We start from the raw sequence: 56788 nt of genomic DNA, 5'->3' as shown, positions 1-56788 counted from the left end.
CCTTGGCTAGGAAACAGGGAATAGAGGCTGTGAACGGCCTTGGCATGTTGCTTCATCAAGCAGCAGGTGCCTTTAAATTGTGGACAGGCAAGGACATGCCAACAGACGCCATCTGGCAGGAATTAGAAAATATTTACAATAGCTAGGAGGGGACGACTATGAAACTAGAGGTAAATTTAACACATAACCCTTATGACATTATTATTGAAAAAGGAGCCCTTAAGACTGTCGGTCAATGGGTGAAGTCACTTTGGGAACCACAAAAGATTGCCCTTATTACAGACAACCATGTGGGTGGCTTATACGCTGAAAGAGTTAAGCTTAGCTTGGAGCACGAAGGTTTTGAGGTTGTCGTTTTTGATTTTCTAGAAGGTGAAGCGAGTAAAAATCTAAAAACTGTTAACAAGGCTTATGAGTTTTTGATTAAGAATGGCATGACTCGTAGTGATGGTATTCTTGCTCTTGGTGGCGGTGTTGTTGGTGACTTGGCAGGCTTTGTTGCTTCAACTTATATGCGTGGCATTCACTTCGTTCAGGTTCCAACTAGTCTCACTGCCCAAGTGGATTCATCTATTGGTGGTAAGACGGGTGTGAACACACCATTTGCTAAAAATATCGTGGGAACTTTTGCTCAGCCTGATGGGGTTTTGATTGACCCTAATGTCCTTGAGTCACTTGGTAAACGTGAATTGATCGAAGGTATGGGTGAGGTTGTCAAATACGGTTTGATTGACGATCCTGAACTTTGGCACCTCCTTGAAAGCATTGATGGTTCGGTTCACAGTATCCTAGAAAACTCAGAAACCATTATTTACCGTTCATGTAATGTGAAGCGTAAAATTGTGGTTGAAGATGAGTTTGAAGGTGGTGTCCGTATGTACCTAAACTTTGGTCATACGATTGGGCATGCCGTTGAACAAACAGCTGGTTACGGTAAAGTCATGCACGGTGAAGCGGTGGCTATCGGAATGGTTCAGATTTCACGTGTTGCTGAGGAAAAAGGTCTGATGCCTAAGGGAATCACACGTCAAATTGCTGAGATGTGTGTTAAGTTTGGCTTGCCAGTAGACTATGAGCCATGGCGTGTTGAGGAGCTTTATACAGCTCTCACACATGACAAAAAAGCCCGTGGTAATAGCATTAAGACAGTTATCGTTCCAGAGATTGGTAAGGCAGCTATCAATCAAATTCCTTTAGTTGAAATGAAAGAGTACTTGGAGAAATAAATGAGATATTTAACAGCAGGTGAGTCTCACGGCCCACGTTTAACAGCAATTATCGAAGGTGTTCCAGCAGGTCTTCCCTTGACGGCTGAAGATATCAATGGCGATTTGAAACGTCGTCAAGGTGGCTATGGTCGTGGTGGCCGTATGAAAATTGAGTCTGATAAGGTTGAAATCACTTCTGGTGTTCGTCATGGGAAAACAACAGGAGCTCCAATCACCCTTCATGTTATCAATAAGGACCATCAAAAATGGTTGGACATCATGGCTGTGGAAGATATTGAGGACCGTTTGAAAACCAAACGTAAAATCACTCACCCACGTCCAGGCCATGCTGACTTAGTTGGTGGAATGAAATACCGTTTCGATGATTTGCGTAACTCTTTGGAACGTTCTAGTGCGCGTGAGACAACTATGCGTGTGGCAGTAGGTGCTGTCGCTAAACGTATCTTGGCTGAGCTTGATATTGAAATTGCTAACCATGTTGTTGTCTTTGGTGGTAAGGAAATTGATGTGCCTGAGAATTTGACAGTAGCTCAAATCAAGGAATTGGCTCAACAATCAGAGATTTCAGTTGTTAACCAAGAACGTGAACAAGAAATTAAAGATTACATTGACCAAATTAAAAAAGAGGGAGACACAATCGGTGGTGTCGTTGAAACTGTTGTTGGCGGCGTCCCTGTTGGCCTTGGTTCTTATGTCCAATGGGATACCAAACTTGATGCTAAAATTGCTCAAGCAGTTGTATCCATCAATGCCTTCAAGGGTGTAGAATTTGGACTTGGTTTCAAGGATGGCTACCTCAAGGGCTCTCAAGTAATGGACGAGATTCTCTGGAATGAAGAGGATGGCTATACGCGTCGCACTAACAACCTTGGTGGTTTTGAAGGTGGTATGACCAACGGGCAACCGATTGTGGTCCGTGGGGTTATGAAACCTATTCCAACCCTATACAAGCCATTGATGTCAGTAGATATCGAAACACATGAACCATACAAGGCGACAGTCGAGCGTTCAGATCCAACGGCCTTGCCTGCAGCGGGTGTCGTTATGGAATCCGTAGTCGCTACAGTCGTAGCCAATGAAATCTTGGACAAATTCTCTTCTGACAACATGGAAGAATTGAAAGAAGCGGTAGCACGTCACCGTGCCTATGTGAAAAACTTTTAAGCAGCATCAGACAATAGATGGGAGTAGTAATGAGTAAGAAAACTATTTATATCGCAGGATTGGGCTTGATTGGTGGCTCCTTGGCCTTAGGGATTAAAAGGGACCACCCTGATTATGAGATTCTTGGATATAATCGCTCTGACTATTCTCGAAATATTGCACTTGAGCGTGGCATCGTTGACCGTGCAACAAGTGATTTCAAAGAATTTGCTCCCCTCGCGGATGTTATTATCCTTGCAGTGCCGATTAAGCAAACTGTGGCCTACTTGAAGGAGTTGGCTGACTTGGAGCTCAAAGATAATGTCATCATCACAGACGCAGGGTCTACTAAGTTGGATATCGTTGAGGCAGCTGAACGTTACCTAACAGGTAAAAATGTTCAGTTTGTAGGTTCTCACCCTATGGCTGGTTCCCATAAATCAGGGGCTATTGCGGCTGACGTGACACTTTTTGAAAATGCCTATTATATTTTCACACCGACGAGTCTAACAAGAGAGACAACTATCCCTGAACTTAAGGACATCTTGTCAGGGCTTAAGTCACGATTTGTGGAGATTGATGCGGCTGAACATGACCGTGTAACCAGTCAAATCAGTCATTTTCCACATCTTTTGGCTTCTGGTCTTATGGAGCAGGCTGCTGATTATGCTCAGACTCACGAGATGACTAATCACTTTGCGGCTGGGGGCTTCCGAGATATGACCCGTATTGCAGAAAGTGAACCTGGCATGTGGGCCTCCATTCTCATGACCAATGGGCCAGCTGTTTTGGATCGTATTGAAGATTTCAAAAAACGTTTAGACCATGTGGCCGATTTGATTAAGGCTGAAGATGAGAATGCCATTTGGGAGTTCTTTGACAACGGTCGTAAGAAACGTAAAGAGATGGAAATTCACAAAAAGGGTGGCGTGGAAAGTGCCTTCGATATTTTCGTGGATGTGCCTGACCGAGAAGACGTTATCCTTAGCATTATGGAATTGCTGCGAGGAACGTCTTTGGTTAACCTTCGTATTAATGAGGAAAATCGTGAGGATATTCACGGTATCCTCCAAATTACTTTTAAAAATGAAAAAGATCGCACACATGCTAAGACTGTTATTGAAGCCAATACGGATTATCATGTGGTGATCGCCTAGGAGAATAAAATGACAAATATTTATGATTTAGCAAATGAGTTGGAACGTGGTATCCGTGCCCTTCCTGAGTACAAAACTTTGGTAGAGAAAAAAGAAGCGATTGCAGCTGATGCTGAGGCTAGCGCTCTTTTCAAAGAGTTTACTGATTTCCAAGAGGATTTCTATGCTAAAATGCAAGCTGGTACAATGCCAACTGCAGAAGAACAAGCAGCTGTTCAAGAATTGGGTCAAAAGGTAGAAGCTAATGCCCTTTTGAAAGAATACTTGGCTGCACAACAAGGTTTGTCTGTTTATTTGAACGATATTGAACGTATCATCTTCAAACCTTTGCAAGAATTGAATAGTTAATCAAAGAGGGTGTGTCAATTGACAGGCCCTTTTCTGCATTCAAAAGAGATTGTCTAAGGAAGAAGCTAGAAATATTAAGGAGGAAAACGATGAGTCGTAAGATTGGAATTATTGGTATGGGAAATGTTGGAGCTGCGGTTGCTCATGGAGCAATTGCCCAAGGCTTGGCCGATAGCTATGTCTTTATAGATATCAATGAGAAGAAGGCCGAGGCAGATGCCCAGGATTTTAAGGATGCTATGGCAAATCTACCTAGCTATGCAAACATTGTTGCCAATGATTATGCAGCACTTGAAGATGCTGATGTGATTATTTCATCTCTTGGCAATATTCAGTTACAGCACAATGCTGGTGAGGACCGCTTTGCTGAATTTCCATTTACTCGAGAAGCTGTTTATCAGGTTTCTCAGGAACTTAAAAAGTTGAATTTTAAAGGTATACTCTTGGTTATCTCGAATCCTGTAGATGCCGTATCAGCTCTCTATCAGGAATTCACAGGCTGGCCAAGAGAACGTGTGATTGGGACAGGGACTTTACTCGATACGGCGAGAATGAAGGCAGCGGTAGGAGATGATTTATCAGTCAATCCCAAATCAGTATCTGGCTACAATCTTGGCGAACATGGGAATTCCCAATTTACAGCCTGGAGTCAAGTCAAGGTTAAAGGGCAAGACATTACAGAATTGACAAGCGAAGAAGAGCGACAAAATTTGTTCATGGCATCCATGAAGGGTGGCCACAAAGTCTTTTATGGTAAGGGGTATACGTCTTACGGCATTGCCAGTGCGGCTCTTCGTTTGGTGTCTATTATCCTTTCGGATGCTCAAGAAGAAGTGGCAGTATCAAGCTATCAAGAAGCATATCAAACCTATCTTGGCTATCCAGTCATCCTAGGGCGTCATGGGGTGGCTGCTCCAGTTCGCTTGTCTTTGTCGGCTGAGGAAAAAAATCTTTTGCAGGAGTCTGCTAACTTGATTCGGAACCGTGTTCAAGAGGCGGTTGCCTTCTTGAAAGAAAAGTATGGCAATACAAACGAGTGAATATTTTGACAATTCAGTCTATGGTTGGGCTTTCGATTATGGTATAATGAGAGTAACTATAAAATTTTCAGGAGTAACCTATGAAACTAGAAACCAAGGCCCAAGGTCTTCATGGCAGCTTGCGTATCCCTGGTGACAAGTCAATCAGTCACCGTTCGATTATGTTCGGAAGTCTTGCCAAAGGTGTGACAACTGTTCGTGATATTTTACGAGGTGAGGATGTCCTCTCAACTATGCAGGTCTTCCGTGATTTGGGTGTGACTATCGAGGATGATGGTGATGTGGTACGCATTCACGGTGTTGGTTTTGATGGTCTCAAGGCTCCTCAAAACAAGTTGGATATGGGTAACTCTGGGACATCTATTCGCTTGATTTCAGGTGTGCTTGCAGGTCAAGATTTCGATGTAGAGATGTTTGGAGATGATTCCCTTTCAAAACGTCCGATGGACCGTGTGACCATTCCATTGCGTCAGATGGGTGTAGAGGTTTCTGGTCAAACAGACCGTGATTTGCCACCATTGAAAATGCACGGTAGCAAGTCCCTTAAACCTATTCATTACCAATTGCCTGTGGCCTCTGCTCAGGTAAAATCTGCTCTTATTTTTGCAGCGCTTCAAGCTGATGGCGAATCTGTCATCCTTGAAAAGGAAAAAACACGTAATCATACGGAAGATATGATTCAGCAGTTTGGCGGTCAGCTTCAAGTAGATGGTAAGGAAATTCGTATTTCTGGTGGCCAAAGCTTTACTGCTCAAGAAGTCGTGGTTCCAGGTGACATTTCTTCAGCTGCCTTTTGGTTGGTAGCGGGACTCGTGGTGCCTAACTCTAAGATTGTCTTGGAAAATGTCGGCATCAACGAGACGCGTACGGGTATCATTAATGTGATCAAAGATATGGGTGGTAAGATTACCCTTTCAGATATTGACCAGGTTGCCAAATCTGCGACTATTACGGTTGAAACTTCAGAACTTAAAGGAACTGAAATTGGTGGAGATATCATTCCACGTTTGATTGATGAACTTCCGATTATTACACTCTTGGCGACACAAGCCCAAGGTAAGACAGTGATTCGTGATGCTGAAGAACTCAAGGTCAAAGAGACCGACCGTATTCAGGTGGTGGCAGATGCCTTGAATGCTATGGGGGCTGATATTGTACCAACTGAGGATGGTATGATTATCACTGGTAAGACGGCTCTTCATGGGGCAGAGGTCAATACCTTTGGAGACCACCGTATTGGTATGATGACAGCTATTGCTGCCCTCATGGTTCAAGACGGTGAGGTTGACTTGCAACGTGCGGAAGCTATCAATACAAGTTACCCAAGCTTCTTTAGTGACTTGGAAGGATTGCTCAATGGCTAAAGTTTTATTGGGCTTTATGGGAGTTGGTAAGAGTTCCGTCGCTCCATACCTGGATGGTCGTTTCGTGGATATGGATCAGGTCATCGAGGAGAAAATCGGCATGTCCATTGCTGATTTTTTTGCAAAAGAAGGTGAGGCAGCCTTTCGTCAGATTGAGTCTGAGACTTTGGAAGAACTTCTCCAAGAGGGAGATGATGTCATCATCTCTACTGGAGGTGGTGTCGTTGTAACGGAGCATAATCGTCAGCTCTTGGCCAAAAATCGTAAGCATAATGTTTGGCTCCACGCTTCTTTTGATGTGGTCTATGATCGCATTCAAAAGGATACCAAAAATCAACGCCCCCTCTTTCTCAATCATTCAAAAGAGGATTTTAAGGCTATTTACGACGGTCGAATGGCACTCTATCAAGATTTAGCAGATTTGGTTGTCACAGTTGATAACCGAACGCCAGAAGAAGTAGCAAGGTTTATCAAATGTATGTAGGTTATTTGGGCCCAAGTGGGTCGTTTACACATAATGCAGCCTTAAAGGCTTTTCCTGAAGCAGAATTGGTTTCATTAGGCACCATTACTGAGGTTATCAAGTCTTATGAAGAGGGACGTGTGGATTATGCGGTCATTCCGGTGGAAAATTCCATTGAGGGCTCTGTTCATGAGAGTTTAGACTATCTCTTCCATCAGGCTGATATTCGTGCTGTGGCAGAGATTGTTCAGCCCATCAAGCAGCAGTTGATGGCGACTAAGCATCATGAGAAAATTCAGAAAATCTTCTCACACCCACAGGCCATTGCTCAAGGGAAAAAGTATATTAAACAGCATTTTCCACATGCCAAGATTGAGACAACAGCAAGTACAGCCTTTGCGGCTCGCTTTGTCGCTGATAATCCAGATCAGCCTTATGCAGCAATCGCTCCGCATGCAGCTGCTAAGGAATACGGTCTTCAAATATTGGCTAAGGATATCCAGGAGATTGAAAAGAATTATACCCGTTTTTGGGTGCTGGGGAACACTGTTCCTGAGATTCCGCTCAATCAGATTGATTGTAAATTAACGCTGGCCTTGACCCTGCCTGACAATATGCCAGGGGCACTTTACAAGGCCCTATCGACCTTTGCCTGGCGAGGCATTGACTTGACCAAGATTGAAAGCCGTCCGTTGAAGACGGTACTTGGCGAGTATTTCTTCATTATTGATTGTGATTATACAAAGGAAAAGTTGGCTCAGTTCGCTCTTGAAGAGCTAACTGCAGTTGGAATTGGATATAAAATCTTGGGTGCTTACCAAGTCTATGAAATTTAAAGGGAAATCTTATGACCAAATCTAACAATGGGCCGTTTACGCATCATGAACGGTTACGTTACAGCTATCTTTTAAAAAATCTTGCTCACCTGAATGGACAGCAGGCTTCAGAATTCAATTATCTACAAGGAAAGTTAGATGCTTATGAAGCTGAGCGGAGGTATCAAGCGCAAAGAGAGGACTATCAAGCAGCATGGCGCCAGCCTTATGACAATCGTTATGACTACTATCAAGAGCGTGATTATGAGGCTGCCAATCAGCTGACAGAGGAAGGGCTTCCCATCTATCGAGAGGAAGTTGCTCAAAGTAAACCTAAACGTAAAAAGGTTCAAAGACAAGCAGCACCTTCATCAACGTCGGCTCCAAAGTCCAAGTCGCAAGTAGCCCAGAAGAAGCGGCCAAAGAAAAAGAGAAGGCTCAAGAAGGTTGTCAAGCTAGTACTTAGTTGCTTGAGTCTAGGAGTTGTGTTCCTGGTGCTAGCCATGGCTTATCAATTTTACAAGGGAACAGACCTTTCTGCTGCGGGTAATAATGGTAAATCCTACCAGCCTGCTATAGTTGAGACCTTTAATGGCAAGGATACTAAGGATGGGGTTAATATCCTTATTCTAGGTTCTGACCAACGCGTTAGCCAAGAATCTACCGATGCCAGAACAGACTCCATTATGGTGGTCAATGTGGGCAATAAAGAAGGTAAGGTTAAGATGGTTAGCTTTATGCGAGACACCTTGGTCAATATCAAGGGGGCTTCAGAAACCGACTATTCTCAGGACTTGAAACTCAATACGGCCTTCAATATTGGTGAGCAAAATAATCATCAAGGGGCAGAGCTCATGCGTGAGACGCTCAAACGAAACTTTGATATTGATATCAAGTACTATGCCATGGTTGACTTTGAAACCTTTGCGACAGGGGTTGATACCCTCTTCCCAAATGGTGTAGAAATCAATGCGAAGTTTGCGACCATCGATGGTAAAAAAGTATCTTCGGTTCAAGTTCCAGATGATTTGAAGATGGACAAGAACGGTCACGTGCCAAATCAAACCATTAAAGTTGGTAAGCAAGATATGGATGGCCGTACCCTTCTGAATTATGCCCGTTTCCGTAAGGATGACGAGGGAGATTATGGCCGTACCAAGCGCCAGCAACAAGTGATGCAGGCTGTCATGAAACAGCTTAAGAATCCACTTAGCCTCTTCAAAGGGCCTGAGGCTTTGGGGAAGGTTTACTCTCTAACCTCAACCAATATGAGTATGACAGACATGTTGGACTTGGGGCTTTCAAATGCTGGTAGTTTCAAAAAAGGTATTAATTCGCAAACCATTCCTTCGGATGGTGATTGGATTGACAGCTATGATTTGTATGGCGGTCAAGGGATTGAAATTGATTTTGACACTTATCAGGCAAAATTAAAAGAACTAGGATTTAGATAAGAAAAGAAGCAGGTTCACACTGAACCTGCTTCTTTTTTGGTATGAAGAGCTTGTATAAGCGCCTTGTATAAGAGTTTTAGAAAATGATAGAGCAAATAGGTCATGATAAGAAGAATAATGACGAACTCTACCTTATAAATCAATTGGGTAGCTGGATTAATTAAACCAAGACTGGTGGTAGCTGCCTTAAAAGCATTGACACTATTGACCAAGGGAAAGCTAAAAGCTGCAAAAAGTGGCATAAAGCCTTTTCTAACTAGCTTTGCGAAGAGACCAAGAGCGTAGAAAAAGAATGCTTGTGAGAATAAAAGTAGGGCAAGTAAAATGATAGTTGCAGGTCTTTGATTACTCTTGATTGAGCTGGTAATGAGAAGGGCCAGAGGTGCTGCTAAAATGGCAAGAATAGGCTGATATAGGTGAGGGATGGCTATCTGTTTCATTCTCCATAAAACAAGTGGAAAGAGGGCTAAAGTCGCAAATCCCGTTACTCCCAGAATAAGTCCCTTGATGCTAGTTGGAAGACTAGCGGGTACTGTCATAAGACTGATAGCTGGGCCAACATAGACCACGAACCAGCTTGGATAAACTTGATTCAAAGAGAGTGGGCGTAAAAAACGCAGACTGAAAAAAATAATATAGGCAATATAAAGTCCAAGGAGTCCAATCCAAGTCACACTTAAGCCTGTCTGAGCTAGTGGGAGGCGGCTGGCAAATAGAAAGGCAGCCATAAAGAAACTAGCAAAGGCTGATGCAACGACTGGGTTTCGCAAATCTTCTCTTATTTGTTCAAATCCAAGAATCAAGCGTCCCAGTATAAGTATAAAACCTATACTGGCTAAACACCAAATACCCTGAGCAATCAGGGTATAGTGGCTTATTTGATTGGATAAACTAAAGAGGGCAAGAACTAGACTAGATAGGGCCAAGGGAATTTTCTTAAAAAATACCTTCATTGGTCCACCGGCCTTTCTAGCTAGCCGCAAGAATGTGACGAAGCTGAACCGCACTCGGAGATACAATTGGAAGGAAGACGCCTTCATTCCAACGACGGATAAAGCTTGACTCTGATTCTTTCAAATAGCCACGACCACCACTAGCTTGAAGTTCGAGGAGCAAGCTGTTGGCTACGACATCGACAATATCGATACGCAATTGGAAAAGTTCACGTGGTTTTTCAATGAAATAATCGGCATCATTAAGCCCTGCAAAGAGTTGCTCTTGGATAGCAAGAAGATTTTCACGTGTAGCTTCAAATTCTTCACGAAGAACGCTACGGTTACTGTTTAGACTAGCTTCAACCTCATCAAGAGAACGTTTAGCCAAACCAAAGGCAAGACCAAATTGGAAACCAAGGAAGTTTGGACGTGTTTTGGCAATATAGTCCGTACCTTCTTTTGAAAGGATCCAATTAGGATCTAACTTAACGTGATCGAAAGTAAGAGAGGCGGTGTTAGCACCCTGAAGGGAAACAAATTCCAAATCTTCAGAACGGCTGAGGCCCTCAGCTTCAGATGGAATAGTGATAATCCAAGGTTGGCTACCGTCTTTAAAGTCAGCAGCAAAAAGAGCAGCGAATTTATCAGAACGTAGGTTAGTTACCCAAGGCAAACGGCCATCGAGATAGTAGTCATCACCTTCTTGACTGATGGTAACATTCAATTCTTCAATATCAGACAAGAATTTGACCGCATTTGACAAGCCAGTTCCACCAGCACGCTCACCGGTATACAATTCTTTCAACCATGTTTCACGAGGGTAAGCATTGTCACTCGCAAGGATATACTCGATGAAAGTACGGTGCCCCCAAGAAATAAAGGAAGCTGTCAAAGAGTGTTGTGCCAATTCATCAAGTACATCAACGACTTGAGTAGGACCACCACCTAGGCCATCAAACTCAGCAGGTACGCCGATTTTAAAGACGTCGTTTTCAGCAATTTTTTCAAGAAGTTGGTCCGCAATGGGTCCAGACTCTTGGTCAATATGGTCAGCGTTGGTGTCCAACCAAGTAAGGAATTCTTTTGAAAAATGTGACATAGGCTTAGGTCCTCCTCTAGTTTATCCTTTGGTTTTGAATTAAGCGAATTCTTGAAGTTCAGGGTTAATCGGTGTTTGTGCGAGATTGTTAGCGTAGTTACACAAGCTAGCAAGGCTGACACCCAAGATAACGTCAAGGGCATTTTGAGCAGTGTAACCAGCTTCCAAGAAGTCATTGTAGGCTTCGTCACCAACAGCACCTTTGGTATTGATCACGGCAATAGTGAATTTAGCAAGGGTATCAAGTTTTGGATCGTCTTCGATTGGTGTACGGTTACGAAGGGCTTCCAAGAGTTGTGGTGTCATTTGGATTTGCTTGATTGAAAAGGCTGTGTGACCTGCCACACAGAAAGCACATCCGTTAGTAACAGCAGCTGTAATTTGAACAACCTCACGTTCAGTTGGTGTCAATGAATTGCGACGGTTGATTTCACCGACAGTACGGTAAGTTTCAAGCGCAGTTGGCGCATTAGCAAGGAGACCAATCAAATTTGGAATGAATCCCCCATTGGCATCTTTGACTGTTTGAAGGACGTCTTTGACTTCTTCTGGTGCAGTTTCGATTGTATGAATGGTAATATCTGGCATGATTATTCTCCTTTAGATAGAAACGACATCTAGCCAAGTTGCTGAGTCGTTTAATTTTTTGTCATGGACCTATGATAGCACTGTATGACTTTTCTGAAAAATCTATATTATTTATGGCCAGCCATAAATTTAATTTATATGTGCTATAATGGAGGGTAGTAAAAGGCTTTAGAAGATATGTTTAAGCCCTATAAAGAGTAAAGAAAGTTGAATTATGTTAAATAAAAACGATATTGTAGAAGTTGAAATTGTCGATTTGACACATGAAGGAGCAGGCGTTGCCAAGGTGGATGGCTTTGTCTTTTTCGTGGATAATGCCCTCCCAGGTGAAGTCATCAAGATGCGCGTGCTTAAGCTCAAGAAAAATATCGGCTTTGGAAAGGTTGAGGAGTATGTGACCCTTTCACCAAACCGCAATCAGGACATTGATGCAACCTATCTCCGTTCAGGGATTGCTGATTTTGGACATATGACCTACGAGGAGCAGCTCAAGTTCAAGCGTAAACAAGTTGTGGACAACCTCTATAAGACAGCAGGCATCTCAGACGTAGAGGTCACTGAAACATTGGGGATGGAGACGCCTTACGCCTACCGTAACAAGGCTCAGGTACCTGTTCGCCGTGTTAAAGGTCAGCTTGAAACAGGTTTCTACCGCAAGAATTCGCACGACTTGATTCCAATTGAAGATTTCCTTATCCAAGACAAGGAAATTGATAAACTCATTGTCTTTGTCCGTGACCTTCTCCGTCGCTATGACCTCAAACCATACGACGAGAAGGAGCAGACAGGTTTGATTCGTCACTTGGTGGTTCGTCGTGGCCATTATTCAGGTCAGTTGATGTTGGTCTTTGTAACGACTAGACCAAAAATTTTCCGTATTGATCAAATCATTGCTAAAATTACAGAAGCCTTCCCAAATGTCGTTTCTATCATCCAAAACATCAACGATAAGAACACTAACGCCATCTTTGGTAAGGAGTTCCGTACCCTTTTTGGTCAAGATACCATTACAGATAGTATGTTGGGCAATGACTATGAGATTTCTGCCCAGTCTTTCTATCAGGTTAACACCGAGATGGCTGAAAAACTCTATCAAACAGCCATTGACTTCTCAGACCTAAACAGCGACAGTATTGTTATTGATGCCTATTCAGGTATCGGGACAATCGGTTTGTCATTCGCCAAACAGGTCAAGGAAGTCTATGGCGTTGAAGTCATTGAAACAGCCGTCGAAGATGCTAAGAAAAATGCAGAACGCAACGGCATTACTAACGCCAACTATGTGGCTGACTCAGCTGAAAATGCCATGGCCAAGTGGAGCAAGGATGGCATCAGACCAGATGTTATCATTGTGGATCCACCACGCAAGGGCTTGACAGAAAGCTTCATCAAAGCCAGTGTTGCCATGCAACCTGAAAAGATTACCTATGTCTCATGTAACCCAGCAACAATGGCGCGTGATATCAAACTCTACCAAGAATTGGGATATGAATTGAAGAAAGTACAACCGGTTGATTTATTTCCGCAAACGCACCACGTGGAGTGTGTAGCTTTGCTCGTAAAAGCCTAGAACCTTTGAACGAAAGGGATAATGAAAAGCCTTGATTGCAAGGCTTTTTGCTTTATGGTGGGGAAGTATTAGAGTAAGTAATTTTTGGAGTGAGTGGAAGTGATAGTTAGGAATTCTCAAATTCTATTTCCATTTACACTGTGGGTACGTTTTTATTTCCATTGACAAGGAGTTTGAGGGAATAGAAACGTACCCACCTATATGAAAAAATCACGAAAGGTTTGATCTATGGAAATCAGTAGAAATTAGGTGATACAATAACACGTTATAAAAACCTTGAAATCAGTATGTTTCAAGGTTTTAAGTACTCTTACGGATAGCATTGGGAACATCTAACTTTCTTGAGGAGTAAAGTTTGTTTCTCAATATAGTAATCGTTAAATTGTGTCGAAGCGTTATATGATATGATAATTCCAAATAGTCCTTTGGGCTTTTTATGGCATTGTGATATTCTCTAAGAACACGAGATTGCTTCAATAATTTACAAAGTTATGGGGATTTCTCATAGCTTTTTTACTTTCTTCCTTGACAATTGAGCGAGTGTTCAACTATAATGATAATAGTTGAGTGGTTGTTCAACTGAATCATCGATTATTGAGGTATGAGATGTAATTTTTCTTCTCTATCACCAGTAATGCAAGCTTTATTAGCTGGCTTATTCAACTGGTTTTGTACCCTTATCGGTGCTAGTTTGGTCTTTTTTGTCAAAACCATTCATCAAAAATTCATGGATATGATGATGGGCTTGGCAGCGGGCATTATGACGGCAGTGGCAGTCTGGCCTTTGCTTGTCCCTTCTTTGGACTATAGCCAGTCAATAGCTACGAACAGATTTTACTGGTTGACGACGGCTGTTGGTTCTATTGTCGGGGGCTTATTTATCCGCTTTATTAATTATTTGGTTCCCGACCTACATTTGAATCATCAGATGAGTGATAAGGAAGGGATTTTGAATCCCAAAAGACCCTTATCAAAGACCATGCTGCTTTATCTGGCGGTAGTGTTTCATAATATACCAGAGGGCTTAGCAGTTGGTGTGGCATTTGCTAGTGTGGCAAATCTCGCAACTAGACTTTCCTTTACGTGAATGAGTGCCCTTGGATTGGCCTTGGGAATTGGCATCCAAAATATTCGAGAAGGCTCTGCCTTGTCCTTGCCACTACGGGTAGAAGGGCGAAGTAGGAAATCAGCTTTCTACTATGGCGCCATGTCAGCGATTGTTGAGTCGATTGCAGCTGTTTTAGGGGCCTATGCTGTTATGTCTATGACCCAGCTACTACCTTATGCTCTCTTATTTGCGGCGGGAGCCATGATTTATGTTGCAGTGGAAGAACTTGTGCCAGGTGCTCAAGAGCACAAGAATACCGATATTGCGACAGGTGGGGTTATGGCCGGATTTCTAATCATGATGTTACTTGATACAACTTTAGTATAGGAGGAATAGAAAATATGTCACAGTGTTTAACAGCTTGTAATCCAGATTTAATTCAAGGGGTCCATGAGACGGAGTTTGATACCGTTACATTGCTAAATATGTCCAATTTTTTTAAGGCGATTTCTGACCCAACTCGTTTGCGGATTTTACAAGCAGTACGGCAAAATCCAATTTGTGTCGGAGACTTAGCGATTGCGTTACAGATGACCAAGTCTGCTATTTCTCACCAACTACGCTATCTGCGGGACTGCCAATTGGTCAAGGGGGAGAAAAAAGGAAGGATGACCTATTATGAACTTGCGGACGATCATGTCGCAGCAGTCTTGTCTTTGACACTGAAACATTTGAAAGAGGAAAAACATGAAGAAAGAGTATGAACTTCGAGGAATTGACTGTGGCAATTGTGCTGCTAAGATTGAACGTGCTGTCAATCAATTGGAGCAGGTAGAATCTGCCACTGTCAATCTGATAGCTCAAAAGCTGATTTTGGAAACAAAAAGCGAAGATGGGATAGATAAGGAAATTATTGACTTGGTGGATGCTATTGAACCTGGAATCGAAGTTATCAGTGAGAAAAAGGAAGAGGCACTTCCAGAAAAACGAGATTGGGCGAAAGAGCTGCTACTTGCTGTTATGATTCTATTTGCCTTCGGCTTTTTCCTGCCAGAGGAGTATTTCTGGATTCGTCTGGTCTATTATCTGACCCTATATATCATTATCGGCCATAAGGTTCTTATCAAGATGGTTCAAAATATTCAACGTGGTAATCTTTTTGATGAAAACTTTTTGATGAGTATCGCGACCTTAGGAGCCTTTCTCTTGGGAGAATTTCCAGAGGCAGTAGCCGTCATGCTTTTTTATCAGATTGGGGAGTATTTCCAAGATAAGGCCACCTCTCAATCTCGTCAGTCCATTGCACGATTGATGGATATTCGGTCGGATAAGGCTTGGAGACTAGAGGGGGGAGAAACCGTTCAAGTAGACCCTGAAACAGTAAGGGTTGCGGACCATATTTTAGTTAAGCCTGGGGAGAAGGTGCCCCTAGATGGTCTGGTCAGAGAAGGTCGTTCTATTCTGGATACGTCAGCCTTGACAGGAGAATCACTGCCTAGGGAAATTGGCGTTGGTGAGGACATTACAAGTGGTGTGATCAATTTGACTAGTCCATTGGTAATTGAAGTGAGTAAGACTTTTTCGCAATCAACGGTCAACAAAATTTTGGAATTAGTTGAAAATGCAAGCAATAAAAAAGCGGAGACGGAACGGATGATCACACGTTTTTCGCGTGTGTATACACCAGTGGTTGTCGGAATCGCTTTTCTGCTTGCAAGCCTGCCTCCCTTGCTTGGTTTAGGGGAGTGGTCGACTTGGCTTTATCGGGCACTTACCTTTTTAGTCATTTCTTGCCCTTGTGCTCTTGCGGTTTCGGTACCAATGAGTTTCTTTGGCGGGCTAGGGGGAGCATCTAAATTAGGTGTCTTAGTGAAAGGTGGGAATTATTTAGAGGCTCTTGCCAAGTTGGATACGGTCGTATTTGATAAGACGGGGACAATTACAAAAGGTATCTTTGCGGTGGATACCGTTGTCAACGCAGAAGGTGTCGAGGATGATATTCTGTACCTCGCTGCCCATCTGGAAAGCTATTCCAATCATCCAATCGCAAACTCTATTCGAACAGCCTATGGACAGGAAGTGGACGAGAATAGGGTGAGTCAGATTACCGAGCTACCAGGGCAGGGCATGTCCGGTAGGGTAGATGGCAGACAGCTCTATCTTGGGAATGCTAGATTAATGGAAGTTCAAGGGATTGCTTATCCAGCTATTGACAGCACAGGAACAGTTCTCTATTTGGCAGAGGACAGTCATTTTCTAGGCTATTTCCTTATCACAGACCAAGTGAAGGAGACGAGCATCGAGGCCTTGAAGGATTTACAGGCAGTCGGAATTAAAAAGACGGTTCTCCTTTCAGGCGATCGTCAGGCAGTGGTTGATGAATTTGCACAGCAATTTGCCTTTAATGATGCATTTGGAGATTGCTTGCCTCAGGATAAGGTGAGTACATTTGAGGAAATTCTGACTCAGTCTCAGCAGGCTGTTGCCTTTGTTGGAGATGGGGTGAATGATGCACCGGTTCTTGCTAGGGCAGATGTTGGTATTGCTATGGGAGGGCTAGGTTCGGACGCAGCCATTGAATCAGCAGATGTTGTACTGATGGATGATGACCTTGGAAAACTTCCTCAAGTCATTCGACTGGCAAAAAAGACAGTCAGAATAGCCCAACAAAACATGACCTTGGCTATTGTAGTTAAACTAATTTTCTTGGTTCTAAGTGGATTGGGAATTTCTAATATGTGGGAGGCCATCTTTGCAGATGTTGGTGTAACGCTACTAGCAGTATGGAATGCATTGAGGGTCTTGAGGATAGATACCTCCACTTTGTCAAAGTAAGTGAACTGATGTTAGTATGATTTTATGGACACGTTTTGGTAGAATAGTATCTAACCAAAGGAGATGTCCAAATGAGCCAAAAATATACCAAAGAGTTCAAGGAAACTAGTGTTCAATTACATGAAGCAGGACACGTGGAGTGTGTAGCTTTGCTTCTACGAGCTGATTAAACAAGGATTTAGCAAGTGAAAGTCCTAAAGTAAGGAGTTTAAACATGAAATTCCATGAATTTGGTGATAAGAATTCGCCTCCTATCTTGCTGATACATGGCGGTGGCAGTTCTTGGTGGAATTATCTTCGTCAAGCACGTATTTTGTCAGAAGACTACCGTGTTATTCTACCCACTTTGAATGGCCACGGCGAGGAATATCAACTTGATTATGTTTCTACGGAAGATTCTGCTTTGGAGATTCTAGACTATATCAAAGCAAACTGTGGTGGAAAATTGTTTGCAATCGGTGGCGTTTCACTTGGTGGTCAAATTGCCATGGAGCTTTTGTCCTTAGACAGCGAGATAGCTGAGAAGGCCATCATAGATGGAAGCCTCTGTATTCCTCAACCAAGGTTAACAAAAATCAGCATCTTTCTAGTATCACTATTTGGTAAAATGATGTTCAGTAAATTCTCTTGCAAACTTCAATTAAGCATGATGGACAAACTCTATCCTAAACTGGCTTATCCAGAGGAAATAAAAGCTTATTATTTGGAGGATCTGCCAAGAACGCCTGTCAAAACAATGGTGACCATTTACAAAACCTATATGGGGCGTTACAAGCTGAAAGGTATGATTTCTGCTAGCAAAGCTCAGGTTTTGTATATCTATGGTGAAAAAGAATTAAACTGTGTGAAAGCATCGGCGAAATTATTTCAGCAGCTACATCCAAATACGATTTTGTATGAAGCAAAGGGCTATAATCACGGCTATTTATCAGCTTACCTGCCTCAAGAGTGGATTGATTTGGTTGAGCCTTTTTTAAAGAAGAAATAAGGAAAAATAAAGATGAATAGAATAGTAGACGATCAGATAACGCTTATTCCTTATTATAGGAATGATGACATCTCCCTTCTTTGGTATCAAGATAGTGAGGTTTGCAAACAAGTAGATAATACTGATCAGATTTACAATCTAACAAAACTTCATAAAATGTATGATTACCTAACTTCACATGGTTCTTGCTATTATATCCAATATGAAGGAGTGTTAGTTGGAGATGTGACACTTCAAGATAACTCGGAACTTTCTATAGTTATCAGCAAACAGTATCAGAATTTACAGATCGGAAGACGATGTGTTTCTGAAATGATACAGCTGGCGAAAGAACAAAAAATGGTAAAGGTCTCTGCACAAATATATCCTTTTAATACTCAAAGTCAAAGAATGTTTTTGGCTTTGGGATTTCAGAAAGTAGATGTAGAGTGGTATGAATATAAGTTGATATAGAACAGTTGTATATTTCCATATATATTGGCTCTTTGTCAACTGTAGTGGGTTGAATAAAAGCTAACACCTGGAGAGGGCTATCGTTGTCCTCTCCATTTTTATATTCAGAGCGATAAAAATTCGTTTTTTAAAGTTGTCAAAGTTCCGAAAACCAAAGGCATTACGCTTGATAAGTTTAATGAGATTATTCGTTGTTTCCAATTTGGCGTTGGAATAAGGTAATTGAAGTGCATTGACAATTTTTTCTTTGTCCTTAAGAAAGGTTTTAAAGATCATTTATTCATTGCCACACACAAATAACACCCCACAAGTTATAACTTGTGGGGCACTTTCTTATATTAGTTCTTAACTTACAAAATAACGTCTGTTTTTTCAACTTTATAGAGGGCAATTCCCATGATTATGGTCAAGACAAGAAGAATTAATACCGCAGGGGTCCAAGAATTAAAGAGTTGTTTACTTGAACCAAACAAGACTGGTCCAAGGGCCGCAAAGATATAGCCTCCGGTTTGGGCTAAACCTGATAGTTGGGCTGTTTTTTCAGGGGTGCTAGACTTCATTGAAAAGGCAACCATCATGTAAGGGAATAGGACACTAGCAGAACTTCCGATTAAGAGGTTAAGGATTAACCAATACACAAAACCGTCTGTATTCACAAGGAGCATGGCAACTCCGATGAATCCCGCTAGGACGGTAATCAATAGCATCAAATGGCGGTTACGATCAGAAAGTTTAGTGATTAGGCTAGGAACAATCATAGAGAATGGAATACTTGTCAGTGTGAAAACGGAAGCTAGAATTCCGGCATTGGCTTCACCGACACCGGCTTGAGTGGCCATGGTTGGAAGCCACGTGATAGTGGTATAGAAGAAGAGTGACTGTAATCCACCGAAAATCATGATGGCCCAGACTTTGCCGCTCTTATACCAACTGCCTGAATTTTCGTTAGTAGAAGTATCTTGTTCTAAATAATGATTGTGACGGACATTAGGAAGCCAAACCACAAGAGCCAGGGCACAGACTGCTGTCAATACCCAGACCAAGCCTTGCCATGAGGTTGCCTTAGTGATTGGAACGGCTACCGATGAAGCCACAGCTGTGGACAAGCCCATGGCTGTGATGTAGAGTGTGGTTAAGAATCCTAACTGATTTGGCTCATTAGCCTGAATTAGGCTTGGGAGAAGAACGTTGATAAAGGCAATTCCAGCTCCGACTAAAAGCGTTCCCGCATAAAGAAGAGGAAGATTGACGGTACGCAGAGCAGAACCAAGTGTCATCACAATTAAAACACCGAGGAAGAGTCTTTCGATACCAAAGCGTTTGGCCCAGCTTGCTGCAAAAGGCGAGAATATGGCAAAGGTCAAAAGAGGCAGACTTGTCAAGAGACCGAGTGAACTGACCTCAACTCCTAGACCAGAAGCAATGTCTGATAAGACAGTGGACAAAGTTGTGAACGGAGCCCGCAAAACGATCCCTAGAAGAAGGATTCCAGGGATTAGAAAATGTGAATGTTTCTGTTTCATAAAGCATCTCCATGTTTAATAAGAGTATTCAAATTTATAAGCATATGACACTAATGCGTCACTTCCATCTTACCATAAAAGATGGAGGTAATGAAAGCGATTACGCTAGATTGTCGCAAAGAAAAAGAGAGAATCTTTAGTTATAAAATTTTATTCTACTGATTATCTAATAACATCATTTAATTTTAAAAGACCGAACATCTAGTCCAGCCTCTTTTCGATATTTTCTTAAATTTCGTACCCCATAAGGAGTCCGCCTTCTTCGGCATAAAAACTACAAAGTCCAGAAGTAGGAAGGACTTCGATGCTTGCTTGGACGAATTTTTCACGAATCAATGCAGAGAATTGCTCGATAAATTTGTCATTGTTGCGGTGGGCAATCGTAATATGTCCACCTGTATAACCTGCCTTGATCAGTTCATCAAAGGCAGCTTTGATAGCTTTCTTTTGGCCACGAGCTTTTTGAAGCAACTCAAGGGTACCAGTCTTACTAGCTTCACCGACCATACGGATATTGAGGAGTCCAACAACGGTGCCAACTAGTTTGCTTAGACGACCATTCTTCACCAAATTATCAACTTTAGCTAAAACAAAGAGCAACTTAGTCTTGGCTCGGTAAGCTGTGATGGCATCAAGTACCTGGTCAAAATCAAGGCCTTCAGCGACTAAGTGATTGAGCTTACGAACGAGCAGGTCGACCTCGCCACCAGCTGACAGGCTATCAATGACGTGAATGTTGGCATTAGGATGCTCTTCCAGATAGATCTTCTTAGCAATTTCAGCACTATTATAGCTACCAGAAAGGGTTCCGGTAATCGTCACGACGACGATATTGTCCGCCCCTTCAAAGGACTTCATATAGTCATCAGGACTTGGACAAGCAGATTTGGAAGCAGTTGTAGTTGCATACATCTCCTCCATCATTTGATCAATATTGAGTTCGGCATCATCCCTGTAAATGGTTTCGCCCACTTGGATAGTCAAAGGAACACTGACAAACTCCGTATCTGGTGCCAGATTGTCCAAAGAACGGTAGTCACAGCCTGAATCCGCAATAATTTTCCATTTCATAGGTTACACCTCATATCTGCATAATGTACATTGACAAGTTATTTGTCTTCTTTTACAATTTTATCATGAAGTGCATTGCTATCAAAGCAGATCTCATCAGGTGTGACAGATAGAAAGTGAATGTTATGGCAGAAAGAAAAATCTCAGAGAAATCCTTGGAAAATCTCAAACGATTTAACCAAGAAAATAAAGCAATTACACGAGAATCCATCGAAATTTCTCTCCTGCAATTGTTGGAGAAAAAAGACTTTAAAAAGATTACCATATCGGAACTGGTTGAGCGTGCGGGTGTATCTCGTGCTGCCTTTTATCGCAATTATGGTTCTAAGGAAGAGATTTTGAAGTCTATTTTTGAGTCTAGCATTGCAAAGATAACCAAATCTTTAGATGGCTATAATCTCAAGACAGATCTTTACCAAGTCTGGGTTTATCTCCTTAAGGAAGTCAAAAAAGAAGCCAAAATCATCAGTCTTGCCATTGATTACAATTTTGAGCAAGTATTGACCAAGGCTGTTTATGATTTTTTGGAAAAACGAAATGGTAGCTCATCAAATGGTGCTGGTAGCTACCTTAATTCCTTCTGGAGCTCGGCTATTGTTTCAGTAATTTCCAAATGGGTCAAGGATGGTATGAAGACCCCGGCGGAAAAAATCGCCAAGCTCGGCCTTCCCCTTTTTCCACATAAAAAGAAGTAGTAATCGCCTACTACTACAACTAATTGGAGGTTCAGTATGCCAATTTATGAATTTTGTGCAGAAAATGTCACTCTCTTAGAAAAAGCCTTTAAAGCTGGTTCTCAACGCGTGGAGTTGTGTGATAATCTGGCTGTTGGAGGCACGACGCCTTCTTATGGTGTCATAAAGGCAGCCGTTGAGATGGCCAAGGATTATCAGGCTAAAGTGATTGTAATGATACGTCCACGAGGGGGCGACTTTGTCTATAGCCAGCAGGAATTAGCTATCATGCTGGAAGATATCAAATGTGCGCGTGACTTGGGTGTTGACGGCTTTGCACTAGGGGCTTTGACTTCGGAAAATCAACTCAATACAGAAGCTCTAAAGACCTTGCTGGATGCCAGTCGAGGCTTAGAAGTTACCATGCATATGGCCTTTGATCAGATCCCTAAAGCAGATCAACCTAGTGCTATCCAATGGCTTAAGGACCACGGTGTGACGCGTCTTCTCACCCGTGCTGGGACTCCCGAGACTGATTTAGAATCACGCTTGAAACGTTATGCAGAATTGGTTAGGCTAGCAGAAGGTCAGTTGGAGATTTTATCCGGTGGTGGTATCTCCCTGGCTAATCGTGACCAATTTCTTGCCATACCTGGTCTTGAGCAAGTTCATGGAACACGTGTCGTCTTTTAGATTTCAATGGAACCAGCTTCTTGGCTTGGTTCCTTTTAATTTTTGTACCATGAAAAGTCACTTTGCCTTTCTAGCCATTCTTTGATAAGCTATTACTATAACATTTAAAAAATTGGGGGATGTATGTTAGATAATTTGTTAAAAAAGAACCCTGTCTTGGGTGTCATTATTTATCCGTTATTAGGGTTAGGAGCTATTTGGCTTGGTCACTATTACTCACAGAGCCTTTCGCTATTGGAAAAAACGGGTGGTCAGATTAAGGTTAATACTTTTGTTTACATTGCTTATCAATTAGGTGGGACCAAACTCGTCATGGGGTTCTTTATTCTTTTAGCGCTTTTCTTTTTCTATCTGGGCTATACTTATCTAAAAAAACTTGTCAATACTCAGAAATAAGGATCAAGTTTATACACTAACTGCGGCTACTTGCTTGCAGTTTTTTCTTTTCTACAAGTCAACTAGAATCCCCAATTTATGCTACAATGAAACTATTACGCTTCAAAAAGGAGATGAGATGAAAGCAGAAGAATGGTTAACCTATTTTATAAAGATTTATGGACGTCGCCCAAAGATGACAGAGGTCGACGAGGCGATACAAAATGGTAGTCTCTTGGCTAATCGAGCAGAAGTAGAGAGCTTATTGTTAGCATCTAAGAAGAGCTTTTGGCAAACCTTAAGTCAGTATGTTGTGACTCATAAGGTCGCAGCGTCAGTTCTTGCAGTTTCTTGTATGACGCTTCTTGGTGGTGGTGCCATTTTTGCTTGGCATTCCCTTCATTCACAAGCTCAACAAACGTCATCCCTTGCGGTATCTTCGTCAAGCAGTCAGACAGGTCAAAAGTCTGGCTCAGACAAGTCCAAGCAATCGAGTTCCAGAGCTTCTGAGCCGTCTTCAAACTCTAGTTCTCAAAGTCAGAATGCCTCATCAGAAGCTAAAATGCCTGCCATGGATGTGGATGCTATTCGAAATGGTGATTTTTCAAGCATCGAAGGTGACTGGGTTTCTGACGGTGGTCATGTTGTGACCATTACCAAGTCAGGGCTCACAAAGTCTGAAGAGACAGGAAGTACTGATGGCAAGACTGTCGTTAAAGATTTCAACGGTCAGCCTATGTTTTATTTTGCGGACAATGGTCCAGGGCATGGGGTCAATCCTTTTGTGCCTGTGCCAGCCAATCAAGCAGCACCGTCTCCGGACAATTCTGTCAAAGACACAGATCGTTTGGTTCAAATTCCAGAGTCTGCTGGGCCAGGGGTGGTTTACACGTCTTATTACAGAGTGAAAAGCAAGAGCCAGTCCAGCCAGACTAGCCCAACCAATACGGCAGACCTTTGGGATAGTGACAAGGCTGCCAAGCTCGCAAGTTACATGGTGGAGTTTGGGCACAAGATGAATCAAGAAAGTTATAGAAGGCTAACACCTAACGGAAATGATGATTTCTTTGGTGCCATGTCTTTTGCTAAAAATAACCGCATTATTGTAGGTGAAAAGACTGAACAAAATGCCCCAATGACCAACCAACAAAAGGTAGACGTTGCCTTTTCTGACGATGGTACAGGGACAGCCGACTATATCATTGTAGACAGCTACGGGTATTCAGGTTCCGCCATGATTCTCTATCATTTCACCATCCATAAAGGTCAACCAGTGGTCCTAGTTTCCATGCAAAATCAGGGGAATCCTGAAAACATGTATTATATGTACCCTACCAATAATAAGGACATCCAAGAAGCCTTTGCCAATATTGTGAATGACAAGTGATGGTTTGAGAGGTTTGAAAGAAAAATTTTACATCTTAAAAATACAATATAAGTGAACAAAAGATTTTCTATGTTCCAAATCTGTTTACTTACTATTTAAATTATATAAAAGAGCCAGCCTAAAGTTTAGACTGGCTTTTCCTATTATAAAATAACTTAGTTATTCATCTTTTCGCTTTTCTGTCATCAGAGCTAATGGAGTACATATCAATACAATGATTGCTCCTACAATAAATACATTATCAAATGCCCTGCTTAACTGCTCATTTTTTTCTTTGACAATTACTTTAAGAGCAGATGATAATTCATCCTTTTGAGCTAATAATTTAATCGCTGTACCAACTTTAGCTTGGTCTCCAGATATAGTTTTTAAACTAGTTGATAACAGTGGGACACTTGAACTAACAGTTTCAACTCCATTGATTAATAACTGATTTGCATCATAAATCTTTCTATAATTACTCCCCTTTTTAGGTTCTGGAAGATTATCTGTTTTTTGAGCAGCTATTTTGATTGCCTCAACCATATTACTTTGTTTGGTTGAAATACTATTATTTTTCTTAGTCGTATCGAAAGTTTTTGAAATTTCCTTCTTAGCAACTTTTTTTACGTCTGTTGATAAAACCCGTTTTTCAATTTGGTTATACGCTGTTTCCTTAATTTGTGTTTTAGCAATATTGACATTACTATTTAAAATGGTAACGAGGAGAGCCATACCAATGGCTTGCCCAATATATCTAGAAGCATTAACGATACCTGACCCAATTCCAGCCTTATTAATTGGTAAATATTTTACTGATGATGTTAAGGACATTGCCATAAATCCTAGTCCTAAACCAATAATTACATTACAACAAACAATGAGGCTTTGTGAGGTATTATACTGAATAAGACTAAGCATAAATAATCCACCTGCTGTAATAACCAAACCGATACTAATGAGCAATCTTGCACTAATTTTTTGGTACATCTTAGTTGCTAACGGCATACCTACTATGATAGCTAAAGAGGTGGGAATAATAAGATATGCTGAATGCAAAGCAGAATAGTTACGAACATTTTGTAAGAAATAGTTTAAGATCAATGAAGGTACGATAATCGCAAATCCAAAAATCATATAAATAAGACTTGAAGATGTAAATGTACTTTCCTTGAATAAATTTAAGTCAATGATAGGTGATTTTACTCTTCCTTCGGTTAAACAAAGAAAAAATAGGCCTACAACACTAATAATAAAACTAGCTATGATGGTTTGTGATGCCCAACCATACTCGTGACCTTCTAATAAACCAAATATAAGTCCACCTAAAGTACAAGTAAGAAAAATAATACCTAGCCAGTCAATATTCTTTGAAATTTTTAAATCATATGATTCTTTTGTCCCTACTAGGATCATCAAGAATGCAAAGATAGCGATTGGAACATTAATACCAAAAATCCAATGATATGTTGTCCAATGGACAATTAAACCACCAATTACTGGTCCTCCCGCTGCAGCTAAGGCACTGAAGGTCCCCATAATAGCAGTAATACGGCTGGTATTCTCTTTCCCAAGTAGTTCAATTCCCATGGGGAGAACAATTGGAGTTAATATGGCACCTCCAATTCCTTGGAAGAACCGAAAAATAATTAAGAGTAATAAAGAATCAGCCACCATACATGCGAATGAGAAGATGCCAAATATGACTACACCAATTAGCATAACCAATTTTCTACCGTAGATATCAGCGAGTTTTGAAACAGTAATAATAAATACAGACATTGCTAAAACATAGATTGTTGCTACCCAACTTGTATCAGTCAATCCTGTATGTAAGTCTTCCATAATATTTGGTAGGGCGATATTAACAATCGTGGCATCTAAAGCTCCCATAAAGAGTGCTAAAACTAGACCTATAAATCCTAGAATTTTTCTTGATTTTGTCATTAAATTCTATTCCCTTCATTATTTATTTTGTTAAATGATTAATGATGCATCAATTATCTTAGTGAACATAAAACAGTCTTTTTTAACTTTTATAATTCACATAAAAAGAATATAATAATACCCATATATTGACCATGACAACATCAAACAATATGTTTAATTAAGGAAAAAATGACAAAGAAAAGAAAGACTAATAGCGTTACTAACCTCAAGTCTGCTTTGATAGACCTCCTACTTGAAATGGAGTACTCAAAAATAACCATTGGAAATATAACTCAGAGAGCAAATGTTAGTAGGGGAACATTTTATCAACATTTTCTTGATAAGGATGATTTAGCATACTCTATCGGAACAGAGACGATGCAAAGATTTTGGGAGATTTTAGCTCAAGGAAATTTAGATAAAGAGGACATGCTTTTAAAGGCTCTACTATTAATAAAAAATGACTATAAACATTTTAAAGCAATTTCAAAAGCACCTCACGTTCAATTTAAAGATAAGGTTCAACAACTTATTTGTGATCTTATAAATAACAACCCAGCTATTAGAGAAAAGATCAAGAAAAAGACGAAGATTTCAGATGAAATTGTGATAAAAGCCTTCTCTACATCTTTTGAAACCATTATCTCATCCTGGATTGATAATGATTTATCGGAAAGTCCCGAAAAAGTTGTAGATAATATCATTAAAATTGAACAGCTATTTTGGAAATAATAAAAAATATAGAAAAAATGATAAAAATCCATAGTCTTCAAACGGTGTGAGCCTATACTGAGACTTTACGCTGTGATAAAAACGCCTGAAGAATTGGTATTTCAGGCGTTCGGAATTTTTGAGACTCTAGGCTCAAAAATTAGCCATGGAACTTCGAAGAAGTTCGCTGGCGTCCGCTATCACCTAAGTAAAGTCTCAAGTAAAAGCTTTTGTCCTCAATCTAAAGCCTTGGCAACAAGGCTTTTTCTTGTGGAAAAGTATCCTGAGAATAAGTAGCTGTCAAAATCTGGTATAATGAAGCCAAGGAGGCGCCTATGAAACATCTAAAAAAACAGACGCTAATTCTTTTATCTATCTCTAGCTTGCTACTTGTCGGTTTAGCAGTTTTTGCACATCTCCACAAAAAAGAGGAGCAAGCAAATTACTCCAATCTTAATAGTAAGGCTAGTATTAGTGAGGTGCGAGCCATACTCTCAAAACATTTGAACGAGGAGAGTGTGGATAACTTTATCAATCTCGTCACGGATTACAATGACACCGTGGGTTCTGTAGGTCTTTCTGGGAGTTTTGCGCCATTTACCAAAACAGACTATGATGTGGAAAAAATCAGTAGCCTGTGGACAGCCAAGCATGGTGACTTTATCGGTACCAACTGCCGTATCAACACCTACACGCTACTGAAAGGCAAAATCAAGATTCCTCAAGTCAAAAGTGATACTGAGCTCCTTTTCCAAGACAAGGACGCCATTGACAAGGGCAAGCTCTTTAATGCCAAGGACCAGGCAAACTTTGACATTCTTTTTTCAAGGGTCAAGACTGAAGCTACCCAAGATGTCAAGGTTCACGCCAAGCATATGGAGGATTACTACAAACAGTTCACCTTTGATGACAAGGCACGCATGCTGTCGGTTGTTGTCCACGATAATTTGGATGGTGATTCCCTTTTTGTCGGTCACGTCGGAGTCTTGGTGCCTACGACGGATGGCTACTTATTTGTTGAAAAGTTGACCTTTGAAGAGCCCTACCAAGCTATTAAATTTGCCAGCAAAAAAGATTGCTACAAGTATCTGACAACCAAGTACAAGGACTATACCGGACCAGGTCTAGCTAAACCCTTTATCATGGACAATGACAAATGGGTGGATATGGACTAGCTTAGCGTGAGAAGAAGGTTTTAAATAGGGAAGAAAAAGGAAGCAAGATATGAAAAGAAAACAAGCCTTGTCGTTTTATCTGGCGGGGACCTTTGGACAGATCTTACTGGTCAGTCTCCTTGTTTGGCTGCTAAGAGTAGGAGGGGTTAGGGTTGATTATGGAACTCCAATTGGCCTCCTTACCCTTATCTTAGGTGGGTTGTCATCAGCCATTTGGGGAGGCTATGTTAGCATCCGCTATCATCACTCTAGTTTTAAACAACTTGTCAGAGATTTTTTCCAAGTCAAACAGCCTCTTAGTAACTATTTCTTAGTCCTCATTTTTCTAGGATTGGATTTTTTACCACTAGTCTTGAGTGGAGGGATGATTATTCAGGCTTGGTATCTCCCCATTATCTTATTTTGCAAAGCCCTTGTCTTTGGTGGTATCGAAGAAATCGGTTGGCGCTATTTTTTCCAGCCTGCTTTGCAAGAAAAGTTGACCTATCTAGTGTCCACGCTCTTTACATTTTTGGCTTGGTCACTATGGCATATCCTTTATTTTTACATTGATGGGTCTCTGGCCACGATTCATTTATTGCCTTTCTTGCTAGGCTTATTAAGCAATTGTTTCATCTTATCCGCCATTTATACAAACACCAGAAGTCTTTGGCTTTGTGTGATGACACATGCGCTTATCAATGCTTTATCGCAACTGTCATCAGCGGAGAGCCTTTGGTTGTCCCTTGTGATTAAGGTGTTGATAATTCTTCTTGCCATGAAAATTGCTAGCAGCAGTATGGAGAAAGTGAAATCCTAAGCTGGCTTGATTTTCATTGCTTTAGTTAGTTATAAAGTTATAACTTTTAAGAGTAGTTCAATGACTGCTCTTTTTTCTATGTAATACTCAAATGACCTTGCCCATATTTTTGAGGCATGTTATACTAGAAAGGTATTGTCAAAATTTTCTGACATTACAGGTGGAAAGGAGGTGCTAATGCCTTTTAAAAAAACAAAACACCTTGTTTTTTCCCGCTACCTAAGCCTGCTCTGTTTGCTTCTAGCTTTACTAGTAGCGTCAGTTTTTATAGCAGTGTCTTTAGGGGCGGTCACTATAGATATAGGTGATACTTATGGTGTCATCTTCAGTAAATTGGGGCTTCCGATGGCCAGTCATAACATTGCCAAGCCACTTGAAGCTATTATCTGGAATATGCGAGTTCCTAGGGTTCTCCTAGGGTTAATAGTTGGTGCAGGCCTTTCCATGTCTGGGAGTGTCATGCAGTCAACCGTTAATAATCCGATTGCTGAGCCCTACATTTTGGGAATCTCGGCAGGGGCAACTTTTGGAGCAACCTTGGCCATCATTTTAGGTCTTAAGGCTGTGGTAGGCTTGGGTGCCTTTGTGGGGGCTATTCTAGCGACGGTTCTTGTCCTAATCATTGCCTCTATGCAGGGGAGAGTGACCACATCTGGCCTGATTTTATCTGGAACGGTTGTCAATGCCCTCTTTATTGCCTTTGCCAATTTTATAATCTCTCTTGGAGCGACAGCAGATAGTGTCATGACCATTAAGTTTTGGACCATGGGTTCATTGACAGGAACATCTTGGTCAGATTTGATGCTTCCAGCAGTAGTGGTTGGTTTGGCCTTTCTCTTTTTCTCAACTCAGTATCGTGTCTTCAATGCCATGATGATGGGAGATGAGGCAGCTTTGACTTTAGGGATTCCACTTAAACTCTACTGGTATCTTTATATTGCCATTGTTGCGGTCATAACGGCCGTCTTGGTTGCTAGCTGTGGGATTATCGGCTTTGTAGGCTTGATTACCCCTCATATTGCTAGAAGTTTAGTCGGAACTAACTATCGTAAGCTTTTTCCAGTGGCAACTCTCTTAGGTTCCTTGTTTGTGGTTTGGTCAGATGTCTTGGCGAGAATCCTCGTCAAAAATGCAGAGCTACCTATCGGTATCTTTACAGCCTTAGTTGGCGCACCTTTCTTTATTTATATTGTGACTAGAAATCGTAGGAAGGTGGTTTAGACTTATGGATGTAAAGTGTAAGGATATTCATTATTCGATAGGAGAGAAAAAAATCCTAAATGGAGTCACCCTAGGGGTTGAAGGTGGGCAATTCCAGACCATACTAGGACCAAATGGGAGTGGGAAATCAACCTTGCTCAAAACTATTTACCGCCAGTTGAAACCAGATAGCGGTCAGATTTTTCTTGATGGAAACTCCCTAGATCAGGTAAGCCTCAAGGAAACTGCAAAAGAATTGGCCGTTGTGACACAGTTTAACACCCTTCAATTTGATTGCACGGTGGAAGAAATTGTCATGCTTGCCCGAACGCCCCATCTTTCCTTTCTACAAAAAGAATCGGAGCGGGACCACTTGCTCGTCCAGGATGCCCTAGACAAGGTTGGCATGTCTGAAAAGAAGACACGCTATTATTCGTCCTTATCAGGTGGCGAAAAACAAAGAGTTATCCTAGCGCGTGCTTTGGCTCAGGAACCCAAACTTCTTTTATTGGATGAGCCTACCAACCATTTGGATATTAAGTATCAGTTGGAGATGTTGGCCTTGGTCAAGGAACTCGGCATTAATGTTCTCGCAGTTCTCCACGATATTCAATTGGCCTGTCGTTTTTCAGATTATATTTACTTAATGAAAGGGGGTGAGATTGTTGCCCAAGGTGTCCCAAGGGATGCCGTAACCCCACAATCCTTGCAGGCAGTTTATGATGTTCAGAGTCGTATTACCTGGACGGATGACCAGCAGGCAATGATTCAGTATTTATAAGCCTAGGAAAGGAAGGCCTTATGAACAAGAAAACTTTTGGTATCGCATTAATCGCTGCAGCAGTCCTCACATTGACAGCATGCAGTTCTACATATAAAAACAGCACATCATCGTCATCAGCAGCAAAAGAAACGGTGAAAAAGACTAACTCAGAAACCCAGTATCCTTTGACCGTCAAAACTTATGACGATCAAGGAACTGAGCTAGATCAAGTCTTCAAAAAGGCACCAGAAAAGGTTATCACAAACAACCTTTCATCAACGGAAATTTTGATTGAGCTTGGTTTAAAAGACAAGATTGTCGGTATGCTTAACCCTGACAATGAAGTAACCGATAAATATAAGGAAGACATTGCCTCAATCCCACATATCGGTGATAAGAAGACTATCTCTCAAGAAGCCATCTTGGCTTACGGACCTGATGCCCTTATTGGTCGTAACATGATGTTCTCAGACAAATCAATGGGAACCATCAGCACGTGGAACAGCAACGACATTCCCGTCTATACGCAAAAAGCTTCTGTTTCAACAACCAAACAAGATTTGAATAATATCATCGAAGATGTTAAAAATATTGGTGACATTTTCAACGTTCAAGACAAGGCAGACAAGTATGCAGGACAACTCCAAAAGCGTATTGACGCCGTTAAAAAGAAAAACAAGTCTTCTGACAAAGACTTGAAGAAGGCTCTGATCATGTGTGCCTACAACGATGAGACCTTTGGAACTTACAAATCTGCCCTTCAAGAAAGTATGCTTAATCAGCTTGGCTATACCAATGTTGCGACAGGAACATCAGATTTGACTCTGGAAAATCTCGTGTCTATGGAACCAGAATTGATTATCTATGTAACTAGTGACCGTAATAAGGCCATGGACAAGGATGCTACAGACAAGATGGAAAAGAACGCTGTTCTTGAAAATGTACCAGCCGTTAAAAACAAGAAAATCATGACTATTTCTTATGATGAGCTTATGGATTACGGTCCATCTGTGATTGATTCTCTTGAGAAGGTTAATGACTTTGTTAATAAATAAAGACTTTGTCTGCCATGGCATTCGAGTGACGATTGCCCTTCCTGAGTCTTATGATGCTACTAAGACTTATCCAGCTGTTTTTCTGAATGATGGACAACTGGATTATCTGGGAAAACTAGCGGATTCTGTTATCCTGGTAGGCCTTGAGCCCAAGAATCGCTTGGATGATTTTACACCTTGGTATGCTCAGGCTTTGAGACCTGGAAGCCCTGATTTTGGTGGCAAGCAAGCTAGCTATCATGACCATCTATTTGGCCATATTTTAAATAGCATCCAAGAGGATTTTCGATTGGATGACAGTCGTATGGCTTATGGAGGCTACTCGCTGGGTGGTTTGGCTGCTATCCACAGTCTTTATAGCAGTGATAAGATGCCTTTTATCTTTTCCATTTGTGGATCCTTCTGGTATCCAGATTTTGTAGCCTACTGCCAATCCCACCAGCTTCTCAATAAGTCTTGCTCGGTCTATTTATGTAACGGTTTGACCGAAGGGGCTAATCATAAGAATAGACTGGCCAAGGCTCCTAGCTTTGCCAAAGAAGTACATGAATGCATCAAAAAACAGTGCTTGTCCACTTATTCAGCACTTGACCCTTACGGTCATCATGACCATCTCCAAGAAAGATATGATGCTTTTTCGGACTGGTTGATTGAAGAGTGGAAACTCTGAAATGCTGCTATTGGTGATTGAGTAGGAAAGAGAGAAGAAAAGTAGTGAAGAAGATTCCGACGATGGAATCTCTTCACTACTTTTTGTTATGCTCGAAAACTACCATCACAGTTGATGTTTCCGAAAAGGTTTTAGACATGAATCAAAAAACGCCTTAACTCCGTATATTAAAAGTAATTTAGTTACCTTTGACTTATATCCTAACTTCAAAAAGGACAGGACTATTATTGTTGCTGATGCAGTAACTTATATCATTTAAAACTTTTTTGTTGGAGAAGTAGAAGGGAAAAAACTATACTTTGGTGCCTGAGAATACTTCGATATGGTTCCCTAGTATTTTTATATCTACTGGAAGATTATCCGATTTGTCTCCATCAACATCTGACTCTAACTCAACCTCTGAAGAAATCCTAATATTACGCGCTTTGATATATTCGATATTATCGTTACCTACTAGATCCCCTTTTAACAAATCTGGGATAGTCGATAATTTAGAAATGATGGATGCATCTTTTAAAATCAAGATATTTCCATATCCATCTGTATTTTCATCAAATAGTTTTTTGTCTGCATAGTAATTAGATAGAAGAACTAAGACCTGACTAGCTTCACCTTCATAATTGCCATTTTCGCTTTCAATACGAATATTAAATACATCGTCTTCCACAACGGACTTCATCGTATTGATTGCATATGCAAAGATACCGTACTTTGTTTTATCTTCAATATCAACGTTATGAATAGCTTCTGGTAAAGATCCAACACTAAAAATATAGCCAAAATAATGTTGATTAGCTTTTCCAACATCAATGGTTTTAGTAAAATTGAAGTCAAGTTCTTCAATCGCTTGATCAATACTTTGGTTGATTTCTAATAGCTTAGTGATTAAATTACCAGTTCCACCAGGAATAATCCCAAGTTTTGGAATGTGATTTTTTTCAGCAATCCCTGAAATAACCTCATTTACAGTACCGTCTCCACCAAAAACAATTACTGCATCATATTTTTCTTTAGAGGCTTTTTCAGCAAATTGAGTTGCATCTTTGGCTTTTTGCGTAATCTTAGTTTCAACATAATCAAAATACTCTTTAGCCTTATTCTCCAAATTCTCTTTATAATCTAATGCTGTTTCTCCTCCAGAAGTTGGATTAATAATTATCATTACTTTTTTCATTGATATTTTCTCCTATGGACTACTAGTGACAATACTTTTCAACGGTTTCTTATGCTTATCAATTAATATCTCACATTACTTGTTGTTATTTGGGGATTCTTTTTACTTATCCTTTTCTATTTGTTGAAGATCATCATCGTTTTTATATTGAATGATGTAGTCGACTAATTCTTTTTCAGTTAATCTATCATTTGTTAATTGTGAAACCTGAATCGAGATATTTTTCAAACCATATTCATTTTGTTTGTTAATGATACCTTGTAACTCAGCTTCTGAAAGGTATTTACCTGAAATGGTTAGCTTTAGTGTATTATTTTCTTTACTATATTTCTTTTTCAAAATAGTATGGTTTTCAAATTGATCAGATAGATAATTATTGATAGACTCATTGATTAGCGTATCTCTAACTAAGGCAGTTGCAGAAGCTAAACTTGGAATAATAAGAACAAGCGAGACTAGAATTAATATTTTTCGCATTTTAGAGGCTTTACGATTATGTTTAACATAAGGATTATTAACCATCATCACATTAGTGCCAATATATGTAGCAATCATAATAAAACTGCAGTTAATGGAGAACAAATATGACGCCCCTATCATATACTCAAGATTTCCTGTGGCAATAGAATACCCCACGGTACAAACGGGTGGCATAAGAGCAGTTGCAATGGCGACACCAGGAACAATGTTATTAGCTTCTTTCTTTCGTGCTCCAATAATGCCGGCTAATCCACCGACGAATGCTATTACAACGTCCCAAATTGTGGGCGAAGTTCTAGCAATAATTTCCGTACTTGCGTAAGAAATGGGCGAAAGTAAAAAATAAAGTGTAGAGGCTAAAAGGCTTACTGCAACTTGAATAAAAAGAACTTTAAACGATTTTTTGAGTAGTTTTGTATCTAATATTGCTAACGCAAAACCTACTCCAAGGATAGGTGTCATCAATGGAGAAATCAACATTGCCCCTATGATTGTTGGAATAGAATTCATATTCAAACCAATAGATGCAATCAATATCGCACACAATAAAGTGGTTAAGTCACTTTTTGATAAATCTAAATCCTCATAGATTTTGTCCCTAAATTCTATTAGAGAATAAAGTTTACCATCCTTCAAAACTTTTTCCATAACAGTACTTCCTTTTTGTTACTATAGTCAACTTTTTAAGCTCACTCTTTGACGACGTATCTAAATCATTGGCCATTATTATTGTAACTTCTTTACCTGGGTGTGTTTTATATTCTACTTTCAATTTGTAATCAATTCACTACTCCATATTAATTTTAAACTCCTACTGAAAGTGATGCAGTGTTTGGTGTATTATTTATACTATTTTGTTAGATACTTACTATTTAAAGAAAAATGTGTAAGGGTTTACATGTCTCAATTATACATTTTATTTTTACTTTCGTCACTCGAACATCTTAGGGCTATTTTCTTTTGTGGCTAAAATGCTAATCAATCAATCATATGAATGTAGCAGTTTAATCAAACTTTTTATTCATAAATCAATCCATTTAGAGGAAGTCCTAATAATAGTAGAAGTATGTGTAGATTTTTAATAAAAAAATGAGATAAGCGAAATTGTAAAACTATGCAAGCGATTGCAAAGGCCAATGATGGTTTTCATGTCTATTTTTGTGTAAGCGCAAACATTTTCATTGACTTATCAATTTGATTAACTTATACTGTTATTAACAGGTATATACTAACATTAATCTTATGATTGTTAAGATTAATATAAAAAATGTTTTAGCTAAAATGTAACTCTTTAGATGGTTTGATTTTCCAAACAATCTAACTTTCCTCTATTTAGAAAGGAGGAGACATTATGCTTTGGGCTATTATTGTCGGAGGCTTTATAGGTTTTATTGCTGGTGGAATCACTAAAAAGGGAGGTTCCATGGGAATAATTGCCAATATCTTTGCAGGTTTAATTGGTTCATCTGTTGGACAGTCACTCTTCGGTTCTTGGGGACCTAGTCTAGCTGGAATGGCCTTAGTTCCATCAATTTTAGGGGCAGTTATTGTTGTTGCAGTAGTATCATTTTTCTTAGGAAAAAAAGAATAATTTTCAATATTTCGACAGGAAGACTCCAATCAACTAGCAAACTTAGTGCCGATAAATTAAAAAAGTGGTAAACATGGACTAGCTAATGGTTTATCAGCAAATAAAGATAACGTTAGTGAGGGTGTTCAAGCTGTTTATGACTCGACTTCAACACAAAAGCTATAATTTAACTTATCTTTTTATACTCAAAAATTTGAATGTATTGTTTAAGAGCGTTCATATTTAAAAATCTTTATGTCCAAAGGAGGATAATATTATGTCAGTAGAAGAAAAACTCAACCAAGCTAAAGGCGCATTTAAAGAAGGTGTCGGAAAATTAACTGGTGATAAAAAAACAGAAAAAGAGGGTGCTGCTGAAAAAGCAGTCTCAAAAGTGAAAGAAGTTGCCGAAGATGCCAAAGATGCTGTTGAAGGAGCTATCGAAGGTGTGAAAAATATGATTAAAAAGGACGATAAATAATTAAATAGTCAATTGATTTTTCACATAAAAGCTATAAAAGCTACTCTACAAAAAAATAGAGTTGTCATATTCTACTCCTAATTACTCACTTATAAGATTACTTTCAAAATAACTACAAATCGATATTCTTATAATATTATTCAGTTGAAAAATTAACTTTCTTTAGATTAATTCAAATTCCTTTTTAACTCCATATACATATTCTTTCTAATAGTAAAAGCACTCTAATTTCTATAGTTTTATCCAAGCTATAGACGCTAGAGTGTTTTTTATAACATTTTGAAGAATTATTTAATGATTGGGGGAGATTTGTATTTTTCTAGTTCTTATACAAATCAGCAAAATATAAGTGCTAACATCATCCCGAATAGGGAATGGCAAACGTTTGCATTACTTGTGAATATTTTCACTTCTAAAACATCACATTTTCAGTGAATTACTTGATTTTCATAAGTATTAGTTTTATAATCAAAGTATAGAAAACGCTTTCAAAAACATCTCCGAGTTTTTGTCCTACTTGAAGTGGTTCGGCTAACAGCCGACTTCCATTCTAGAAAGGAGTATTGTTTTGAGTCAATGTGATATTATCATTATAGGGGCAGGTCCTGGTGGTTATGTTGCTGCTGAAGAAGCTGCCCGTTTAGGTAAAAAGGTAACTGTCATTGAGAAAAACTCCATAGGTGGCACCTGTTTGAACGTTGGATGTATCCCATCTAAAGCCTATCTTGAACATGCCCATTGGCTATTAGCTGCTAAAGAAGCCTCTAAGTATGGAGTAACAGTTTTAAATGATAATCTTGATTTTCAAAAACTTGTTGCTCGCAAAGATCAAGTCGTAGCAACACTACAGTCTGGTATTCAATCAAGTTTTAAACAATTAGGGATCACCTATATTGAAGGTGAGGCAGCTTATATTTCTGGTAAAACCTTCCAAGTTAATGGTGAAAGAGTCTCAGGTAAGTCTGTTATTTTGGCGACGGGGAGTCATCCATTTATTCCTCCTATTCCTGGTATTAACGATGTTGACTACTTGACAACGGATAACTTTTTCAACTTAAAGGAACTTCCTCAACGTTTGATTATCATTGGTGGAGGTATTATTTCCGTTGAGTTAGCTTTTGCCATGGCTCCACTTGGTGTGGATGTGACAGTGATAGAGGTTGCACCAACAATTTTAGCAACTGAAGATGACGAAGCACGTTCCATTATTAGAGAAAAGATGGAACAACTTGGAATTACCATTCTGGAGGGAGTTAGCATAGATAGGGTTAAAGAAAATGCTGTAATTTTAGCAGATGGCAAGTCCTACTCTTATGATAACTTACTTGTAGCAACAGGGCGTAAGCCAAATATTGAGTTAGCCCAAATGATGGGCTTGGAGCTGACCGAAAAAGGCTTTATTAAGGTAGATAGTTATTACGAGTCATCTCAAACAGGTGTTTATGCGATTGGGGATTTGATTCCTGGATATATGTTGGCTCATGTTGCTAGTAGCGAGGGAATCAAAGCTGTTCGAGCCATTTGTCGTCAGGCTGAGGAACCAGTTGATAATTCAAGTGTTCCACGGTCGCTCTTTACAACGCCAGAGATTGCTTCCTTTGGCTTGTCAGAAGAGGAGGCGGTACAACAAGGATATGATATATCAGTTGGTCAACTTCCTTATGTTTATAATGGTCGAGCCATTGCGTCTAATTCAGCAAAAGGTTTTGTTAAAATTGTCTCTGAAAAACGCTATCACCTACTATTAGGTGCCGTTATCGTTGGCCCACATGCAACTGATATTTTACAATCCTTGATTGTCTTGAAAGATGCTGAAGGAACACTTGATCAGCTTGATAAGACTATTTTTGCACATCCAACAATTTCTGAGTTGGTTCAGGAAGTTGCAAGACTGATTTTAAGGTCTTAAGCTCGATGGATAGGTTTAGCGTAGTCATTTTCATTTTTTCAAATTTATATATATGTCAATAATATTTGTTTTTTATAAAGTTCTCTCATAGAAGGAGGAAACAATATGACACATTATCAAGAATTACCACAAGCTCTAATGAAAGAAAAACATCAGGGACAAACCTTAACCAAGGAAGAAGTTAAGGTTCAAACTGCCCATGATCTTGGTGTGGAAAATGTTTCAAAAGAAGAGGCTAAATCCATGTATAAGACTATGTGCGATATTCGAAATTTTGAAGAAAATACACGACATTTCTTTTCAATCGGTCAAATTCCAGGATTTGTTCACCTTTACTCAGGTGAGGAAGCTATTGCGACTGGGGTATGTGCTAACTTGACTGATAAAGACTACATAACTAGCACACACCGAGGACATGGACACTGTGTGGCTAAAGGTGGAGACCTTAAAAAAATGATGGCTGAAATCTTTGGTAAGTCTACTGGGCTTGGTAAAGGTAAGGGTGGCTCTATGCATATCGCTGACTTGGATAAAGGAATCCTTGGTGCTAATGGTATGGTAGGCGGAGGCTTTGGTCTTGCGACTGGGGCTGCTATGCGCAACAAATATCTAAAGACTGATGATGTTGCTGTATGTTTCTTTGGTGATGGTGCTGCCAATGAAGGTAATTTTCATGAGTGCTTAAACATGGCCTCTATTTGGAATCTACCTGTGGTATTTGTAAATGAAAACAACTTTTTTGCAGAATCAACACCACAATGGTATTCATCAGGTTCTCCAACAATTGCTGAACGTGCACAAGCTTACAATATTCCTGGAGTTCGCGTTAATGGTAAGGACTTATTTGCTGTTTATCAAGTGGCTAAAGAGGCCGTTGAACGTGCGCGTCGTGGAGATGGTCCAACGTTAATTGAAGCTATTACTTATCGTAACCATGGCCACTTCGAAGGAGATGAGCAAAAATACAAAGCACCAGATGGAATCGAAAAAGAATGGGCAGACGTGGATGCCTTGGAAGTATTTCGTGACCTTGTAACTGAAAAGGGTATCCTTAGCCAAGATGAATTGGATGAGATTGTTGCCCAATCACAGAAAGATGTTGAAGATGCAATCCACTTTGCTCAAGAGAGCCCAATTCCAAAAGAAGAAGCTCTCTACGAAGACGTATTTGTAGACTGATTGAGGAGGATTCATAATGACTAGAGAAACATTATTTATGAAAGCCATCAATGAAGGGCTCGATCAAGCCATGGAAAGAGACGAGCGAGTTGTTCTCCTAGGAGAGGATATCGCAGGTGGTGTCAATGTTGAACACTTAGAAAATAATAACGAGGATGCCTGGGGCGGTGTCATGGGGATTACACGAGGACTGATGCCGAAATATGGCAGGGAACGAGTTATTGATACTCCGATTTCTGAGCACGGCTATTTATCAGCTTCGGTGGGGATGGCGCTTACAGGACTAAGACCTGTACCAGAGTTGATGTTTAATGATTTTATTGGATTCTGTTTTGATGCCCTATTAGGACAGGCATCTAAGATGCGTTACATGTTTGGAGGAAAAGCTAAAGTTCCGATGGTTGTGCGTACTATGCACGGTGCAGGTGCTTCAGCTGCGGCTCAACACTCAGGATCATATTACGGACTCTTTGGATCTATTCCAGGTATTAAGGTAGTTGTTCCTGCTACACCATATGATGCTAAAGGTTTACTATTGGCGTCAATTGAAGATGATAATGTTGTTATTTTTTCTGAGGACAAAACCCTCTATGGCTTAAAAGGGGAAGTACCAGAAGAATACTATACTGTACCAATTGGTAAGGCTGCCGTTCGTCGAGAAGGTAAGGATTTAACAATTGTGACAATTGGTAAGATGTTGTATGTAGCTTATGAGGTCGCAGATCGTTTAGCAAAAGACAATATTTCTGTAGAAGTGATTGATCTTCGTACAGTTGCTCCATGGGATGAAGAAACAGTGTTAAATTCCGTGAAGAAAACGGGTCGTTTGATTATTGTGGATGAGGCAAACCCGCATAACAATACTGCAACTGATATTGCATCTGTAGTGTCAGATAAAGCTTTTGATTATCTTGATGGACCAGTGAAATGTGTTTGTGCACCAAATACTCCTGTTCCATTTGCGACAAACTTAGAACAAGCTTATATCCCTGATGCGGATAAGGTTTTGAAAGTAGCTGATGAATTGATTCAGGACTTGAAAGGATAGGAGGGCGCTTATGGCAACAGAAATTTTAATGCCCAAGCTCGGCCTAACCATGACTGAAGGACTCATTCAAAAGTGGTTGGTCCAAGTTGGTGATACAGTAACAAGTGGTCAGCCTTTATTGGAAATTAGTTCTGAAAAATTGACTAGTGAAGTCGAATCCCCTGCTTCTGGGGTTGTTCTAGACATTGTGCATGGTGAAGGTGCTACAGTTAAATGTAAAGAAGTTGTTGGATGGGTTGGCCAAGAAGGAGAAAATGTAGGAACCCAAGAAGCTCCTGCACAAGAGGAAGCTCCAACTGAAGTCGCTAAAGATCCAACACCGTCTAGTCCTAAATCTACTACAGCACCTATAGCTTGTACTAGTGGGGAACGCATTTTCATTACACCGGTGGCTCGTAAGATGGCTGCTGAGAAAGGCTATGATATCACTCTTATTAAAGGGACAGGTGGAAATGGTCGTATTACAAGACGTGATGTAGAAGCTTATCAACCAAGTCTTGTTGCTGATAAGGTCGTTGAACTTCTACCACAAGCTATGACCTCAGGCCAATACGGTGAGGGACTCGAAGGCATGCGTAAGATTATTGCCGAACGTATGATGAACAGTCTTCATTCTTCTGCTCAAGTGACACTCCATCGTAAGGCTGATTTAACTGAGCTTTTGAAATTCCGTAAAGAACTTAAGGCCAAGGTACATACTCCACTTGAAAATGGTGAACTAGGTATCACAACTCTATTAACTAAAGCAGTAACCAAAGCTTTGAGAGATTATCCAGCTTTGAATGCTTGGTATGGCGGTGGAATTCATCAGATTCATGAACGCATTCATATTGGTATGGCAACAGCTTTGGATGATGGTTTGGTTGTCCCTGTGATTCGAGACGCAGACCGTATGACTTTAGCAGATCTTGGTCAAAGCATTAAGGCTCTGGCTAATCAAGCTCGAAAAGGTACACTTCCATCTGACCTATATAGTGGTTCTACTTTCTCAATCACTAACCTAGGGGGTCCAGGTGTAGAATACTTCACACCAATCCTTAATTCCCCAGAGGTGGCTATCCTTGGTGTAGGAGCAACTCAACAAGCTTTAGCATTTAATGAGGAGGGAGAGGTTGTTCAAAAAGACTATCTTCCATTGAGTCTAAGCTTCGACCATCAAGTCATCGATGGCCTTCCAGCTGCTGAATTTTTAGCAAGAGTTGTTTCTTATCTTGAAGATCCTTATCTCCTTATCTTCTAACAGAAGTATCCATTTGTAAGATGCAATTGTGGACGAATAGGACTTACTAGAGGTATAAAAGTAAAGTAATGGTTGATGTTCCGCAACCTAGTATGAAGAGAAGACTAAATTAGTCTTCTCTTTATGTTTTGCTAGGGGTGAGAGATTCGATTTGATTAAGGAATTTCTTATTAAATTTCCTAATCACTCTTAGTGACAACATACACAACCCATTTGTAATTTTGCTTTTCTTCAATCTTTGAAAAGCCAATGCTTGTTAACAACTGCCTTAATTCATGGCTTGTTCCATAATCTGTCATATGATATTTTATTTTTTCTTTTTCGGAAGCAATAATCAAAGTGGAAGGATTGGACATGACTCTATAGATTTCCTGAAAACTCTGTTTTAAATCCTCCCAGAAAATATGTGTCTGGATGGCAAATACCAAATCAAAATCATTATTTTGGTAGGGAAGGTTTGCTACATTACCAATCCTCAGCTTAACACTTCCGTTTTCTATAGCATCTGAATGAATTCGTCTAGCAGTTTGATAAGACTCCTTAGATATATCAATACCATGAATGTCAAGATTTTTATCTAACTCAAGAAGGTTCTTAATAGTGCTGCCTCCGCCATAGCCGATTTCTAAAATCCGACTATTGTTAGGGATAGTGGTTTGTTTGGTTGCCCAAAGGCTGAGTTCCTTGAAATAGGACGACCAGATGTTGGTAATCAATCGACCGACAAGACCACTCGGTTTTCTAGATTGCTTTATAAGATATTGAATGAGCATGTTCCCTCCCATTTTTGAAAATAGAGTTTGAAATATACATGATTAAAATTCAAACTTTATTATAGAGAAAGCTATTAAGAATAGCAAGAAAAAATGAAATATTTACTTATATATTTCAAACTTATGCTACAATTATTTATAACAGAGGTGTTCACATGAATCAATATCAAAAGACGACTGAGAAAAAGAAGCAAGCGATTATTCAAGCAGCTTTGCGTTTGTTTAAAGAGAAAGGTTTTAAACAAACGAGTATAAAATCTATTGCAGAGGCAGCAGAAGTATCTCCTGTTTCTATCTACAATTATTTCGGGAGCAAAGATAATTTGGTGGCTCTCTGTGTTAATGACTTGTTTGAAGAAATAACCCAACAAGCTGAGGACATTTTAAATAGCAATCTAGATTTTAAAACAAAATTAGACCATGCTTTTGCCCTATGTCAGGAGAAAATGAGTCAGCAAATCTCGGACTATTTTCAAGATAAAATGGTGGAAGATTCTGTTTTCTCAACTCTCCTAACGAAAGCAATCACTGCAAAAAAAGGTGACATCTATCGTGCTTATATTCATCTCGGAAAAGCAGAGGGCCTTATTGCTGAAGACCTATCGACAGAGCTTATCTTAAATGTCATGGATGCTCTTAATGGTATGGGAAATCAATTAGCCCATAGTGACAATTTAGAGACAGAGGTTGAGCAGATTCATCAGATCTTTTTGTACGGTATTTTAGGAAAAAAGAAATCATGATTTTCCTAATTCTATTATTGTTCACAGCTAGCAACATCCCATCCCAATCAGTTGTATATTCTCATGCATGGGTCTAAAATTTACTATATAAAGATAAAGAGGAGCAAGTTATGGAATTAAAAGATTTCACAGAACAAGAACAAAAGCAAATCGAAAAAGGTTTGAGCACAGCTGAGATTTCTGATAAGGAAGCGGCTAAGAAGTTACTCGCTCTCGTACCACAAGAATGGATTAAACGCATTCCTTTCTTTGTCAGAGGGCATGCGACGACTAAGACAGTCGAGCGTGTAGCCAAGCAATATCCTGAACTTTATGCAGCGGCTAAGCGCCAAGGGGACCTTCCTGAAAAAGAGAGAGAAGAGCTCCGTAAAATCATGTCAGGCATCTTTGAAGAAAAAATGAATAAACACAAGATTAAATAAGATTTTTAAAGACAATGTATTTATTTCTACAATTACGAATCAACCTTCCATAAAAAAGAGATACTGTCAATTTTACCATCCCGTTACGGAGAAAAAATGAGCAAATTTATTTCAAAACAATCAGTCGCTATCTGGTATGCACTGTCTGCCCTCTTTGCTACATATATAGTAGGGCAAGTTATCCTATGGTGTTTCCCAGACAGAAGTAGTCTGGGTGCCTCACTACTGTTTATCCTAATGAACTGTGTTCCATTGATTATGGCGGCTGTCTTTTCTCTTGTGTTGAGTGAAGTCAAATCCTTGGGTGAATTCTTCAAAAAGGTCTTTCTTCAAAAAGAAAGTCCCCTGTCCTGGATTCTAGCTCTCTTCATTCCAGTCATCTACTATGGAATCTCATTCTTTCTCAGGAATGTTAGCTTTACTGGGAACACCCTCTTGGCCTTCTTACTATATTTTCCCTGGACCTTTTTATATGGGGGGCTGGAAGAAGTAGGTTGGCGTTGGTTTTTACAAGAACATCTTTACTTTAGTAAGCACTTTATAACTAAAATGATGGTTCTTTCCATTGTCTGGTTCCTCTGGCATATCCCTATCTATCAACTCCCTTGGATTACAGCAGGTTCCTCCAACTATCTCATTTTTTACCTGATGATTTTAGGAAATACTTTTCTATTTGGAGCTCTCAAAGAGTATTCGAAAGGAGCTGTTCCTTGTATCCTCGCTCATATGCTGATCGATAGTCTGGCTGTCCTTATGCTGGTTCAGAGTTCACTCACTCAGATTATCTTTCTGGTCATTTTTGAAATCATGCTAGCCTCTTGGCTGGTAGCGGTACGAAAATCATAGAAATAGAGTTGAACCTCCCACTGAATTTCGGTGGGAGCTTTTCTTTCCTATCTGTTGATATAATGACACAGTTTCATTTTTAGGAGGTGACTCGTTTGGCCAAGGATACATTTCATCATCAAAAGGCTGAAAAAGAATGCCAAGAGTTGCGTAAAATCATGACAGACATCTTTGAAGAAAAGATGAACAAACACAAGATTAAATAATGTTGTATCAAAAGAGGTATAAGTCTACAAACTTATACCTCTTTCATATCTTTACTTCTTACTTGATTTGGATAGGGTGATGGCAACCATAGTCGCACACAGGAAAAATGCTGCTAGTAACCCTTTTGTAGTGGTAGTCATAAAGGGTTTATCAAAGACATAATAGTTATAGACAGAAAATCCCAGTCCAATAAGAGTTACAATAATCGACACAACAAATAGCGTCACCCATAATCTTCTTTGAGTCATCGTCAACCTCCTGTTTGTATTCGTTTTCTTTCTGCCTATAGTATAACATAAAAAACCTTAGCTAAATTCCAGAGAGTGGTTTGGCTAAGGTTTTTCATATTATTTCGTCAAGACAACCGTATCGTTTGGATCACGGTCATCATCTTCAATAGTCAGCTGATTACCGTCGAGTTTGTAGAATTTGGTATCATCACCAATCGTTAGACTTTGATTGTCAGGGTTAACTATTACAGACTTGCTTTCCTTCTCGCCATCTGCTTCGTCCTCTTCCCAAGTTCCAGTATTTCCAGAGATGGTAAGAGTAATACGATCATTTTCATCAGTTCCTTTATAGGTGCCATCTAGCCCTTCAGTCTGTTTAGAAACTTCAGAACTTTGTGAAGATGAAACCTTACTTGAACTTTGTTGGGTGCTAGCAGAGCTTTCAGGTGTTTGAGCTTTCTGGTTTGAGCAGGCTGCTAAAAGACCAAGAACTGCCATAGAGGCAAGAGAAAGTGTGAGTTTTTTGGACAATGTCATAGGCTTTGTCTCCTTTCTTTGATACCTTAAGTATAGCAAACGCTTATACATAAACCAAACAAAATCCCTTTTCTGAAAATAGTTGAAAATCACTCTTCAAATTCTCAAAGGCATAATCTATTATCCCCATTTAAACTATGCTATACTGATAAAAAGCAATCAAGGAAGGTTCCTAATGACAACTACCAATCCACGTCGCCAGTGCGAGCGACTTTGGGCAGCCAATAAGTACCTGGTGCTCAGCCATTCAAACAAGATTTACTTAGAAATCCGTAACTATCTCAAGAATGATGAGGTTAGTTTGGATCAGGTTCAGGCCTACATTGATCAAGCCCTGGACCTTCCTGAAAATCCTGGTCAGGTCGTCAATGCTTTCCAACATATCTGGGGGTATTTTAAGAAAAAAGCAACCACTAGTGAGAAGGAAAAGTTTATGGCTCAGTTAGATAGCTATGCAGCAGGCCAAATTCCTCAGCATGGTTTAGTGGAATCTGTCAAAGAGCTCCTCAGCAAGTATCCTAATCGCTATCTGGAGGAGTCAACCTTAATTAATGGGGGTTCAAAATGAGACTGTGGCATCAAGAGTTGATTGCAAAACTACCCCGTCAGCAATTATTAGGGCAGCACCGAGAATGTTGCGCCCTTCGTGGTAAGGGATGGCAACGCAAACATGCGACGGTTAACTATGTTTTTGATTATTCACCGTATCGCTTGTTTAAATACCATGAGCTTATTATGCAAGAAATGGCGGAACGTGGCTATCGTGTCAGCCCAGAGTGGTTGGACAAGGAGTATCGAGGCAGGCAGATGCCAGCCTACGATAAGATTGAAGTGGAGAAGCTACCAGTCATCATTTACCCAGAGCATGATACTGCCTATTTACAGGAATGTCTGGACAATCTCAAGCAAAAAGGAATCATCATCTAAAGGAGGAAAACGATGCATTTGTTTAAGTGGCTTGCACCTAAAAAGAAAGCAGCAGAAGGCCTTGTCATGCGTATTTCGACAGCTGATCAGGTAGACTATGCGACGATTACAAACCCAAGTGACAGTGATATCTGGGATGCCTTGGCGCAACTTCCAGTATCCTACGATAGTCTCTATCTCACTTATAGCGAAAAAGGGTCAATGAGTTTTATCTTTGTTGAATCCGAGGATGACAAGTATCGCTTGGAACACGACACACCTGAGCTAGGATTAGAATTGACCAATGTCGCGCGTGTATCCCAACAAGTTGCCAGAGACATCCTTATTCGCTTTTCGAAAGAGCACACAGTGATTTTGGACGACCATTGGAAGCAAGAGAAAGTAAGGTAGTCCTATGGCATATCTTACCCCAGAAACCAGACGTAAGAGACTAAAAGGCTTTTGCTTAATTATTGAAATCATTTGTCTGGTTCATTTTGCAATCATTGTCCCTCGTGACCGGATTTTTACTCCTGAAAAATGGGCTCAAACACCAGCTCCTATGCGACACAAACTCATGTGGAGTTTTCACCGGCAGTATCAGCTTGAGGGCATGACGAGAAAAGAAGTTGAGAAACTCTTGGGCAAGGGGAGTGATCTTCAAGGAAGTGTTGAGTACAAGCTGAAGGACGATTGGATTGGTGGTTGGCGTGTTTACCATATTGACTATAAGCAAGGCCGTGTGATTCGTGTCAAAGAAACGTGGCAAGACTGGTGAAAATGGGCTTTTTTCTCCCTCATTTAGATAAAATTATATAGAAGAAAGTTATCATGGATGAATTAACAGAAATCAAACTTAAAAATTATCAGTACTTAAATGAGGTTGCTATCAAAGGGGAGACGCTCTTCACGGGATCCTCTCTCATGGAGCTTTTTCCCATTTGTGAAATCGCTAGGAGTAGAGGTGTCGACGACATCATCTACAATCGAGGTATCAGCGGCCTGAACACGGATGAATTTCTCCAGCATATCCATCCCCTGCTTTTGGATCTGCAACCGAGCAAAGTTTTCATCAATATCGGTACCAATGACATGACCGAGGAGACTTATGGAGACCAGTGGTTCCAACATCTGACAGCAAACATCAGGCGGATTTTGGAGCAAACACAAGCTATCTTGCCTCATACCAAGATTTATCTCATGGCTTTTTACCCAGCCAATCTTCATCTGCCTTGGCAGACCAAGGCTTCAATCCAGTGGATGAAACTGCGAACAACTGAAAATCTTGACCGTTGTAACCAGGCTCTTGAGGAAATCGCCCAAACCTATGGTTGCCACTTTATTAATTGTAATGCGGGGCTGGTCAATGATAGGAAAGAGCAGAAGGCTGAGCACACCTATGACGGTGTCCACCTTTATACCAATGCTTACTTAAAAGTCTTTGAAGCTCTCGAACCCTACCTCTTGCATTAAGAAAATATGAGAGAATTTCCAGTTCTTACTCGCTTTTTTTCCTTGATTACAGTACAATAGACGTCAAAAGTGAAAAATTGAAATGAGGTATCCCTATGTGGAAATGGTTTAAACGACTCATTGTCCTCGTCATTGTGGTCTTTTTTGCAGTGGCGGCTCTACTCATTCCGGACAAGATCGACAGTCAGGACCAATTAAAAAATGTATCAACTCAAACATCTCTTGCCGATTTAGCCCAGGCTGGTATTGGTGGGGCGTCCCTTTCGTCAGGTGGGGTTTCAACTGAGATTAATCTTGATAGCAACCAGTTTCGTCAAATCCTAAAAGCAAGCATGGCTGATTCTAATGACGAGACTTTGCTAAACAGTACTGTAGAGTTGAATGATTCTTATCTGACAGCTAAGCTACCGGTGTCTCTTGGACCTATCGAATCAACATTCAGCCTTGATTTCACGGTTAGCACTAACAAGGAAGTCATCCTACTAGACTTGGCAGGTGCCCACCTGGGTCGCCTCCCTGTACCTAAATCACTGGTTCTGCCTTATCTCAAGAAGAGTATTGCCCAGTCAAGCAGTGGTGTTCGCATGGTTAACAACCAAATTCAGCTCAAGCTTCCTGAAATCGGCTACGAAATTGAGCAGGCTACTGTGACCAATAGCAAGATGAAGGTCAAGCTTAACATTCCGATTTCCTTGCCAACCAGTTGGTAATGTAAGAGGAATCTATCAAGCCATGAAAAGTCAAAACAAGTCCATAATCAGGGCTTGTTTTTTTGATGCCCTCATTTCTAAACTAAGAAAGTTTAAAAATTCTTGAAATAATACGTTTACATCTCCCAATCCCCTAGAAAATGGGGATTTGCTGTGCTATCATAAGACTGTAAAAATGATAAGCGTCTGACACTCATTGAAAAAGAGTTAAGTCAAAGAGTTTTAGGATATTAGTTAGGAGGAAAAAATGGACGCTTTAAAATATATCACACCCAAATTTTTCACCACCATCAAGGATTATTCCAAGGGACAGTTCGTCAAGGACCTGATTGCAGGAGTTATCGTGGCTATCATTGCCCTACCCTTGTCGATTGCCCTAGCGATTGCCTCTGGTGTTAATCCCGAACAAGGTCTTTACACAGCAGTGGTTGCAGGCTTTTTTATTTCCTTTTTAGGAGGTAGTCGGGTTCAGATTGGTGGACCTACCGCAGCCTTCGTTGTCATCATCTATGGCATCATCGCCCAGTATGGCATGGCTGGTCTGACTGTTGCCACGCTCATGGCGGGACTCATGCTTATTATCATGGGGCTCCTGCGTTTTGGCGACCTGATTAAATTCATTCCCAAAACCATCACACTTGGCTTTACCTTGGGGATTGCCGTTGGGATTGTGGCTGGACAGATTAAGGATTTTCTAGGCCTCGAGATGAAGTCTGTGCCAGCTGAGTTTCTGGAAAAGATGATTGCCTATGGAGAGCATCTTTCAAGTATTAGTTGGGCGACCCTAGCTATCGGTATTTTGGCCCTGCTCATTCAAATCTTTTGGCCACGCCTTTCTCAGAAAATTCCGGGTTCTCTGGTTGCTATCTTTGTGACCACAGCCATCGTGGCCTTTGGTCATCTCCCAGTCAAAACCATTGGTGACCTATACACCATCAAGGCGGGACTTCCAAGTTTCACGGTTCCTGACCTATCATTTTCTTTGATTCGTCAAATGATTTCGCCAGCCTTCACCATTGCCATACTAGCAGCTATTGAATCGCTCCTTTCTTGCGTGGTGTCAGATGGCATGATTGGTGGTAATCACCGTTCTAATGCAGAATTGGTCGGTCAAGGTGTTGGAAATATCATGTCAGCCCTCTTTGGTGGGATTCCGGCAACGGGTGCTATTGCCCGTACCGCAGCCAACGTCAAAAATGGCGGACGAACACCAGTAGCAGGTATGGTTCATGCCTTCACCTTGCTTCTGATTTTACTCTTCCTCATGCCTTACGCCTCATTGATTCCTATGACCTGTCTAGCCTCAATCCTTATGATTGTCGGGTATAACATGAGCGGTTGGCGTACAGTTGGTCGTATGATTAAACGTGCCCCTAAGAGTGATGTGGCGGTTCTGCTAGTGACCTTTGTCTTAACCGTTTTCTTTGACCTAGTGGTTGCCATCGAATTTGGTATGGTCCTAGCAGCCTTCCTCTTTCTCAAACGCATGTCCGACGTGGCTCAAATCCGTCAGTGGGTGGACAAGGAAAATCTGGACGATCCAGTTTTGTCCGAGGATAGCGACTTAAAACAAGTCCCAAAAAACACTGTCGTCTATGAAGTCTTTGGTGCCCTCTTCTTTGGTGCAGCCAATAACTTCTTGAATGTGATTAACGATGAAACTAAGAATGTTCTCATCCTACGCATGCGAAACGTTCCAGCCATGGATATCTCAGGCCTAGATGCCCTTGAAGAAACCCTGGCCATCTGCCAAAAACGTGGTATGACCTTGCTTCTTTCTCACGTTAATGCTTAACCCTACAGAGTTCTTGAAAAATCAGGCTTTATCCAAACTATTGGAGCAGACCATATCTGCGAGTCTACCGACCAAGCCCTTGAAAAAGCAGCAGCCTTAGCACAAGAAGCCTAGACAAATGTTTTTAATACAAGAAGAAAAAGCCAGTTCAACTGAACTTGGCTTTTTAAAATAGAAACAAAGACAGCGTTTACAAATTTTGTTGTAAATTTTCAGATATTATTGTAAAATATTAGAAAAAGCATAAGGAGATTCTTAAATGAGCGACTTAGTTTTAGGACTTGATATCGGTATAGGTTCTGTTGGTGTAGGTATCCTTAATAAAGTGACGGGAGAAATTGTCCATAAGAACTCACGCATTTTCCCAGCAGCTCAAGCGGAGAATAATGTAGAACGTAGAACAAATCGTCAAGGAAGACGATTGACACGACGTAAAAAACATCGTAGAGTTCGTTTAAATCACATATTTGAAGAAAGTGGATTAATCACTGATTTTACAAAGGTTTCAATTAATCTTAACCCATATCAATTACGAGTTAAGGGCTTGACCGATGAATTGTCTAATGAAGAATTGTTTATCGCTCTTAAAAATATGGTGAAACACCGTGGGATTAGTTATCTTGATGATGCTAGTGATGACGGGAATTCATCAGTAGGCGACTATGCACAAATTGTCAAAGAAAACAGTAAACAATTAGAAACAAAAACGCCGGGCCAGATTCAATCGGAACGCTACCAAAAATATGGTCAATTACGTGGTGATTTCACAGTCGAAGAAGATGGAAAAAAACATCGCTTAATTAATGTCTTTCCAACATCAGCTTATCGAGCAGAAGCACTGAGAATACTGCAAACTCAACAAGAATTTAATCCACAGATTAGCGATGAATTTATTAATAGTTATCTCCAAATTCTAACTGGAAAACGTAAATATTATCACGGACCAGGTAATGAGAAGTCACGGACTGATTATGGAAGGTATACTACTAAGAAAAATTCTGAAGATGAGTACGTAACCTTAGATAATATTTTTGGAATCCTAATTGGGAAATGTACATTTTATCCAGAAGAGTATAGAGCAGCAAAAGCTTCCTACACGGCTCAAGAATTCAATTTGCTAAATGATTTGAACAATCTAACCGTTCCAACAGAAACCAAGAAGTTAAGTGAAGAACAGAAGAATCAAATCATTACCTATGTCAAAAATGAAAAGGCAATGGGTTCTAAGAAACTGTTCAAATATATTGCTAAACTACTTGCTTGTGATGTTGCGGATATCAAAGGATACCGTATCGATAAATCAGATAAGGCTGAAATTCATACTTTCGAAGCCTACCGAAAAATGAAGACGCTTGAAACTATTGATGTTGAGCAAATGGAGAGAGAAAAGCTTGATAAGTTAGCCTATGTCTTAACATTAAATACGGAGAGGGAAGGTATCCAAGAAGCGATAGAGCATGAGTTTGCTGATGGGACCTTCAGTCAGGAGCAAATTGATGAATTGGTTCAATTTCGCAAAGCAAATAGTTCCATTTTTGGAAAAGGCTGGCACAGTTTTTCTGTCAAACTTATGATGGAATTAATCCCAGAATTATATGCGACGTCAGAAGAACAAATGACTATCTTGACACGACTTGGAAAACAAAAAACAACTTCGTCTTCAAATAAAACCAAATATATTGATGAGAAACAACTAACTGAAGAAATCTACAATCCTGTTGTTGCTAAGTCTGTTCGCCAAGCTATAAAAATCGTAAATGCGGCAATCAAAGAGTATGGTGATTTTGACAATATTGTCATCGAAATGGCTCGAGAAACGAATGAAGATGATGAAAAGAAAGCTATTCAAAAGATTCAAAAAGCTAATAAAGATGAAAAGGATGCAGCCATGCTTAAGGCTGCCAATCAATATAATGGAAAAGCTGAATTACCACATAGCGTTTTCCATGGTCATAAGCAATTAGCGACTAAAATCCGCCTATGGCATCAGCAAGGAGAACGTTGCCTTTATACTGGTAAAACAATTTCAATCCATGATTTGATTAATAATCCCAATCAATTTGAAATAGATCATATTTTACCTCTCTCTATTACCTTTGATGATAGCCTTGCTAATAAGGTTTTAGTTTATGCAACTGCTAACCAAGAAAAAGGACAACGAACACCTTACCAGGCATTAGATAGTATGGATGATGCATGGTCTTTCCGTGAACTAAAAGCCTTTGTCCGTGAGTCGAAAACACTTTCAAACAAGAAAAAAGAATACCTTCTTACGGAAGAGGATATTTCAAAATTTGATGTTCGAAAGAAATTTATTGAACGAAATCTTGTAGATACAAGATACGCTTCAAGAGTTGTCCTCAATGCCCTTCAAGAACATTTTAGAACTCGCAAGATTGATACAAAAGTTTCCGTGGTTCGCGGGCAATTCACATCTCAATTGAGACGCCATTGGGGAATCGATAAGACTCGTGATACCTATCATCACCATGCCGTAGATGCACTGATTATTGCTGCTTCAAGTCAGTTGAATTTGTGGAAAAAACAAAAGAATACTCTTGTAAGTTATTCAGAAGACCAACTACTTGATATTGAAACAGGTGAACTTATTAGTGACGATGAGTACAAGGAATCTGTATTTAAAGCCCCTTATCAACATTTTGTTGATACATTGAAGAGTAAAGAATTTGAAGACAGTATCTTGTTCTCATATCAAGTGGATTCTAAGTTTAATCGAAAGATTTCTGATGCAACAATTTACGCAACAAGGCAGGCTAAAGTAGGAAAAGATAAGAAGGATGAAACTTATGTCTTAGGGAAAATCAAAGATATCTATAGCCAGGCTGGCTATGATGCCTTTATAAAGATTTATCAGAAGGATAAGTCAAAATTCCTCATGTATCGTCACGACCCACAAACCTTTGAGAAAGTTATCGAGCCAATTTTAGAGAACTATCCCAATAAGGAAATGAATGAAAAAGGGAAAGAAGTACCATGTAATCCTTTCCTAAAATATAAAGAAGAACATGGCGACTATATTCGTAAATATAGTAAAAAAGGCAATGGTCCTGAAATCAAGAGTCTTAAATACTATGATAGTAAGTTAGGTAATCATATTGATATCACTCCAAAGAATAGTAACAATAAAGTTGTCTTGCAGTCAGTTTCTCCATGGAGAGCGGATGTCTATTTCAATAAGACTACTGGAAAATACGAAATCCTTGGATTAAAATATGCTGATCTACAATTTGAGAAAGGGACAGGAACATATAAGATTTCTCAGGAAAAATACAATGACATTAAGAAGAAAGAGGGTGTAGATTCTGATTCAGAATTCAAGTTCACACTTTATAAAAATGATTTGTTGCTTATCAAAGATACGGAAACAAAAGAACAGCAACTATTCCGTTTTCTTTCTCGATCAATGCCAAATAAAAAGCATTATGTAGAATTAAAGCCATATGATAAACAGAAATTTGAAGGAAACGAACCTTTGATAAATATTCTAGGAACCGTTGCAAAGGGTGGACAATGTCTAAAGGGATTAAGTAAATCAAATATTTCTATTTATAAAGTAAGAACGGATGTTCTAGGAAATCAGCATATCATCAAAAATGAGGGTGATAAGCCTAAGCTAGATTTTTAATATTAATTGTTAAAAAGTGTTGCAATTATAGTTGCTATATACTATAATAATCGTGTAAGGGACGCCTTACACAGTTACTTAAATCTTGCAGAAGCTACAAAGATAAGGCTTCATGCCGAAATCAACACCCTGTCATTTTATGGCAGGGTGTTTTCGTTATTTAAAAAGGAGAAGAAATGACTTGGAGAGTTGTACATGTCAGTCAAAGTGAGAAGATGCGCTTAAAGCTTGATAACTTGTTAGTGCAAAAGATGGGACAAGAGTTTACGGTGCCACTTAGTGATATTTCGATAATAGTTGCTGAAGGTGGGGATACAGTTGTTACTCTTCGATTATTAAGTGCCCTAAGTAAATATAATATTGCCTTAGTTGTTTGTGATAACGAACATTTACCAACAGGGATTTGCCACTCTCAAAATGGGCACTTTAGAGCTTATAAGCGCTTGAAAGAACAGATGGACTGGTCTCAGAAGCAAAAGGATAAGGCATGGCAGATTGTGACTTACTATAAAATCAATAACCAAGAGGACGTCCTAGCTATGTTTGAAAAAAGTCTGGATAACATTAGACTACTTTCAGACTATAAAGAGCAGATAGAACCAGGTGATAGAACCAATAGAGAGGGACATGCTGCCAAGGTCTATTTTAATGAGCTCTTTGGTAAACAATTTGTCAGAATAACCCAACAAGAAGCCGATGTCATCAATGCTGGTTTAAACTATGGCTACGCTATCATGAGGGCACAGATGGCTAGAATAGTGGCGGGTTATGGTTTAAATGGCCTATTAGGTATATTCCATAAAAATGAATACAATCAGTTTAATTTGGTTGATGACTTGATGGAGCCATTTAGACAGATTGTAGATGTTTGGGTTTATGATAATCTACGAGATCAAGAATTTCTTAAATATGAGTATAGGTTGGGATTGACAGATTTACTCAATGCTAAAATCAAATATGGCAAAGAGACTTGCTCAGTGACAGTTGCTATGGATAAATATGTCAAAGGCTTTATCAAATATATTTCGGAAAAAGATATTAGTAAATTTCACTGTCCGGTGGTATCAAGTTTAGAGTGGAGAAAATAAGATGAGGTATGAAGCGTTGAGATTATTATGTTTTTTTGATTTGCCAATGGAGTCCAAGGATGAAAAAAGAATCTATCGTAATTTTCGTAAAGAATTAATTTCAAATGGATTTGAAATGTTACAATTTTCGGTCTACTATCGCACTTGTCCTAATAGAAGCTTTGCAAATAAATTTTATAAGAAGTTAAAGATGAGCAATCTACCTGTTGGAAATGTGAGACTTTTGGCGGTTACTGAAAAGCAATTTTCAGAGATGACATTAATCATAGGTGGCAAAACTAAGCAAGAAGAAATCGTCAGTGATAATAAGTTGGTGGTCATATGAAATTTTTTGTACAACATCCTTACAAGGAACGTATTGAATTGAATATTGGTGCGATGACACAAATTGTTGGTCAGAATAAAGAACTCAAATATTATATTTGGCAGATTTTGAGCTGGTATTTTGGTGGAAAAAAATACTCAAGTGAGGACTTAAGTATTTTTGATTATGAGGAGCCTACCATACTTGATGAGACTGGAGAAATAGTGAAGCGAAGTAGCTATCACTATATCGACATTTCAAGTTTTAAGGATTTACTTGAGCAGATGGAATACAAGAAAGGAACACTTGCTCAGAGTTACCTTAGTAAAATTGTCAATCAAGTTGATATTTTAGCCCATTTGGAGAAAATTAATGAACAAGTAGAGCTTATAGAAGGGGTAATGAACCAGCATATAAACTTAAACTGTGGTCAAGTGGAATACCATTTAGAGAATCGTCCTCTAACACTAGACCAATTACTTTCAAAAAATTTTAGTCCATTTTTTGCCATTGAGAATAAGAATTTATCTTTCGAATGGGTTGCAAATACCGATAAACTATCCCTCTTTTTAGAAATGTTAGACCGTCTTCTGTCACAAACAACGGAGAAATATCTCATTGTGCTAAATAATATTGATAGTTTTGTCTCAGAGGAATCATATGATAGTTTTTATAAGCAAATTGGTCGGCTAGTCAAAAAGTATTCAAACCTAACCTTTATTTTATTTCCAAGTGACCAAGGCTATTTAAAGATTGATGAAGAAAATAGCAAGTTCGTCAATATTTTATCTGACCAGGTGGAGCATTTGTACGATATTGAGTTTATGTATGAAAGGGTAAAGAAACATTATCCAAGTAATAATTTCCCAACAAGAGAAAGTTTTAGGAAATCCTTAGAGAATGTGACGCCTTATTTATTGAAAAAAATGAGGAGACAACCGAATCTCTCACTCGTAGATTCAGCAATTTTAAATATCCTAAATCACTTGTTTCACTTTAACTATTGTATTAAATATTCTCAGACACCTGATGAGGAGCTATTACATAGATATTTAGAAAGTAAGAATTGACAAGTACAGTGATTGATTCTATAATCACTATGTGGGTATAAAAACGTCAAAATTTCATTTGAGGTTTTTGTACTCTCAAGATTTAAGTAACTGTACAACTAATGACTTCTTTATCCGCTTCCTTACGTGGTTTTTGTACTCTCAAGATTTAAGTAACTGTACAACGAATTTATCTGTTTCAAGTCACCCGTTTTAGTTTTTGTACTCTCAAGATTTAAGTAACTGTACAACGAATTTGGTGAAATAAGCGAAGTGTACGCGTTTTTGTACTCTCAAGATTTAAGTAACTGTACAACTCTGTTCTGTCAAAGTTGGTGCATACACCCGTTTTTGTACTCTCAAGATTTAAGTAACTGTACAACTGAGAGTCTAGGAGTCTCTAAGCATTAAGGGTTTTTGTACTCTCAAGATTTAAGTAACTGTA

General features: G+C 39.8%; 56 protein-coding genes, 3 pseudogenes and 1 CRISPR repeat array (1 of these 60 running past the window's edge). Of the genes and pseudogenes, 47 read left to right on the top strand and 12 right to left on the bottom strand.

The genetic code is table 11. The features are described 5' to 3' along the window. From HMPREF2607_RS07105 to HMPREF2607_RS07060, 10 genes are all read left to right on the top strand, one after another. Positions 1-146 carry the 3' end of a shikimate dehydrogenase gene (locus tag HMPREF2607_RS07105; protein ID WP_070476482.1) on the top strand. Its footprint begins 712 nt before the window's first position, so 146 of the gene's 858 nt are visible here — the last part of the coding sequence; its start codon lies beyond the left edge, outside the window; its stop codon occupies positions 144-146. 12 nt (positions 147-158) lie between these two features. Continuing rightward, positions 159-1226 carry a 3-dehydroquinate synthase gene (aroB, locus tag HMPREF2607_RS07100; RefSeq protein WP_003094132.1) on the top strand — a complete coding sequence of 356 codons (1068 nt, stop codon included), beginning with the start codon at positions 159-161 and terminating at the stop codon, positions 1224-1226. Then, entirely contained in the window at positions 1227-2393 is a 1167-nt protein-coding gene (gene aroC / locus HMPREF2607_RS07095; RefSeq protein ID WP_014634145.1) for a chorismate synthase, read from the top strand. A gap of 29 nt (positions 2394-2422) precedes the next feature. Continuing rightward, positions 2423-3529: a prephenate dehydrogenase gene (locus tag HMPREF2607_RS07090; protein ID WP_070476480.1), complete on the top strand. Its 1107-nt coding sequence runs from the start codon at positions 2423-2425 to the stop codon at positions 3527-3529. A gap of 9 nt (positions 3530-3538) precedes the next feature. Continuing rightward, a complete protein-coding gene (locus tag HMPREF2607_RS07085) occupies positions 3539-3877 on the top strand; it encodes a YlbF/YmcA family competence regulator (RefSeq protein ID WP_002890462.1) in 339 nt (112 codons plus the stop codon). 89 nt (positions 3878-3966) lie between these two features. Continuing rightward, positions 3967-4917 carry an L-lactate dehydrogenase gene (locus HMPREF2607_RS07080; RefSeq protein ID WP_070476478.1) on the top strand — a complete coding sequence of 317 codons (951 nt, stop codon included), beginning with the start codon at positions 3967-3969 and terminating at the stop codon, positions 4915-4917. 80 nt (positions 4918-4997) lie between these two features. Then, a complete protein-coding gene (aroA, locus tag HMPREF2607_RS07075) occupies positions 4998-6281 on the top strand; it encodes a 3-phosphoshikimate 1-carboxyvinyltransferase (protein ID WP_070476476.1) in 1284 nt (427 codons plus the stop codon). Continuing rightward, on the top strand, positions 6274-6765 hold the full coding sequence (locus tag HMPREF2607_RS07070) for a shikimate kinase (protein ID WP_021152123.1): 492 nt from the start codon (positions 6274-6276) through the stop codon (positions 6763-6765). Before aroA ends, HMPREF2607_RS07070 begins: the two co-directional genes overlap by 8 nt. Further along, entirely contained in the window at positions 6756-7580 is an 825-nt protein-coding gene (pheA, locus tag HMPREF2607_RS07065; RefSeq protein ID WP_021152122.1) for a prephenate dehydratase, read from the top strand. Before HMPREF2607_RS07070 ends, pheA begins: the two co-directional genes overlap by 10 nt. 11 nt (positions 7581-7591) lie before the next feature. Next, entirely contained in the window at positions 7592-9013 is a 1422-nt protein-coding gene (locus HMPREF2607_RS07060; protein WP_070476474.1) for an LCP family protein, read from the top strand. Positions 9014-9027: 14 nt separating this feature from the next. Here HMPREF2607_RS07060 and HMPREF2607_RS07055 read toward each other — a convergent pair whose 3' ends face one another. Genes HMPREF2607_RS07055 through HMPREF2607_RS07045 form a run of 3 tightly spaced genes read right to left on the bottom strand, consistent with a single transcriptional unit; the run spans position 9028 to position 11635 of the window. Then, the gene (locus HMPREF2607_RS07055; protein ID WP_070476471.1) at positions 9028-9966 is read right to left on the bottom strand and encodes an SLAC1 family transporter; all 939 of its coding nucleotides are present in this window, start codon (positions 9964-9966) and stop codon (positions 9028-9030) included. Positions 9967-9982: 16 nt separating this feature from the next. Then, on the bottom strand, positions 9983-11047 hold the full coding sequence (locus HMPREF2607_RS07050) for an acyl-CoA dehydrogenase family protein (protein WP_021144467.1): 1065 nt from the start codon (positions 11045-11047) through the stop codon (positions 9983-9985). A gap of 39 nt (positions 11048-11086) precedes the next feature. Beyond that, positions 11087-11635 carry a carboxymuconolactone decarboxylase family protein gene (locus HMPREF2607_RS07045; protein ID WP_002888987.1) on the bottom strand — a complete coding sequence of 183 codons (549 nt, stop codon included), beginning with the start codon at positions 11633-11635 and terminating at the stop codon, positions 11087-11089. Positions 11636-11849: 214 nt separating this feature from the next. Between HMPREF2607_RS07045 and rlmD the strand changes: the two genes are divergently transcribed. The 6 genes and pseudogenes from rlmD to HMPREF2607_RS07015 all read left to right on the top strand — a co-directional run bounded on the left by rlmD (position 11850) and on the right by HMPREF2607_RS07015 (position 18529). Then, positions 11850-13205, top strand: coding sequence for a 23S rRNA (uracil(1939)-C(5))-methyltransferase RlmD (rlmD, locus tag HMPREF2607_RS07040; RefSeq protein WP_021144466.1), 1356 nt, complete (start codon positions 11850-11852; stop codon positions 13203-13205). Positions 13206-13806: 601 nt separating this feature from the next. After that, positions 13807-14640 (top strand): annotated as a pseudogene (locus HMPREF2607_RS10640) (ZIP family metal transporter). A 14-nt stretch (positions 14641-14654) separates the two neighbouring features. After that, positions 14655-15017, top strand: coding sequence for an ArsR/SmtB family transcription factor (locus tag HMPREF2607_RS07030; protein ID WP_002890511.1), 363 nt, complete (start codon positions 14655-14657; stop codon positions 15015-15017). Continuing rightward, positions 15001-17088, top strand: a complete 2088-nt coding sequence (locus HMPREF2607_RS07025; RefSeq protein ID WP_002890512.1) for a heavy metal translocating P-type ATPase — start codon at positions 15001-15003, stop codon at positions 17086-17088. Before HMPREF2607_RS07030 ends, HMPREF2607_RS07025 begins: the two co-directional genes overlap by 17 nt. A gap of 214 nt (positions 17089-17302) precedes the next feature. Further along, positions 17303-18076 (top strand): alpha/beta fold hydrolase, encoded by a 774-nt coding sequence (locus HMPREF2607_RS07020; RefSeq protein ID WP_070476470.1) that lies wholly within the window; start codon positions 17303-17305, stop codon positions 18074-18076. A gap of 12 nt (positions 18077-18088) precedes the next feature. Beyond that, positions 18089-18529 (top strand): GNAT family N-acetyltransferase, encoded by a 441-nt coding sequence (locus HMPREF2607_RS07015; protein WP_003093322.1) that lies wholly within the window; start codon positions 18089-18091, stop codon positions 18527-18529. Between the two features lie 60 nt (positions 18530-18589). On the opposite strand, the pseudogene HMPREF2607_RS07010 reads toward HMPREF2607_RS07015, so the two are convergent. From HMPREF2607_RS07010 to HMPREF2607_RS07000, 3 genes and pseudogenes are all read right to left on the bottom strand, one after another. After that, positions 18590-18802 (bottom strand): annotated as a pseudogene (locus HMPREF2607_RS07010) (transposase); the annotation flags it as partial. A gap of 77 nt (positions 18803-18879) precedes the next feature. Next, the gene (locus HMPREF2607_RS07005; protein WP_070476467.1) at positions 18880-20052 is read right to left on the bottom strand and encodes a CynX/NimT family MFS transporter; all 1173 of its coding nucleotides are present in this window, start codon (positions 20050-20052) and stop codon (positions 18880-18882) included. Positions 20053-20280: 228 nt separating this feature from the next. Then, on the bottom strand, positions 20281-21123 hold the full coding sequence (locus HMPREF2607_RS07000) for a DegV family protein (RefSeq protein ID WP_014634167.1): 843 nt from the start codon (positions 21121-21123) through the stop codon (positions 20281-20283). A 125-nt stretch (positions 21124-21248) separates the two neighbouring features. Here HMPREF2607_RS07000 and HMPREF2607_RS06995 point away from each other — a divergent pair, with 125 nt between their 5' ends. From HMPREF2607_RS06995 to HMPREF2607_RS06980, 4 genes are all read left to right on the top strand, one after another. Then, positions 21249-21818 (top strand): TetR/AcrR family transcriptional regulator, encoded by a 570-nt coding sequence (locus HMPREF2607_RS06995; RefSeq protein WP_002885959.1) that lies wholly within the window; start codon positions 21249-21251, stop codon positions 21816-21818. Positions 21819-21854: 36 nt separating this feature from the next. Next, positions 21855-22490, top strand: coding sequence for a copper homeostasis protein CutC (locus HMPREF2607_RS06990; RefSeq protein ID WP_014634168.1), 636 nt, complete (start codon positions 21855-21857; stop codon positions 22488-22490). Between the two features lie 123 nt (positions 22491-22613). Next, the gene (locus tag HMPREF2607_RS06985) at positions 22614-22886 is read left to right on the top strand and encodes a hypothetical protein (protein WP_014634169.1); all 273 of its coding nucleotides are present in this window, start codon (positions 22614-22616) and stop codon (positions 22884-22886) included. 118 nt (positions 22887-23004) lie between these two features. Further along, positions 23005-24252 (top strand): DUF4767 domain-containing protein, encoded by a 1248-nt coding sequence (locus HMPREF2607_RS06980; protein ID WP_014634170.1) that lies wholly within the window; start codon positions 23005-23007, stop codon positions 24250-24252. A gap of 159 nt (positions 24253-24411) precedes the next feature. Here the strand turns inward: HMPREF2607_RS06980 and HMPREF2607_RS06975 are convergent, their stop codons facing one another. Next, on the bottom strand, positions 24412-26178 hold the full coding sequence (locus HMPREF2607_RS06975) for a DHA2 family efflux MFS transporter permease subunit (protein WP_014634171.1): 1767 nt from the start codon (positions 26176-26178) through the stop codon (positions 24412-24414). A gap of 171 nt (positions 26179-26349) precedes the next feature. Here HMPREF2607_RS06975 and HMPREF2607_RS06970 point away from each other — a divergent pair, with 171 nt between their 5' ends. The 7 genes from HMPREF2607_RS06970 (at position 26350) to HMPREF2607_RS06940 (ending at position 32533) form a co-directional block, all read left to right on the top strand. Next, entirely contained in the window at positions 26350-26892 is a 543-nt protein-coding gene (locus HMPREF2607_RS06970) for a TetR/AcrR family transcriptional regulator (RefSeq protein ID WP_002888975.1), read from the top strand. A gap of 314 nt (positions 26893-27206) precedes the next feature. Then, on the top strand, positions 27207-28046 hold the full coding sequence (locus HMPREF2607_RS06965) for a DUF4300 family protein (protein WP_070476465.1): 840 nt from the start codon (positions 27207-27209) through the stop codon (positions 28044-28046). A gap of 49 nt (positions 28047-28095) precedes the next feature. Further along, positions 28096-28845 carry a CPBP family intramembrane glutamic endopeptidase gene (locus tag HMPREF2607_RS06960; RefSeq protein ID WP_070476463.1) on the top strand — a complete coding sequence of 250 codons (750 nt, stop codon included), beginning with the start codon at positions 28096-28098 and terminating at the stop codon, positions 28843-28845. Between the two features lie 177 nt (positions 28846-29022). Further along, positions 29023-30066 carry a FecCD family ABC transporter permease gene (locus tag HMPREF2607_RS06955; RefSeq protein WP_070476461.1) on the top strand — a complete coding sequence of 348 codons (1044 nt, stop codon included), beginning with the start codon at positions 29023-29025 and terminating at the stop codon, positions 30064-30066. 4 nt (positions 30067-30070) lie between these two features. After that, the gene (locus HMPREF2607_RS06950; RefSeq protein WP_070476459.1) at positions 30071-30826 is read left to right on the top strand and encodes an ABC transporter ATP-binding protein; all 756 of its coding nucleotides are present in this window, start codon (positions 30071-30073) and stop codon (positions 30824-30826) included. Between the two features lie 20 nt (positions 30827-30846). After that, positions 30847-31863 carry an ABC transporter substrate-binding protein gene (locus HMPREF2607_RS06945; RefSeq protein WP_021144450.1) on the top strand — a complete coding sequence of 339 codons (1017 nt, stop codon included), beginning with the start codon at positions 30847-30849 and terminating at the stop codon, positions 31861-31863. Next, positions 31844-32533 (top strand): alpha/beta hydrolase-fold protein, encoded by a 690-nt coding sequence (locus tag HMPREF2607_RS06940; protein ID WP_070476457.1) that lies wholly within the window; start codon positions 31844-31846, stop codon positions 32531-32533. Before HMPREF2607_RS06945 ends, HMPREF2607_RS06940 begins: the two co-directional genes overlap by 20 nt. Positions 32534-32825: 292 nt before the next feature. On the opposite strand, the gene HMPREF2607_RS06935 is transcribed toward HMPREF2607_RS06940, so the two are convergent. Further along, positions 32826-33707 (bottom strand): diacylglycerol/lipid kinase family protein, encoded by an 882-nt coding sequence (locus HMPREF2607_RS06935; RefSeq protein WP_048790558.1) that lies wholly within the window; start codon positions 33705-33707, stop codon positions 32826-32828. Positions 33708-33809: 102 nt separating this feature from the next. Then, on the bottom strand, positions 33810-34835 hold the full coding sequence (locus HMPREF2607_RS06930) for a DUF389 domain-containing protein (RefSeq protein ID WP_070476455.1): 1026 nt from the start codon (positions 34833-34835) through the stop codon (positions 33810-33812). A 703-nt stretch (positions 34836-35538) separates the two neighbouring features. Here HMPREF2607_RS06930 and HMPREF2607_RS06925 point away from each other — a divergent pair. From HMPREF2607_RS06925 to HMPREF2607_RS06900, 6 genes are all read left to right on the top strand, one after another. Further along, positions 35539-35778 carry a GlsB/YeaQ/YmgE family stress response membrane protein gene (locus HMPREF2607_RS06925; RefSeq protein ID WP_070476453.1) on the top strand — a complete coding sequence of 80 codons (240 nt, stop codon included), beginning with the start codon at positions 35539-35541 and terminating at the stop codon, positions 35776-35778. Between the two features lie 256 nt (positions 35779-36034). Further along, a complete protein-coding gene (locus HMPREF2607_RS06920) occupies positions 36035-36238 on the top strand; it encodes a CsbD family protein (RefSeq protein ID WP_002886207.1) in 204 nt (67 codons plus the stop codon). Between the two features lie 568 nt (positions 36239-36806). Then, entirely contained in the window at positions 36807-38147 is a 1341-nt protein-coding gene (gene lpdA, locus HMPREF2607_RS06915; RefSeq protein WP_070476451.1) for a dihydrolipoyl dehydrogenase, read from the top strand. 105 nt (positions 38148-38252) lie between these two features. Then, on the top strand, positions 38253-39326 hold the full coding sequence (locus tag HMPREF2607_RS06910) for a thiamine pyrophosphate-dependent dehydrogenase E1 component subunit alpha (protein WP_070476449.1): 1074 nt from the start codon (positions 38253-38255) through the stop codon (positions 39324-39326). Between the two features lie 16 nt (positions 39327-39342). Next, positions 39343-40374: an alpha-ketoacid dehydrogenase subunit beta gene (locus HMPREF2607_RS06905; RefSeq protein WP_004182823.1), complete on the top strand. Its 1032-nt coding sequence runs from the start codon at positions 39343-39345 to the stop codon at positions 40372-40374. Between the two features lie 10 nt (positions 40375-40384). Then, positions 40385-41614, top strand: a complete 1230-nt coding sequence (locus HMPREF2607_RS06900; protein WP_070476447.1) for a dihydrolipoamide acetyltransferase family protein — start codon at positions 40385-40387, stop codon at positions 41612-41614. A gap of 179 nt (positions 41615-41793) precedes the next feature. Here the strand turns inward: HMPREF2607_RS06900 and HMPREF2607_RS06895 are convergent, their stop codons facing one another. Beyond that, complete coding sequence (locus HMPREF2607_RS06895; protein WP_070476445.1) at positions 41794-42387, bottom strand: class I SAM-dependent methyltransferase; 594 nt, start codon at positions 42385-42387, stop codon at positions 41794-41796. Between the two features lie 155 nt (positions 42388-42542). On the opposite strand from HMPREF2607_RS06895, the gene HMPREF2607_RS06890 reads away from it, so the two are divergent. The 3 genes from HMPREF2607_RS06890 to HMPREF2607_RS06880 all read left to right on the top strand — a co-directional run bounded on the left by HMPREF2607_RS06890 (position 42543) and on the right by HMPREF2607_RS06880 (position 44398). After that, the gene (locus tag HMPREF2607_RS06890; RefSeq protein WP_070476443.1) at positions 42543-43130 is read left to right on the top strand and encodes a TetR/AcrR family transcriptional regulator; all 588 of its coding nucleotides are present in this window, start codon (positions 42543-42545) and stop codon (positions 43128-43130) included. 110 nt (positions 43131-43240) lie between these two features. After that, the gene (locus HMPREF2607_RS06885) at positions 43241-43552 is read left to right on the top strand and encodes a hypothetical protein (RefSeq protein ID WP_064523345.1); all 312 of its coding nucleotides are present in this window, start codon (positions 43241-43243) and stop codon (positions 43550-43552) included. 96 nt (positions 43553-43648) lie between these two features. Continuing rightward, complete coding sequence (locus HMPREF2607_RS06880; RefSeq protein WP_060972386.1) at positions 43649-44398, top strand: CPBP family intramembrane glutamic endopeptidase; 750 nt, start codon at positions 43649-43651, stop codon at positions 44396-44398. Between the two features lie 257 nt (positions 44399-44655). Here HMPREF2607_RS06880 and HMPREF2607_RS06875 read toward each other — a convergent pair whose 3' ends face one another. Continuing rightward, a complete protein-coding gene (locus HMPREF2607_RS06875) occupies positions 44656-44853 on the bottom strand; it encodes a hypothetical protein (protein ID WP_048674353.1) in 198 nt (65 codons plus the stop codon). 99 nt (positions 44854-44952) lie between these two features. Next, positions 44953-45372 (bottom strand): SP_0198 family lipoprotein, encoded by a 420-nt coding sequence (locus HMPREF2607_RS06870; RefSeq protein ID WP_070476441.1) that lies wholly within the window; start codon positions 45370-45372, stop codon positions 44953-44955. A 175-nt stretch (positions 45373-45547) separates the two neighbouring features. Here HMPREF2607_RS06870 and HMPREF2607_RS06865 point away from each other — a divergent pair, with 175 nt between their 5' ends. From HMPREF2607_RS06865 to csn2-St, 11 genes and pseudogenes are all read left to right on the top strand, one after another. Then, positions 45548-45940 carry a YbgA family protein gene (locus HMPREF2607_RS06865; protein ID WP_060972385.1) on the top strand — a complete coding sequence of 131 codons (393 nt, stop codon included), beginning with the start codon at positions 45548-45550 and terminating at the stop codon, positions 45938-45940. Beyond that, positions 45937-46299 (top strand): TIGR02328 family protein, encoded by a 363-nt coding sequence (locus tag HMPREF2607_RS06860; protein WP_070476439.1) that lies wholly within the window; start codon positions 45937-45939, stop codon positions 46297-46299. The genes HMPREF2607_RS06865 and HMPREF2607_RS06860 overlap by 4 nt, the downstream gene beginning before the upstream one ends. Before the next feature lie 12 nt (positions 46300-46311). Further along, on the top strand, positions 46312-46689 hold the full coding sequence (locus HMPREF2607_RS06855; protein ID WP_060972784.1) for a hypothetical protein: 378 nt from the start codon (positions 46312-46314) through the stop codon (positions 46687-46689). 4 nt (positions 46690-46693) lie between these two features. Next, positions 46694-47056 (top strand): hypothetical protein, encoded by a 363-nt coding sequence (locus HMPREF2607_RS06850; RefSeq protein ID WP_060972783.1) that lies wholly within the window; start codon positions 46694-46696, stop codon positions 47054-47056. Positions 47057-47109: 53 nt separating this feature from the next. Then, a complete protein-coding gene (locus HMPREF2607_RS06845; protein ID WP_070476437.1) occupies positions 47110-47751 on the top strand; it encodes a GDSL-type esterase/lipase family protein in 642 nt (213 codons plus the stop codon). 95 nt (positions 47752-47846) lie between these two features. Next, the gene (locus tag HMPREF2607_RS06840) at positions 47847-48461 is read left to right on the top strand and encodes a hypothetical protein (protein ID WP_014633340.1); all 615 of its coding nucleotides are present in this window, start codon (positions 47847-47849) and stop codon (positions 48459-48461) included. Positions 48462-48708: 247 nt separating this feature from the next. Beyond that, a pseudogene (locus tag HMPREF2607_RS06835) lies at positions 48709-50370 on the top strand (SulP family inorganic anion transporter). Positions 50371-50515: 145 nt separating this feature from the next. Beyond that, positions 50516-53902, top strand: coding sequence for a type II CRISPR RNA-guided endonuclease Cas9 (cas9, locus tag HMPREF2607_RS06830; protein WP_070476435.1), 3387 nt, complete (start codon positions 50516-50518; stop codon positions 53900-53902). A 176-nt stretch (positions 53903-54078) separates the two neighbouring features. Next, complete coding sequence (cas1, locus tag HMPREF2607_RS06825; protein WP_070476433.1) at positions 54079-54990, top strand: type II CRISPR-associated endonuclease Cas1; 912 nt, start codon at positions 54079-54081, stop codon at positions 54988-54990. Between the two features lies 1 nt (position 54991). Further along, complete coding sequence (cas2, locus tag HMPREF2607_RS06820) at positions 54992-55315, top strand: CRISPR-associated endonuclease Cas2 (protein WP_070476431.1); 324 nt, start codon at positions 54992-54994, stop codon at positions 55313-55315. Beyond that, entirely contained in the window at positions 55312-56364 is a 1053-nt protein-coding gene (gene csn2-St / locus HMPREF2607_RS06815) for a CRISPR-associated protein Csn2-St (RefSeq protein ID WP_070476429.1), read from the top strand. Before cas2 ends, csn2-St begins: the two co-directional genes overlap by 4 nt. A 60-nt stretch (positions 56365-56424) precedes the next feature. Further along, a CRISPR array of direct repeats spans positions 56425-56788; the repeat unit is 32 nt; unit sequence GTTTTTGTACTCTCAAGATTTAAGTAACTGTA.

The sequence above is a fragment of the Streptococcus sp. HMSC078H03 genome (assembly GCF_001808655.1).
Classification (GTDB): Bacteria; Bacillota; Bacilli; order Lactobacillales; family Streptococcaceae; genus Streptococcus; species Streptococcus salivarius_G.
The sequence above is the reverse complement of the archived record's forward strand: the minus strand, read 5'-3'. Positions and strand labels throughout refer to the sequence as shown.

What these genes read in the sequence shown, in the direction of transcription:
- aroB (WP_003094132.1), top strand. Translation starts at nt 159, where the DNA reads ATGAAACTAGAGGTAAATTTAACACATAACCCTTATGACATTATTATT.
- aroC (WP_014634145.1), top strand. Translation starts at nt 1,227, where the DNA reads ATGAGATATTTAACAGCAGGTGAGTCTCACGGCCCACGTTTAACAGCA.
- HMPREF2607_RS07090 (WP_070476480.1), top strand. Translation starts at nt 2,423, where the DNA reads ATGAGTAAGAAAACTATTTATATCGCAGGATTGGGCTTGATTGGTGGC.
- HMPREF2607_RS07085 (WP_002890462.1), top strand. Translation starts at nt 3,539, where the DNA reads ATGACAAATATTTATGATTTAGCAAATGAGTTGGAACGTGGTATCCGT.
- HMPREF2607_RS07080 (WP_070476478.1), top strand. Translation starts at nt 3,967, where the DNA reads ATGAGTCGTAAGATTGGAATTATTGGTATGGGAAATGTTGGAGCTGCG.
- aroA (WP_070476476.1), top strand. Translation starts at nt 4,998, where the DNA reads ATGAAACTAGAAACCAAGGCCCAAGGTCTTCATGGCAGCTTGCGTATC.
- HMPREF2607_RS07070 (WP_021152123.1), top strand. Translation starts at nt 6,274, where the DNA reads ATGGCTAAAGTTTTATTGGGCTTTATGGGAGTTGGTAAGAGTTCCGTC.
- pheA (WP_021152122.1), top strand. Translation starts at nt 6,756, where the DNA reads ATGTATGTAGGTTATTTGGGCCCAAGTGGGTCGTTTACACATAATGCA.
- HMPREF2607_RS07060 (WP_070476474.1), top strand. Translation starts at nt 7,592, where the DNA reads ATGACCAAATCTAACAATGGGCCGTTTACGCATCATGAACGGTTACGT.
- HMPREF2607_RS07055 (WP_070476471.1), bottom strand. Translation starts at nt 9,966, where the DNA reads ATGAAGGTATTTTTTAAGAAAATTCCCTTGGCCCTATCTAGTCTAGTT.
- HMPREF2607_RS07050 (WP_021144467.1), bottom strand. Translation starts at nt 11,047, where the DNA reads ATGTCACATTTTTCAAAAGAATTCCTTACTTGGTTGGACACCAACGCT.
- HMPREF2607_RS07045 (WP_002888987.1), bottom strand. Translation starts at nt 11,635, where the DNA reads ATGCCAGATATTACCATTCATACAATCGAAACTGCACCAGAAGAAGTC.
- rlmD (WP_021144466.1), top strand. Translation starts at nt 11,850, where the DNA reads ATGTTAAATAAAAACGATATTGTAGAAGTTGAAATTGTCGATTTGACA.
- HMPREF2607_RS07030 (WP_002890511.1), top strand. Translation starts at nt 14,655, where the DNA reads ATGTCACAGTGTTTAACAGCTTGTAATCCAGATTTAATTCAAGGGGTC.
- HMPREF2607_RS07025 (WP_002890512.1), top strand. Translation starts at nt 15,001, where the DNA reads ATGAAGAAAGAGTATGAACTTCGAGGAATTGACTGTGGCAATTGTGCT.
- HMPREF2607_RS07020 (WP_070476470.1), top strand. Translation starts at nt 17,303, where the DNA reads ATGAAATTCCATGAATTTGGTGATAAGAATTCGCCTCCTATCTTGCTG.
- HMPREF2607_RS07015 (WP_003093322.1), top strand. Translation starts at nt 18,089, where the DNA reads ATGAATAGAATAGTAGACGATCAGATAACGCTTATTCCTTATTATAGG.
- HMPREF2607_RS07005 (WP_070476467.1), bottom strand. Translation starts at nt 20,052, where the DNA reads ATGAAACAGAAACATTCACATTTTCTAATCCCTGGAATCCTTCTTCTA.
- HMPREF2607_RS07000 (WP_014634167.1), bottom strand. Translation starts at nt 21,123, where the DNA reads ATGAAATGGAAAATTATTGCGGATTCAGGCTGTGACTACCGTTCTTTG.
- HMPREF2607_RS06995 (WP_002885959.1), top strand. Translation starts at nt 21,249, where the DNA reads ATGGCAGAAAGAAAAATCTCAGAGAAATCCTTGGAAAATCTCAAACGA.
- HMPREF2607_RS06990 (WP_014634168.1), top strand. Translation starts at nt 21,855, where the DNA reads ATGCCAATTTATGAATTTTGTGCAGAAAATGTCACTCTCTTAGAAAAA.
- HMPREF2607_RS06985 (WP_014634169.1), top strand. Translation starts at nt 22,614, where the DNA reads ATGTTAGATAATTTGTTAAAAAAGAACCCTGTCTTGGGTGTCATTATT.
- HMPREF2607_RS06980 (WP_014634170.1), top strand. Translation starts at nt 23,005, where the DNA reads ATGAAAGCAGAAGAATGGTTAACCTATTTTATAAAGATTTATGGACGT.
- HMPREF2607_RS06975 (WP_014634171.1), bottom strand. Translation starts at nt 26,178, where the DNA reads ATGACAAAATCAAGAAAAATTCTAGGATTTATAGGTCTAGTTTTAGCA.
- HMPREF2607_RS06970 (WP_002888975.1), top strand. Translation starts at nt 26,350, where the DNA reads ATGACAAAGAAAAGAAAGACTAATAGCGTTACTAACCTCAAGTCTGCT.
- HMPREF2607_RS06965 (WP_070476465.1), top strand. Translation starts at nt 27,207, where the DNA reads ATGAAACATCTAAAAAAACAGACGCTAATTCTTTTATCTATCTCTAGC.
- HMPREF2607_RS06960 (WP_070476463.1), top strand. Translation starts at nt 28,096, where the DNA reads ATGAAAAGAAAACAAGCCTTGTCGTTTTATCTGGCGGGGACCTTTGGA.
- HMPREF2607_RS06955 (WP_070476461.1), top strand. Translation starts at nt 29,023, where the DNA reads ATGCCTTTTAAAAAAACAAAACACCTTGTTTTTTCCCGCTACCTAAGC.
- HMPREF2607_RS06950 (WP_070476459.1), top strand. Translation starts at nt 30,071, where the DNA reads ATGGATGTAAAGTGTAAGGATATTCATTATTCGATAGGAGAGAAAAAA.
- HMPREF2607_RS06945 (WP_021144450.1), top strand. Translation starts at nt 30,847, where the DNA reads ATGAACAAGAAAACTTTTGGTATCGCATTAATCGCTGCAGCAGTCCTC.
- HMPREF2607_RS06940 (WP_070476457.1), top strand. Translation starts at nt 31,844, where the DNA reads ATGACTTTGTTAATAAATAAAGACTTTGTCTGCCATGGCATTCGAGTG.
- HMPREF2607_RS06935 (WP_048790558.1), bottom strand. Translation starts at nt 33,707, where the DNA reads ATGAAAAAAGTAATGATAATTATTAATCCAACTTCTGGAGGAGAAACA.
- HMPREF2607_RS06930 (WP_070476455.1), bottom strand. Translation starts at nt 34,835, where the DNA reads ATGGAAAAAGTTTTGAAGGATGGTAAACTTTATTCTCTAATAGAATTT.
- HMPREF2607_RS06925 (WP_070476453.1), top strand. Translation starts at nt 35,539, where the DNA reads ATGCTTTGGGCTATTATTGTCGGAGGCTTTATAGGTTTTATTGCTGGT.
- HMPREF2607_RS06920 (WP_002886207.1), top strand. Translation starts at nt 36,035, where the DNA reads ATGTCAGTAGAAGAAAAACTCAACCAAGCTAAAGGCGCATTTAAAGAA.
- HMPREF2607_RS06910 (WP_070476449.1), top strand. Translation starts at nt 38,253, where the DNA reads ATGACACATTATCAAGAATTACCACAAGCTCTAATGAAAGAAAAACAT.
- HMPREF2607_RS06905 (WP_004182823.1), top strand. Translation starts at nt 39,343, where the DNA reads ATGACTAGAGAAACATTATTTATGAAAGCCATCAATGAAGGGCTCGAT.
- HMPREF2607_RS06900 (WP_070476447.1), top strand. Translation starts at nt 40,385, where the DNA reads ATGGCAACAGAAATTTTAATGCCCAAGCTCGGCCTAACCATGACTGAA.
- HMPREF2607_RS06895 (WP_070476445.1), bottom strand. Translation starts at nt 42,387, where the DNA reads ATGCTCATTCAATATCTTATAAAGCAATCTAGAAAACCGAGTGGTCTT.
- HMPREF2607_RS06890 (WP_070476443.1), top strand. Translation starts at nt 42,543, where the DNA reads ATGAATCAATATCAAAAGACGACTGAGAAAAAGAAGCAAGCGATTATT.
- HMPREF2607_RS06885 (WP_064523345.1), top strand. Translation starts at nt 43,241, where the DNA reads ATGGAATTAAAAGATTTCACAGAACAAGAACAAAAGCAAATCGAAAAA.
- HMPREF2607_RS06880 (WP_060972386.1), top strand. Translation starts at nt 43,649, where the DNA reads ATGAGCAAATTTATTTCAAAACAATCAGTCGCTATCTGGTATGCACTG.
- HMPREF2607_RS06875 (WP_048674353.1), bottom strand. Translation starts at nt 44,853, where the DNA reads ATGACTCAAAGAAGATTATGGGTGACGCTATTTGTTGTGTCGATTATT.
- HMPREF2607_RS06870 (WP_070476441.1), bottom strand. Translation starts at nt 45,372, where the DNA reads ATGACATTGTCCAAAAAACTCACACTTTCTCTTGCCTCTATGGCAGTT.
- HMPREF2607_RS06865 (WP_060972385.1), top strand. Translation starts at nt 45,548, where the DNA reads ATGACAACTACCAATCCACGTCGCCAGTGCGAGCGACTTTGGGCAGCC.
- HMPREF2607_RS06860 (WP_070476439.1), top strand. Translation starts at nt 45,937, where the DNA reads ATGAGACTGTGGCATCAAGAGTTGATTGCAAAACTACCCCGTCAGCAA.
- HMPREF2607_RS06855 (WP_060972784.1), top strand. Translation starts at nt 46,312, where the DNA reads ATGCATTTGTTTAAGTGGCTTGCACCTAAAAAGAAAGCAGCAGAAGGC.
- HMPREF2607_RS06850 (WP_060972783.1), top strand. Translation starts at nt 46,694, where the DNA reads ATGGCATATCTTACCCCAGAAACCAGACGTAAGAGACTAAAAGGCTTT.
- HMPREF2607_RS06845 (WP_070476437.1), top strand. Translation starts at nt 47,110, where the DNA reads ATGGATGAATTAACAGAAATCAAACTTAAAAATTATCAGTACTTAAAT.
- HMPREF2607_RS06840 (WP_014633340.1), top strand. Translation starts at nt 47,847, where the DNA reads ATGTGGAAATGGTTTAAACGACTCATTGTCCTCGTCATTGTGGTCTTT.
- cas9 (WP_070476435.1), top strand. Translation starts at nt 50,516, where the DNA reads ATGAGCGACTTAGTTTTAGGACTTGATATCGGTATAGGTTCTGTTGGT.
- cas1 (WP_070476433.1), top strand. Translation starts at nt 54,079, where the DNA reads ATGACTTGGAGAGTTGTACATGTCAGTCAAAGTGAGAAGATGCGCTTA.
- cas2 (WP_070476431.1), top strand. Translation starts at nt 54,992, where the DNA reads ATGAGGTATGAAGCGTTGAGATTATTATGTTTTTTTGATTTGCCAATG.
- csn2-St (WP_070476429.1), top strand. Translation starts at nt 55,312, where the DNA reads ATGAAATTTTTTGTACAACATCCTTACAAGGAACGTATTGAATTGAAT.